The following is a 57,671-nucleotide window of genomic DNA, read 5'->3' on the forward strand; positions in this document are numbered from 1 at the left end:
GGGTGGCTTGGGCGCGAGCGCCGCGGGCACGAGCCACTGGAAGCCGGTCATGGACTGCTCGCTGAACGTGCATTCGGCAGCGGCGGACGTCCGGCCCGGCTTGGTTGCGGGCGGCTTCGGCGGATATTCGATCGTACCGTGCACGATGACCCGCGAGCCATGATAGCCGGCGCCGGATCCGGTGATTTTCAACGGCGCGCTCGCGGCGCCGGGGTAGTCCGCGCGCATCTTGTCCTTGCAGGCTTCGACGTTCTTGTAGTACGACGTGCAGCCGGCGAGATACGTGAGCGGAACGGAGAGCAGGAGCAGCAGGAAGAGGCGAGGGCGATGATTCATCGATGAATTCGGTCGATGCCCGATGCCGCGAGGCGCACCGGAGCGTGATGAGAGTCGGGGCGAAGCTTTATAACATGCGCGGCCGTGAATCACTGTAGTGCATCGCGGCGCGCCGTGCGCGCCGCGCGACGGCTTGTTTTGCCGAGCGAACCGGTAGCACAATCGGCACTGGCATTCTTCGAGTGCGTTTCGACTGATGGAGACGACCGCCATGCAGAAGGACATCGAAGTAGGCGATTACCTGCTCGCCATGCAGGCCGTGCCCAGGCCGCGCGAGGCCGAGGGCGACGCGGACGCGGACGCGGCGCCGTCCGAAGGATACGCGATCCGCGTGCGCGTGACCCGGCTCGACCAGAAGCCGGTGCATGGCGCGAAGCTTGCGGACGACTCCGGCGAAATGACGGGCGACCACGGCCTGTTCGACACCGTTGCCGAGGCCATCGCGCACGGCGAGGCGTGGGGGCGGCATTACATCGCGCGGGTTCTGGGGCATGCGGTGTAGCGGCGGGGTATGCGAAAGCAGGGGCTTGCTCCCCGCATGAGACGGGTGCAGGGCGGCGGCGCGCATCGCTAGACTTTGCCTCGTCGACCGGATTACGGCCGACGCCAGTCAGTCGCGGAGGCCGCCATGATGCCCGTTGCCCTTTACATCACGCCGAACTACATCGCCTCGGTCCGAAAGGGCAAGACGCGGGATTCATTCGGCGGCACGGTGCGCTTCATCGGCGTGGACGCGCTGCCGTTCGATATCGAGCACGTGTGCCTGCTCGATCGCGATACGCCGATGGAGGCGCTGTTCGATGCCGTAAGGGACGCGGAGCGGTTGTTGAACGCGGTGTGAGCGGGCCACTGGCCTCGGTCGCAAACGCGACCGGCACGGATCCGGGCGTTTTCGTCAGGAGACTTGGAGAACGGCGTTGTGGGTCGAGTCCACGAGCGTGACGTTCCTGTGCCGCTGAAGAAACTCGTCCGTCGCCTGCTTACATCCTCCGTAGTCTTTATAGTCGTCGAGGATGATGAACCCGCCTGGCGACATGAGAGGAAGCGTCGTTTCGAGACACAGGGTCACCGGATCGAACCAGTCGCAATCGATATGCGCGAAAGCGATCTTCCTGACCGTCCAGTGTGGCAGCGTGTCTTCGAACAGACCGGGTAGCAGGCTGACCCGCTTGCCGTCGACCGGAATGCCATATTCCGAGAAGCTGCGCTTCACCTTCGACAGCAAGTCCGGTTCATAGCCGTAATATCGGTCACCGCCAATTCCTTCGGACCGACCGCTGGCGATTACCCGATATCGTTCGTGCGATTTTTCATCGTCTTTCGGTCCGGGCGCCGGGATCATCCCGAACAGATCGAGACCAACGAAGCGTCTGGGTCTGTCCATTCGCCTCGCGATGAAAATCCCCGAGCCTCCCAGCGCGACACCGAATTCGACAAAATCTCCGGGTACGTGCTGCGCTTGAACCTGCTGGATGCACTGAGCGATGTTTTCCAGCTTCGCAGCCGGAAGATAGGTCAGTTTCGACGCGGCAATTTCACTGACCGACAGCGGAGGCAATTCCTTTCTGAATAGGTTTCGAACATGTTCAAGCAAGGTCGCTCTCCCGGGCGGATCGTTCGACAGGATGATAGCGCAATGGTCTGAAGCGACGTCGGCCGATGTCCCCGCATCGGGAGCGCGATGCGTTGCGTGGTCGAGCGCGCGATGCGCCCTCGAATAGCGGGACTTGCGAGAGAAGGGGCGCGCTGATTTCGTTGCTGATCCAGCGCAGGCGAAGTGGCTGGATGATCCTTGGTGCCGGGGACCGGACTCGAACCGGCAAGCCGTTAGGCGGCGGATTTTAAGTCCGCTATGTTTACCAATTTCATCACCCCGGCAGGGCGGACGCGATTCTACCACCGCGCCCACATGCGCCAAAAGCGCGGTGCGCGCCGGAAAGCAGGCTATTCGACAAGGTTTCGGCCCTCCCGCATAATCGGTGGCACCGATCCAGGCGCGAGGAGCCGTGATGCGCGTCGGCCTCATCTCCGATACCCACAATCTCGTGCGCCCCGAAGCGCTCGAAGCGCTGCACGGCTGTGCGCACATCATTCACGCGGGCGACATCTGCAAGCACGACGTGCTCGACACGCTCGCGCCACTCGCGCCGCTCACGGTCGTGCGCGGCAACAACGATGTGGGCGAAAGCGTCGCGCAACTGCCGGAGCATGCGCGCATCGAACTGGGCGGCGCGACGATCCACATCGTGCACGACATCGCCGATGTGCCCGACAAGCTCGACGGCGTCGATGTCGTCGTGACGGGCCATTCGCACAAGCCGCTCATCGAGCGTCGCGGCGACGTGCTGTTCGTGAATCCGGGCAGCGCGGGCCCGCGTCGCTTCAAGTTGCCGATCACGCTCGCCTTGCTCGACATCGACGCAGACAGGATCGACGCGCGCATCATTCCGCTTGTGCCATAACAAAAACAAAAAGGGCCGGCGCTCAAAGCGCCAGCCCTTTGCCAACTCAAACCGTCACAGCCGAACGCTTACGCGCGCACGGTGCCTTCCGGGAACGCATCGTCCATTTCGGCGGCCTCGCGATGGCCGCGCAGGATCGCATGCGCCTCCGAGTGCGAGCCGACTGCCGGCGGCGAGCCCTTCAGCGGCTTCTTCGCCGTCTCGTGCAGCGCGATGACCGACACGATGCCGATGACCGAAGCACCCATCAGGTAGTACGCGGGCATCATCAGGTTGCCGGTCCTGTCGACGAGCCAGGCCGTGACGAGCGGCGTCGTGCCCCCGAACAGCGACACCGACACGTTGAAGCCGATCGCGAGCGCGCCGTAGCGGATCTTCGTCGGGAAGAGGGCCGGCAGCGACGACGGCATCACGCCCGTGAAGGTCGACAGCAGCGCGCCGAGAATCATCATGCCCGCGAAGATCGACGGGATCGTGCCCATGCGGATCAGCGAGAGCGCCGGGATCGAGAGCACCAGCAGGCCGATACAGCCCGCGAGCATCACCGGCTTGCGGCCGACCGCATCCGAGAGACGACCCGCGAAGAGCGTCAGCGGCATCATCAGCACCATCACGACGAGCACGATGAAGAGGCCGTGCGTCTCGTTGAACTTGAGCGTCGCCGACAGATAGCTCGGCAGATACGACAGCGCCATGTAGTCGGTCACGTTGAAGATCAGCACGAGGCCCACGCATTGCAGCAGCGGCTTCCATTGCTGGATGAGCGTCTCGCGGAACTGTTCCTTGGTCGTTTCGTGCGACACCGCTTCCGCCTTCTCGGCTTCACGCTGGAACGCCGGCGTCTCTTCGAGCTTCATCCGGATGTAGAGACCGATCAGGCCGAGCGGACCCGCGATGATGAACGGAATGCGCCAGCCCCACGAGAGCAGCGCGTTCTCCGAGAGCACCGCGGTCAGCACCGCGACCACGCCCGCGCCGAGCACATAGCCGACGAGCGTGCCGAACTCGAGGAAGCTCGACATGAAGCCGCGCTTCTTGTCCGGCGAAAACTCGGCGATGAAGGTCGCCGCTCCACCGTACTCGCCGCCCGTCGAGAAGCCCTGCACCAGACGCGCGACCAGCAGCAGCACCGGCGCCATCACGCCAATGCTCTCGTAGCTCGGAATCAGCCCGATACAGAAGGTGCCGACGGCCATCATGATCATCGTCATCGCGAGCACGCGCTTGCGGCCGATGCGGTCGCCGAGCGGGCCGAACACCATGCCGCCGATCGGGCGCACGAGGAACGCGGCCGCGAACGTGCCGAAGGTCGCCAGCAACTGCGCGGCCGGGCTGCTCGACGGGAAGAACACCTTGCCGAGCGTCACGGCGATGTAGCTGTAGACGCCGAAGTCGAACCATTCCATCGCGTTACCGATGGCCATGGCGCCGACGGCGCGCTTCAACAGGAACTGATCGACGATGGTGATGTCGTCGATGGTGAGATCCGACTTCTGACTCGATGTATCGCGTTTGCGCCAAAGGCCCTCGTGAAGGGTGGACATAGTTCGAAAGACTCCGTATTCGATCCCGATGACTCGCGGGGAGCCTCGGGCGCGTCGCCGGAAAGACGACGCGTATTGCCGGGACAGTGTAGTTTCGCGACGGCGCCGCTTCGCATCGAAAAGCGATCGCCAATGGCCCCACGCAGCATCTCGATTGAAGCAGATGCTGAAGATTGAAACGCAAACGCGGTGCCGGTGCCTCGCGGTGAGTCGCGAAACTGCACTCGGGTAAAACAAACGAATTTGACGTGCGGACGGCGAACTCGGTGAGCTGCCGCGGGTGGGCCGCGACGTCGGCGAAAAAACAGCTTGAGACGAAAAAGGCCGGCGTGAGTCTGGCAAAACCAGCTAAAAAACCGACGCGCCTCTTTGTATGAAAACGGTCACTACCACGCTGCGCCCGAGAGAAAATGCGCCGGACTCATGCGCGTGAATGAGGGTGAATTACTGTTGAAAACAGGAAGATGATAACACGATGACAGACGATGTGCAAACCGGCCCATCCGGACGAGCTTGTCTGATCACGCTATCCCTTGTCCCGCCTGGGATAGCGCCGGGTTTCGTCCCGTTCGTCCGATGATCCATTCGGACCATTTTGCCGGGCGCGCGGACAACAAAAAACCGGCCGCACGGGGCCGGTTCTCGCCAGACGGCTGGAGCGCCGATTCAGCCTTGCGGCGGCACGTAGCCCGAAGCCGTGTCGGCGCCTTCGCCGAAGAAGTACTTCTCGGTCTGCTTGAGCAGATACTGGCGCGCGCGGGGATCGGCCATGTTCAGGCGATTCTCGTTGATGAGCATCGTCTGCTGCTTGAGCCAGCCTTGCCAGGCTTCCTTCGAGATCGTTTCGTAGATGCGCTTGCCGAGCTCGCCCGGCAGCGGCGGAAAATCCAGTCCTTCGGCTTCCTTGCCGAGCTTCGCGCATTGAATCATTCGGGCCATCGTGGGTTTCTCCTGTGTCGGGGTAGCGGGACGCGCGGGTTTCGTGACTGTCGCGCGTCCGGAATATTGTTCAAAGCTGTTTCATCAGCACGAGCGATTTGCGCTGCCAGTTATAGAGGCGCCGGCGATCCTCGGGCAGATCGTCCACGGTCACCTTCACGAAGCCGCGCTTCAGGAACCAGTGCTCGGTGCGCGTCGTCAGCACGAAGATGCGCGTGAGCCCGCGCGCGCGGGCGCGCTGCTCGATCCGTTTCAGGAGGCGCTCGCCGTCGCCCGAGCCCTGCGCTTCCGGCGCGACAGTCAGGCACGCCATCTCGCCGATGCGCTCGTGCGTGTACGGATAGAGCGCCGCGCAGCCGAACAGCACGCCGTCGTGCTCGATGACCGAGAAGTGGTCGATGTCCCGTTCGATCTGGTGACGTCCGCGCTTCACGAGCGTGCCGTCGGATTCGAGCGGCTCGATCAGGGTGAGAATGCCGCCGACGTCGTCCGGCGTCGCCTCGCGCAGGCTCTCGAGGTTCTCGTACGAGATCATCGTGCCGACGCCGTCGTGCAGGAACAGTTCGAGCAGCACGCTGCCGTCGAGCGCGTACGGAATGATGTGGCCGCGCGCGACGCCGCCGCGGCAGGCGCGAATCGTGTGCTTCAGATAGAACGCGGTGTCGCCCTGCAGCTCGCCGCTTTCCTGCAGGCGGTACGCATCGTCGAGCGACATTTCGCGCACGAGCGCGCCTTCCTGGTCGACCAGACCCGGGATTTCCGTCACGAAGATGATCTTGTCGGCGCGCAGCGCGATCGCCGCGGCCGAGGCGACGTCTTCCATCGACAGATTGAACGCCTCGCCGGTCGGCGAAAAGCCGAGCGGGGAGAGCAGCACCAGCTTGTTGCTCGCGAGCGACTGGCGCACGGAATCGCCGTCGATCTTGCGCACGACGCCCGTGTGCTGGAAATCGACGCCATCGAGAATGCCGACCGGCCGCGCCGTCACGAAGTTGCCCGACACGACGCTGATGTGCGCGTGCGCCATCGGCGTGTTCGGCAAGCCCTGGCTGATCGCGGCCTCGATGTCGAGACGCACTTCGCCGGCCGCTTCCTTCGCGGATTCGAGCGCGCGGGCATCGGTGATACGCAAGCCGTGCGAGAACGACGACTCGACGCCGTGCAGGCTCAGCTGCTCGTCGAGCTGCGGACGCGAGCCGTGCACGAGCACGACGTGGATGCCCATCGCGTGCAGCAGGCCGACGTCCTGCACGAGCGCATTCAGGCGTCCTTCCTGCACCAGCTCCCCGCCGAACGCGACGACGAAGGTCTTGTTCCGGAACGCGTGAATATACGGCGCGACAGAGCGCATCCAGTCGACGAACTGGGCGTGGGGATTCGGCGCGTCGGGCTCTGCTGCAGCCGGCTGCGACGCGATGGTGAGGTCGGTTTGGGAATTCATCCCGGGATTATAATGCGACGCTATGCCGAATGTTTCTCGTCCCTCGCGTCCCGATCAGGCGGGCAAGTCTCAGTCCGCCGACAAATCCCCCGATACTCAGGAGCAGTTGCGACAACTGCGTGAAAATCTGCTGCGCGAAGCGCGGGAGGGAGCGGGCGCGTCCGGCGATTCCACGGCGTTGAGCAAGAAGGAACTGGCCGCGCGGCGATTCGCGGGCGGGACGGGCGGTGGAGCGGCCGCGGCTGCGGCGCAACAGAAGGGCGGCGAGCGCGGTAAGGCCGGTAATGTGCCGAGCGCGCCCGGCGCTTCCGCGGCCTTGAAGCAAGCACCTGCGACATCGGCGGTTCGGCAGGCGCAAGCCGTGCAGCCGCCGAAAAATCCACGCGACGTGGCGCAGGCGAAGGACGCGGCGTCTCCGAAAGCCAATCGCGCTCCGGCGCGTGAGTCGCGTCCCGAACCCGAACGTTCCGCTGCGGCACGCGCAAGGCACGACGATGCACGACGCGGGCAGGACAATCGCCCGCCGCGCGACGCGACGAAGCGTGCCGAACGACCGCAGCGCAGCGCCCACGCAAAACCGGCCGAGCCGCGCAAGCCCGAAGCGCAGCGCTCCGAGCCCGCGCTCGCCGCCGAACGTGCGCCCGCCGCTCGCGAGCCCCGCGAACCCCGCGAACAACGCCCGCCGCGCCCGCCGCGAGAATCGCGCGTCGTCACGCCGAATCCCGTTCCGCCGATCACCTTCCCCGAGGCGCTCCCGGTCTCCGGCCGCCGCGAGGAAATCGCACGCGCGATCGAAGCGAATCAGGTCGTGATCGTCAGCGGCGAAACCGGCTCGGGCAAGACCACGCAACTCCCGAAAATCTGCCTGTCGCTCGGACGCGGGCCCGGCGCGGGCGGCAGCGGCCTGATCGGCCACACGCAGCCGCGCCGCATCGCGGCTTCGGCGACGGGCAGGCGCATCGCGGAAGAACTCGGCACGCCGTTCGGCGAAGTCGTCGGCTACAAGGTGCGCTTCACGGATAACCTCGCGCCGGGCGCGTCGGTCAAGCTGATGACCGACGGCATCCTGCTCGCGGAAACGCAGACCGATCCGCTGCTCAAGGCCTACGACACGATCATCATCGACGAGGCGCACGAGCGCAGCCTCAACATCGACTTTCTGCTCGGCTATCTGAAGGAAATCCTGCCGAAGCGGCCGGATCTGAAGCTGATCGTCACGTCCGCGACCATCGACGCCGAGCGCTTCGCGCGCCATTTCGGCAGCGAGGACAACCCCGCGCCGGTGATCGAGGTGAGCGGGCGTCTGTATCCGGTGGAAGTGCGCTATCGGCCGGTCGAGGAGGAAAGCGTGGCGGTGAAGTCCGCTCAGGGCACGCTGCCGAGAAGAAACGACCGCAGGACCGACCGCGATCTGATGGAAGCGATCGTCGATGCCGTGGACGAGTTGTGCCGCGTCGGCCCGGGCGACGTGCTCGTGTTCCTGCCCGGCGAGCGCGAGATCCGCGACGCCGCCGAGGCGCTCCGAAAGCACCATCCGCCGCACACCGAAATCCTGCCGCTCTTCGCGCGCCTCTCTGCGCAGGAGCAGGAGCGCGTGTTCAGGCCGTCGAACGCGCGGCGCATCGTGCTCGCGACCAACGTCGCGGAAACCTCGCTGACGGTGCCGGGCATTCGCTATGTCGTCGATACCGGAACGGCGCGCGTGAAGCGCTATTCGTACCGGAACAAGGTCGAGCAATTGCAGATCGAGCCGGTTTCGCAGGCGGCGGCGAACCAGCGTGCCGGCCGCTGCGGGCGCGTCGCGGACGGCGTGTGCATCCGTCTTTATGACGAAGCGGATTTTCAGGCGCGGCCGCGTTTCACCGATCCGGAAATCTTGCGCTCGTCGCTCGCGTCCGTGATTCTGCGCATGAAGTCGCTGCATCTGACGGCGATCGAAACGTTCCCGTTCATCGAGCCGCCGCCGGGCCGCGCGATCGCGGACGGCTATCAGCTGCTGAACGAGCTCGGCGCCGTCGATGACGAAAACGAACTGACGCCGCTCGGCCGCGAGCTCGTGCGCCTGCCGCTCGATCCGCGCGTCGGCCGCATGATTCTCGCCGCGCGCGACCATCATGCGCTGAAGGAGGTGCTGATCATCGCGTCGGCGTTGTCGGTGCAGGATCCGCGCGAGCGGCCGATCGAGGCGCAGGAGCAGGCGGATCAGGCGCATCGCCAGTTCGTCGACGAGCGCTCCGAATTCCTGCAATGGACGCGCATCTGGAAGTGGTTCGAGGACGCCGTCGCGCACAAGAAGTCGAACCGCCAGCTCGCCGATGCGTGCCGCGCGAACTTCCTCTCGCATCTGCGTCTGCGCGAATGGCGCGACGTGCACTCGCAATTGCTGACGGTCGTGCGCGAGCACGGCTGGCGCCTGAACGAGTCGGACGCGACTTTCGAGCAGGTGCATCTGTCGCTGCTGACGGGCCTGCTCGGCAACGTCGGTCTCAAGGCCGACGACGAGCCGCACTATCTCGGCGCGCGCGGCATCAAGTTCCATCTGTGGCCGGGCTCGGCGCTCCTGAAGAAAGCGGGGCGCTGGGTGATGGCGGGCGAGCTCGTCGAGACGAGCCGGCTGTACGCGCGCACCATCGCGAGGATCGAGCCGGAATGGCTCGAAACCGTGGGCGGGCATCTGCTGAAGAAGTCGCTGTCCGACGCGCATTGGGAAAAGAAAGCCGCGCAGGTCGTCGCGTACGAGCGCGCCACTTTGTACGGCCTGACGGTCTACGCGCGGCGTCGCGTGAGCTTCGGCCAGCAGGACCCGAAGCATGCGCGCGAACTGTTCATCCGCGGCGCGCTGGTCGAAGGCGAGTTCGAGACGCGCCTGCCGTTCTTCGCGCACAACCGCAAGCTGGTCGCCGACATCGAGCAGCTGGAGCACAAGTCGCGCCGCCAGGACGTGCTCGTCGACGACGAACTGATCTACGGCTTCTACGATTCGCTGATTCCCGAAGGCATGTGGACGGGCGCGGCGTTCGAGCGCTGGTATCGCGACGAGCAGAAGAAGCCGGGCAACGAGAAGCTGCTGTTCCTCTCGCGCGACGACCTGATGCGCCACGAAGCCGCCGGCGTCACGACCGATCTGTTCCCGAAGCGCATGACGATGTCGGGCATCGAGATGTCGCTCACGTATCACTTCGAGCCGGGCTCGCCGCGCGATGGCGTCACGCTCACGGTGCCGCTCTACGGGCTGAATCAGGTCGATGCGCGGTGGGTCGAATGGCTCGTGCCGGGCATGATCCGGGAGAAGGCGCAGCTCCTGCTCAAATCGCTGCCGCAGAAGCTGCGGCGTCATGTTGTGCCATTGCCGGAATACGCGGCGGGTTTCGCCGAGCGTCACGCAGGGCCGAAGTTCGGCGCGGGCGCGCTCGTCGATTCGTTGATCGCGGATATCCGCGGAGAGACGCAAATCGCCGTGAAGAGCGCGGACTTCAAGCTCGAAACACTGCCCGCGCACCTTTTCATGAATTTCAAGGTGATCGACGAGCACGGCCGCCAGCTCGCGATGGGCCGCAATCTCGCGCAATTGCGCGCCGAGCTGGGCGGTCAGGCGCAGCAGCAGTTTCAGAAGCTGACGGCGACGGCGGCGTTCGACGCCCTGTCGGGCGAGGCGGGCGCGCAGCCGGCGCAGCAAACGCCGCAAACGGGCGAAAGCACCGCGCTTTACGAAAACCTCACGACCTGGAACTTCGGCAAGCTGCCCGAATTGCTGGAAATCCGCCGGCGCGGGCAGACCCTGTTCGGCTATCCGGCGCTCGTCGATCGCGGCACGCACTGCGATGTCGAAGTGTTCGATTCGCCCGAGGAGGCGGCGCGCATTCATCGCGCGGGCTTGCGGCGGCTGTTCGCGCTGCAGCTGCGCGAGCCGATCCGCTATCTGGAGAAGAACCTGCCGGGCCTGCGCGAAATGTCGATGCAATACATGGCGCTCGGCACGCCGGACGAGCTGCGCGATCAGATCGTCGAGACGGCGCTGGATCGCGCATGCCTGCAAGACCCGCTTCCCGACGACGACGCCGGCTTCCACGCCCGCCGCGACGCGGCCAAAGGGCGTCTCACGCTGCTCGCGCAGGAAATCGCGCGGCTCGTCGGCGCGATCCTGACGGAATATGCCGCGCTCGCGAAAAAGCTCACGCAGGCGAAATCTTTCGCCTCGGCCTACGCCGACATGCAGGCGCAGCTCGGCGCGCTGATCGGCAAGCGCTTCGTGATCGATACGCCGTACGCGCAGCTCGTGCACTTCCCGCGCTATCTGAAGGGAATCGGGCTGCGCATCGACAAGCTCAAGGCCGATCCGGCCCGCGACGCGCGCCTGCTCGCCGAGCTGCAGCCGCTCGCGCAGCACTATCAGCGCGCGCTGTCGCAGCGCGGCGGCGTCGCGGATGCGCGGCTCGCCGAGTATCGCTGGCTGCTGGAAGAACTGCGCGTGTCGCTTTTCGCGCAGGAATTGCGCACGCCGATGCCGGTCTCGGTGAAGCGCCTCCACAAGGTCTGGGAATCGATGCAGCGCTGAGGCTGGGCGCGGCCGTCGCCCGCGCCGAATTTCCGTCATTTCTTGCGCCGCCGCAGCGTATTGCGCAAAAAGCCGCTGCCGGTCAACGCGCCGCGCGGGGCAAACGTTCTACAATGACGCCTGCCTCCCGAAGCCAACTTTTCATGCGCAATATTTTCCGTTCCAGCCGCCATTCCGGCCGCTTCCGTGCGGCTGCCGCACGCGCCGCGCTCGCTACCGGCGCCGCCCTCATCGCCACCGCAGCATTCGCCAACAACGTCATCGTGCTCAATTCGGCGGAAGCCACGCTGAGCCTGATCGACGAGAACACGCGCCAGGTCGTCGGCACCGTGCCGACGGGCAAGGAGCCGCACCATCTGATGCCGACGCCCGACAGCTCGTCGCTGATCGTCGCGAATTCGGTGTCGAACAACCTGATGTTCGTCGACCCGAAAACCGGCGCATTCCAGCGCTGGGTGCAGGACATCGAGGACCCGTACCAGATCGGCTTCTCGCCGGACAAGAAATGGTTCGTGTCGACGGGCCTGCGCCTCGACCGCCTCGATATCTACCACTACGACGGCAAGAACCTCTCCATCGCGAAGCGCCTGCCGCTCGCGACGATGCCGAGCCACATCGCGTTCACCAACGACAGCACGACCGCGTTCATCTCGCTGCAGGTATCCGGTGAGATCGCCGCGATCGACCTGGCGACGCAGACCGTGAAATGGAAGATGAAGGTCGGCAAGGTGCCGGCGGGCGTCTGGCTCACGCCGGGCGACAAGTATCTGCTCGTCGGCATGACGGGCGCGGATTACGTGGCCGTGGTCGACTGGCGCAACCAGAAGGTCGTCAAGACGATCACGACGGGCAAGGGCGCGCACAACTTCCGCTCGCTCGTGGACGGCAAGCATGTCGCCGTGTCGAACCGCGTGGCGAACACGATCAGCATCATCGACGAGGACACGCTCACGAATGTCGGCGACATCACCGGCCTGCTGCCGGGCCCGGACGACATGGAACTTTCCGCAGACAAGAAGTATCTGTGGGTGACGTTCCGCTTCGCGAAGCATGTCGGCGTGATCGACCTTGCGGATCGTAAGCTGATCCAGACCATCAAGGTCGGCCGCTCGCCGCACGGCATTTACTTCTACAACCGCGCGCCGGTGACGGCGCCGAACGGCGCGTAAGGCAGATCGTGTGGGGCGCCCTGCAACCGAGGGCGCCCTGTACTACGATTGAAGCAGGCATTACGGCATCACGGAGCACCATGTTTCATTCCATTCTCTCGGCTCTCGACAGTTTCGTTTCGTCGCTGCAGACGCTGCTCTACGTCGACGTGGTCCAGCCGGTGCTGTTCAAGACCGGCATGATGGACTACGACGAGGACACCTACGACGCGCTCTACTGGGTGATCGTCGGCGTACTGGAAGTGCTCGCGATGTACGCCATCCTGCGCCCGCTCGAAGCGTTCCGCCCCGCGGAAGAATGGAAGGACCGAAAGGGCGTGCGCGTGGACGTGCTCTACACGTGGATCGTCAAGCTCGGCATCCTCAACCTGTTTTTCTTCTTCACGTTCCAGCCGCTCTTCGATTCGCTGCAAAGCTGGCTGCGCATGCACAACGTGCCGAATCTCGAGATCGACAACCTGTGGCCGGGTGTCACCACCCAGCCGCTCGTCACCTTCGTCATCTATCTGCTCATTCTCGACTTCGCGGGCTACTGGTATCACCGCCTGGAGCATCGCTTCGGCATCTGGTGGGAATTGCATGCGGTGCATCACAGCCAGCAGAAGATGTCGCTGTGGACGGACGACCGCAACCATCTGCTCGACGACATCCTGCAGGCGAGCTTTTTCGCGTGTGTCGCGCTCGTGATCGGCGTGGAGCCGTCGCAGTTCGTCGTGCTCGTCGCCATCACCAATTTCATGCAGAGCCTGCAGCACGCGAACATCCGCCTGCACTACGGCTGGCTGGGCGACCGGATCGTCGTGAGTCCGGCGTTCCATCGCCGTCATCACGCGATCGGCTTCGGCCACGAAGGCACCACATACGGCTGCAATTTCGGCGTGCTGTTCTCCTTCTGGGACATCCTGTTCCGCTCGGCGTCGTTCGAGCGCGCCGTCGAGCCGACCGGCATCCGCGACCAGCTCGGCGCGCCGGGCGTCGCGCCCGTCCATTACGGCGACGGCTTTTTCGAGCAGCACTGGCTCGCGTTCAAGCGCATCGCCGCGCGTCTGTCCGCGCGCCGCGCGGGCGCGTCCGCCTCGGACAACTCGGCGGCCGTCTGAGCTTTTCCCGTGAAACCGGCGCCGGCGGGCGGCGCTGGTTTATCCTGTCGGTTCCTCTTCCTTCTACGAATCACGCATGAATGACTTGTTGCGTTCGTTCGTGCGCGCGCTTGCGAACGTCTTTCATCCGCGCATGCTCTGGCTGACGCTGATGCCGTTCGGCGTCGCCACCGTGGTATGGGGCGCGCTCCTCTGGTTCTTCTGGCAGACGCTCACGGGCGCGGCGAACAGCTGGCTCGACGGCTGGGCGCTCACCTCGGCCATGTACCGTCTCTTCGATACGGTCGGCTTCTCGTCGCTGCATGCGGTGATCGCGCCGTTCCTGGTCGTCATCATGACGATTCCGCTGATCGTCGTGACCGTGCTCCTGCTGATCGCGACGCTCTCGATGCCGGGTGTCGTCAAGCTGCTCACGCGCCAGCCGAAGGGGCATTACGCGTCGCTGGAAGAGCGGCGCGGCGGCTCGTGGTACGGCAGTCTCGGGCATTCCGTCGTGACGACGGTGGTGTGTCTCGTGCTGCTGGTCGTCACGCTGCCCTTATGGCTGATTCCGCCGTTCTTCGCGCTCGTTCCGCCGCTGCTGTGGGGCTGGCTCACGTATCGCGTGATGACTTACGACGCGCTCGCGCTGCACGCGAGTGCCGACGAACGCCGCGCGATCGTGCGCGATGCGCGCTGGCCGTTGCTGGCGATCGGCATCGTGAGCGGCCTGCTGAGCTCCGTGCCGACGATGCTCTGGGCATGGTCCGTCTGGCTGTTGCCGCTTTTCCCAGTGGTCGCCGTCGTGACGATCTGGGCGTATGCGTTCATCCTCGTGTTTTCCGCGCTCTGGTTCGCGCATTACTGTCTGCACGCGCTCCAGCGCCTGCGCGCGAGCGAGCTGCACTATCCGGCGATCACGGTCGAATCCTGATTCGCACCATCGAACAAGAAAAGGGGCATTCATGGGCATTGGCGTCATCATCGTCGGCGACGAGATCCTGTCCGGCCGCCGCAGCGACAAGCATTTGCCGAAAATCATCGAATTGCTGGGCGCGCGTGGCCTGTCGCTCGATTGGGCCGAGTACGTCGGCGACGATCCCGCGCGCATCACCGCGACGCTCGCGCGCACCTTCGCGTCGGGCGACATCGTGTTCTCGACGGGCGGCATCGGCGCGACGCCGGACGATCACACCCGCCAGTGCGCGGCGAAGGCGCTCGGGCGTCCGCTCGAACTGCATCCGGAAGCCGCCGAGCTGATTCGCGCGCGCATCCGCGACACGGCGGCCCAGGCGGGCAAGCCGGCCGATCTGGAGTCGCCCGAGAATCTGCACCGGCTGAACATGGGCACGTTTCCGCAGGGCGCGGAGATCATCCCGAACAGCTACAACAAGATCCCGGGCTTTTCCGTCGGCGATCATCATTTCGTGCCGGGCTTTCCGGTGATGGCCTGGCCGATGATCGAATGGGTGCTGGACACGAAGTACGCGCATCTGCATCACGCGACGCCCTACGTCGAACGCTCGCTGCTCGTGTTCGGGCTGCCCGAGTCGCGCATCACGCCGCTGATGGTGGCGATCGAGCGCGATTTCGAGGGCGTGCGCGCGTTCAGCCTGCCGAGCGTGGGCGATGCGGCGCGCGGCGCGCTCTATGCGCGCTCGCATATCGATCTGGGCGTGAAGGGCGATCCCGAGAGGGCCAACGCCGCGTTCGACGTATTGCGCGAGGGCGTGATCGCGCTGGGCGGCGAGGTGGTGGAAGTGCCGCCGGAGGAAGCGAAGTGAGCCTGCTGGAAGTCATCGCGACGACCGTAGCCGATGCGCGCGCGGCGCAGCGCGGCGGCGCCGACCGGCTGGAGCTCGTCACCGCGATGGGCGAGGGCGGGCTGACGCCGAGCATCGGGCTGATCGAAGCGGTGGTGGAAGCGGTGGGCATTCCGGTGAACGTGATCGTACGGCCGCACAGCCGCTCCTTCGTCTACGATGCCGACGATTACGCGGTCATCACCCGCGACGTGCGCGCGATCGCGAAGACCGATGCGAACGCGATCGTGGTGGGCATGCTGCGCGCCAACGGCGAAGTCGATACCGGCGGCCTCGCGCGCGTGATCGAGGCAGCGGACGGCCTGCCGCTCACGTTCCACCGCGCGTTCGATGAGGCGCGCGATCTTTTCTCCGCGTTCGAGACCCTGCTGCGATTCGATGCGGTGACGAACGTGCTGACTTCAGGCGGCAAGCCATCCGTTCTGGAAGCCCGAGCGACGATCGCGAGGCTCGTGGAAAGGGCGGCGGGAACGCGCTGCGCGGTGCTGGCAGGCGCCGGGCTCAGCGTGGATGCGGTCGCGCCATTCGTCGCATCCACGGGTGTTCGTGCGGTGCATTTCGGCTCGGGCGTGCGCGTCGATGGAAACGCGCTCGCGCCCGTCGATGAGGCAAGGGTCAGGCGCGTGCGCGCATTGCTCGACGCGTCGAACTAGGCAGGCCGCTCAAGCCCCGATCCAGGGCAGCCCGCGGAAGCACCATCCCGCCACGGTTTTCCGATGCCCCTGTCCATCCTTGTCGCCTTCGAACCCTTCGAGCAGGTCGTACGCCTTTGCATAGCCTTCCTTCTGCGCCGCGATTGCAGCCAGCTTCGAGCGGGCCGCGCTGCGGCACAAAAAAACCACGGGCGTATCGGGAGTGGCGACCTGTCGCAATTGTTCGATAAACTCAGCGTTCGGCACCGAACCGGGATAGCGGATCCACTCGATATGGGCGTACTGCGCGCCGTCGATCGCCGGGCGGCCCACCCAGTCGAGTTCCGCGCGGGTGCGCACGTCGATGAGGCGCGCGCGCGGGTCGAGTTGCAGCAGTTCGAACGCTTCGGCTGGCGAGAAGGCGCCGGCATAGGTCAGGTTGTTTTCGGCGGCGCGGCGTTCGGCCTGGCCATAAAGTTGTTCCAGCGTGCTCATGGCGCGTTGTCTCCGGTAAAGCGCAAAAGATCATTCTAGCCTGACGCGGCTGAACCGAAGCCTCCGCCTTTGTCGCAGCAAGTGCATCGAACTGGTGCATATTCAGACGAATGCACCAGATTGATGCCTTGGCCGGAGCAGTCCTAAACTGGCGCACCAAACAGGTGCGCAGCGCGAAAGCGACGAGTCGGACCGCGCCTCGCAGTAGCGAAGTCGTTTCACCCAAACGCGCGCTGCTTCAAGCGCTTAGCGCAAGGTTGGTGCGCTTGGCACGGAAGCTGCTTTTTGATCCTCGATTAGTAGCGATGTACGGAATTGGTCGAGGCGGCGAAGCAATTCGCCGACTTTTGTTAATCAGGAGATAGGTAATGAGTAAATCCGTGGCCGACGTCATGCAACTCGTCAAGGACGAGGACGTCAAGTTCGTCGACTTCCGTTTCACCGACACGCGCGGCAAAGAACAACACGTTTCCGTGCCGGTTTCGGCATTCGACGAAGACAAATTTGAAAGCGGCCACGCTTTCGACGGTTCGTCCATCGCCGGCTGGAAGGGCATCGAAGCGTCGGACATGCTGCTCGTCCCGGACGCGGACACCGCCTTCATCGACCCGTTCTATGAAGAGTCGACGCTCGTTCTGACCTGCGACGTGGTCGAGCCCGCCGACGGCAAGGGCTACGAGCGCGACCCGCGCTCGCTCTCGAAGCGCGCGGAAGCCTATCTCAAGAGCTCGGGCCTGGGCGATACCGCCTACTTCGGTCCGGAGCCGGAATTCTTCATTTTCGACTCGGTGCAGTGGAACACGGATCAGTCGGGCACGTTCGTTAAGATCGGCTCCGAAGAAGCACCGTGGTCGTCGGGCAAGGAATTCGAAGGCGGCAACACCGGCCACCGTCCGGGCACGAAGGGCGGCTACTTCCCGGTAGCGCCTGTCGACACCTTCCAGGACATCCGTTCGGAAATGTGTCTGCTGCTCGAACAGATCGGCATCCCGGTCGAAGTGCACCACCACGAAGTGGCGGGCCAGGGCCAGAACGAAATCGGCACGAAGTTCTCGACGCTGGTTCAGCGCGCCGACTGGCTGCAGCAGATGAAGTACATCATCCACAACGTGGCGCACACGTACGGCAAGACGGCGACCTTCATGCCGAAGCCGGTCGTCGGCGACAACGGCTCGGGCATGCACGTTCACCAGTCGATCTGGAAGGACGGCCAGAACCTGTTCGCGGGCAACGGCTATGCCGGCCTGTCGGAATTCGCGCTGTTCTACATCGGCGGCATCATCAAGCATGCTCGCGCGCTGAACGCGATCACGAACCCGGGTACGAACTCGTACAAGCGTCTCGTGCCGCACTTCGAAGCGCCCGTGAAGCTCGCTTACTCGGCGCGCAACCGTTCGGCCTCGATCCGTATTCCGCACGTGTCGAATCCGAAGGGCCGCCGCATCGAAACGCGCTTCCCGGATCCGCTCGCGAACCCGTACCTGTGCTTCTCCGCGCTGATGATGGCGGGTCTCGACGGCGTGCAGAACAAGATCCACCCGGGCGAAGCCGCCGACAAGAATCTGTACGACCTGCCGCCGGAAGAAGACGCGAAGATCCCGACCGTGTGCGCGGGCCTCGACCAGGCACTCGACGCGCTCGACGCGGATCGCGAGTTCCTGACGCGCGGCGGCGTGTTCACGGACTCGATGCTCGACGCATACATCGAACTGAAGACGAACGAGCTGCAGCGTTATCGTCAGGCGGTGCATCCGATCGAGTTCGAGATGTACTACTCGCTGTAAGCATGACGCCAGCGCGTTTCCTCGAAAGCAGTTCGACGAAGCGCGCGGCGCATGCCATAGGGTGACCAAAAAGGGACGGCGTGCCGTCCCTTTTTTAATCGCCGCGATTTCCTGCGCGGTTTCCTGAATCGAGAAGAAGATCGGTGTCACGAACGACCTCATTCATTGCACGATGGTGCTCAAGAATCTGATCAAGGCCCGCAAAGGCCACGCCGACGCGCTCTCCGACGACGCCCAGCTCGCGGCGAGCGGTCTTCTGCCGGGATTCGAGGCGCTGCCCACGAACGTGCTCGTTCTGGACATGCGCAGTCTCAAGATCGCGTACGCGAATCCTTCGGCCGAAGCGATGCTGGAGATGTCGCGCAGGCAGCTGACGCAGATGAACTGGGCGGAGCTCTTCGCCAACGCCGAGGAACTCGCGACCACGATCGCGTCGATCGCGGAGAACCGCTTCAACGCGACGCGGCTCGATGCCGTGCTCGAGCGTCCCAACCGCGAGGCGGTGCATGTGCATGCGATCGTCGGATATCTGGAAGCCGCCACCGACTACGTGCTGCTCGAGCTCTTCGAGAACGAGCGTCACCTGCGCACCGACAGGGAAGAGCGCATCCACGATCTCACGGCGGTCAACAAGCAGCTGATCCGCAATCTCGCGCACGAGATCAAGAACCCGCTCGGCGGCATCCGCGGCGCGGCGCAACTGCTCGAATTCGAGCTCGGCGCGCGCGAACGCGACGAGCTGCGCGAGTACACGCAGGTCATCATCAAGGAATCGGATCGCCTGCAGACGCTCGTCGACCGATTGCTGGAGCCGCACCGGCATCCGCATATCGTCGGCGACGTGAACATCCACGAAGTATGCGAGCGCGTGCGCGCGGTGATCCTCGCGGAGTTTCCGCGCGGCCTCACGATCGAGCGCGACTACGACGTGAGCGTGCCGGACCTGCGCGGCGACAAGGAGCAGCTGATCCAGGCGCTGCTGAACATCGTGCGCAACGCGGCCGAGGCGCTCAAGGAGCGCATCTCGCAAGGCGATGCGAAGATCGAGCTGCGCACGCGCATCGCGCGCAAGGTGACGATCGGCAAAAAGCTGCACAAACTGGCACTGGACTTGCATATCACTGACAACGGTCCCGGCATCCCCAGCGAGATCCGCGACCGGATCTTCTTTCCGCTCGTGTCGGGCCGGGAAGACGGCAGCGGTCTCGGCCTCACGCTCGCGCAATCGTTCGTGCATCAGCATGACGGCTTGATCGAAGTGGAGAGCAGGCCGGGCTGCACCGAGTTCGCCATCCTGTTGCCGTTTGAGAATTGAAACCCGTTTGATCACCGACATCACGCCAGGAAGTCACAGGCCGCCGTCAACATAGGCCGCGTCCGCATCACGCTTTGAAGCCTGACCGTTTCGACGGGCTCACACCGAACCATACGAAGACTTCTCGCCGAACGATATGAAGCCGATCTGGATAGTAGACGACGACCAATCCATCCGCTGGGTGCTGGAAAAAGCGCTCGCACGAGAGAATTTCACGACGCGCAGCTTCTCGGGCGTGCGCGATGCGCTCGCCGCGCTCGAGCAGGAAAGCCCGCAGGTGCTCGTGTCGGATATCCGCATGCCGGGCGGCTCCGGGCTCGAACTGCTGCAGACCGTGCGCGACCGTCTGCCGGGATTGCCGGTCATCATCATGACGGCGTTCTCCGATCTCGACAGCGCGGTGGCCGCGTTTCAGGGCGGTGCATTCGAATATCTCGCCAAGCCTTTCGACGTGGACAAGGCCGTCGAGCTGATCCGCCGCGCGGTGGACGAAAGCATGCGCGGCGAAGCGGCGTATGACGAGCGCGTGACCGAAACGCCCGAGATGCTCGGGCAGGCGCCCGCGATGCAGGACATGTTCCGCGCCATCGGCCGTTTGTCCCATTCGGCGGCGACCGTGCTCATCACGGGCGAATCAGGCACCGGAAAGGAGCTTGTTGCGCGCGCTTTGCACCGACATAGCCCGCGCGCGAACGGACCCTTCATCGCGCTGAACACGGCGGCGATTCCGAAGGATCTGCTGGAATCCGAACTGTTCGGCCACGAGCGCGGCGCGTTCACCGGCGCGCAGGCGATGCGCCAGGGCCGCTTCGAGCAGGCCGAGAACGGCACGCTCTTTCTCGATGAAATCGGCGACATGCCGTTCGACCTGCAGACGCGCCTGTTGCGCGTGCTGTCCGACGGGCAGTTCTATCGCGTGGGCGGGCACAATCCGTTGAAGGCCAACGTGCGCGTGATCGCGGCGACGCATCAGAATCTCGAATCGCGCGTGCGGCAGGGTCTGTTCCGCGAGGACTTGTATCACCGCCTGAACGTGATCCGCCTGCGTCTGCCGGCATTGCGCGAGCGCAGCGAGGACATTCCGCTGCTCACGCGCCATTTCCTGCAGAAGAGCGCGCGCGATCTCGGCGTGGAACCCAAGCGCGTGTCGGACGATGCGCTCGCGTATCTCGCGTCGCTGCCCTTTCCCGGCAATGTGCGTCAGCTGGAGAACCTGTGCAACTGGCTCACGGTGATGGCGCCCGCGCAGGTGATCGAGCGGAAGGACCTGCCGCCCGATCTCACGCCGCGCCAGGACGCTACGCCGGAGGCCATCGCGGTTTCGACCGACGGCACGGTGGCCGCGGCGCCGGTCGCGCCGAACGGCACGGGCGCGGCCGCCGCGTCGGTCGCAGCTACGGTCCAGGGCGTTTCCGCGAGCGTATGGGAGAACGGCTTGCGCACGGAAGTCGCGCGCCTGCTGCGCGAGAACTCCGCCGACGTCATGGACGAGCTCGCACGCCGTTTCGAAGCCGCGGTGATCCGCGAGGCGCTCGATTTCACGCGCGGACGCAAGGTGGAAGCGGCGGAGCGGCTGGGCATCGGCCGCAATACGATCACGCGCAAGATCCAGGAACTGCATCTCGACGCGTGATTTCCGTTCGAACCGGGATCAGCCGAGCGTCGCGATGACCGGCGCGTGGTCCGACGGCTGATCCCATTTGCGCGGCACCTTGTCCACTTCACACGACGTGCAAAGCGCCGCCAGCTCCGCCGACAGCAGGATGTGATCGATGCGCAGCCCCGCGTTGCGGCGGAATGCCATCATCCGGTAGTCCCACCACGTGAAGAGCTTCTCGGGCTGCTCGAACTTGCGGAAGGCGTCGGTCAGGCCGAGCTCGATGAGCTGGCTGAAGTGCGCACGCTCTTCGGGCGACACGAGGTTCTGTCCCTCCCACGCTTTCGGGTCGTGCACGTCGCGGTCTTCGGGCGCGATGTTGTAGTCGCCCAGCAGCGCGAGCTTCGGGTGACGCGCCATGTCCCCGCGCAGCCATTCGCGCAGCGCATCCAGCCAGCGCATCTTGTAGGCGAATTTTTCCGAGCCGGGCGCCTGTCCGTTCGGAAAATACGCCGAGATGATCCGCACGCCGTTCACGGTTGCGGCGATCACGCGCTGCTGCAGGTCCTCGAAACCGGGGATGTTGCGCACGACGCTGATTTCGTCGACTTCGAAGCCCGCATCGGCGCGCACCAGAATGCCGACGCCGTTATACGTCTTCTGTCCCGCGAACCAGCTCTTGTAGCCCGCGGCTTCGAGTTCCGCGCGCGGAAACTTCTCGTCGGGAAGCTTCAGTTCCTGCAGGCACAGCACGTCGACGCCCGAAAGCGCGAGCCAGTCGATGACATGCTGCTGTCGGACTTTGAGGGAATTGACGTTCCAGGTGGCGATTTTCATTGCGTGGCCGAAGTGTTAGTTTGGTTATCGTCCGCTTTCGACGATGATCCAGCATGATACCCATAAGCGCGATTGCATCCACGCAACGCATGGGTCGGCACGTTCACGAAAGCGCAACGATCGCGAGTTGATACAATCCGCCCCCGAATGCCGAGCGATGCTTCGATCGACACGATCGCTCACATAATTTTGCAATGCGAATCAAGCTATCGCCAAAGAGGTGACAAACATGACGTCGCCATTCTCTCTCGCCGTCGCCACGCCCACGCGATCCGGCTCTTTCTGCATGGATTACGTCGGCAGCGTTCTGGAGCTGCAGCATCACTGTCTCGGCAAGGGCATCGACTTTCGCTTCCTGCCGCTTGCCAACGTCACGTTGATCGACCTTGCCCGTAACACGCTGGCGAATCGTTTCCTGTGGGAGACGCCATGCACGCACTTGCTGTTCGTCGATGACGACATGGGTTTCCACGCCGGCGAACTCGCGCGGATGTTCGATTACCGCGATCGCGACGTCATCGGCGCGTTGTACCCGCGTCGCGCCTACGACTGGGCGCGCATCAAGCAGGCCGTGCTGAGCCATCCGGACATCGATCCGGCGACGCTGCCCGACATTGCCGCGGATTATCGCGACATGTTCGCGCTGCCGGGCGACGCTCCCACGATGACGGTCAGTCACGAACCGATACCCATGGCCGGCATCCCGAGCGGCCTCATGATGATTTCGCGCGAGTGCCTGATGAAGCTGATCGGGAGCGGGCGCGTGTCGCAGATCAATCCCGGCACCGAGGTGAACGGCCAGGTCGTGAAGCATCCGATCTACGAATTCTTCCGTCAGACGACGATCGATGGAAGAACGCAAGGCGAGGACTATTACTTCTGCTCGCTCGTGAACGCGAGCGGCGCGCAGGTGTGGGGTTGCACGTGGATCCAGGTGACGCACACGGGCGCTCACTCTTTCTACGGGAATCTGCAGAAGATCTCGAGTTATCTGTAGTCGCACCGCGGGAATCGGCTCATGACGGGCCGCGCGCGAGGATCGCATCGCGCGCGGCCCGTCGTCGTTTACACGATTTTTATATCCCGTTTCCGACTCTTGTCGCGCCCTTTACGTCCATTTGCTTAATCTCCACCCTGTCCTGAAACCGCATAAGGGGAGAACACGACAATGGACCTGCTTTACCTCGCCGGCATCGTCCTTTTCTGGGCGCTTTGCGTGGCGCTCACGAGCGGCTGCGAGCGTCTGCGCCGCCGCGTGCCGGGAGGCCGCTCATGAACGGCTGGATGATGTGGCTCGCGGCGGCCTCCACGCTGCTGCTTCTCGTGTACCTCGTGTATGCGCTCCTGCGTGCGGAGGATCTCGAATGAACGCCAATACGTTGATGCAGACGGCGCTTTTCATCGCCGTGCTGATCGCGCTCGCGATTCCGCTCGGGCGCTACATGAGCAACGTGCTCGACGGCAGCTCGGTCGTCGTGCGCAGGATCGGGCGGCCGGTCGAATCCATGCTTTATCGCATCGCCGGCATCGATCCCGATGCCGAAATGTCATGGAAGCACTACGCGCTCGCCGTGCTGCTGTTCAATGCGCTCGGCGCACTCGCGCTGTACGCGCTGCTGCGCCTGCAGGGCATGTTGCCGGTCAATCCGCAAGGCATGGCCGGCATGTCGCCGGATGCCGCGTTCAATACCGCGGTCAGCTTCGTGACCAACACGAACTGGCAGGACTACGGCGGCGAAAGCACGCTCGGCTATCTCGCGCAGATGCTCGGCCTCACCGTGCAGAACTTCCTGTCGGCGGCGACGGGCATCGCCGTGGTCATCGCGCTGATTCGCGGCTTCAAGCGTCATTCGGCGCAGACCATCGGCAACTTCTGGGTCGATCTGACGCGCGTGACGCTCTACGTGCTCGCGCCGCTCGCGCTCGTCTTCGCGCTGGTCTTCGTGAGCCAGGGCGCGATCCAGAACTTCAAGGCGTATCAGGACGTGTCGACGCTTCAGGTGACGACGTATCAGGCGCCCAAAACCGATGCGCAAGGCAACGCCGTGAAGGACGCGAAGGGTAATCCCGTGATGCAGGACCTGAAGGCCGACAAGCAGACGCTGCCGATGGGCCCGGTCGCCTCGCAGGAAGCGATCAAGATGCTCGGCACCAACGGCGGCGGCTTCTTCAACGCCAACTCGGCGCATCCGTACGAGAACCCGACGCCGTTCGCCAACTTCATGCAGATGCTCGCCATGCTGATCATTCCGGCGGCGTTGTGCGTGGTGTTCGGCCGCACGGTCGGCGACAGCCGGCAGGGCTACGCCGTGCTCGCCGCGATGACCATCACATTCGCCGCCGCGTGCGTCGGCGAGATCTCGGCAGAGCAGGCGGGCAACCCGCTTTACGCGTCGCTGCATGTCGACACGCACGCGTCCGCGCTGCAGGCGGGCGGCAACATGGAAGGCAAGGAAACGCGTCTGGGCATTGCGCAGTCGGGCATCTTCACGGTCGCGACGACGGCGGCGTCGTGCGGCGCGGTCGTCAACATGCACGATTCGCTGACGCCGCTCGGCGGCCTCGTGCCGATGCTGCTGATCCAGCTCGGCGAAGTGATCTTCGGCGGCGTCGGCTCGGGTCTCTACGGCATGCTGGTCTTTGCGCTGCTCGCTGTGTTCGTCGCGGGGCTGATGATCGGACGCACACCCGAGTACGTCGGCAAGAAGATCGAATCGTTCGAGATGAAGATGGTTTCCATCGCGATCCTGCTCACGCCCTTGATCGTGCTGGTCGGCACGTCGATCGCCGTGCTCACGGCGGCGGGCACCGCGGGCATCGCGAATCCGGGCGCGCACGGCTTTTCCGAAATCCTCTATGCGTTCAGCTCCGCGGCGAACAACAACGGCAGCGCGTTCGCGGGCCTTTCGGTGAACACGCCGTTCTACAACGCGATGCTCGGCATCGCGATGTGGTTCGGCCGCTTCGGCTCGATCGTGCCGGTGCTCGCCATCGCGGGCTCGCTCGCGGCGAAGAAACGCCTCGCGGCGACGGTCCTGCTCGGCACGCTTCTGCTCGTCGGTGCGCTCACCTATGTGCCCGCGCTCGCGCTCGGCCCCATCGTCGAGCACATCACGATGATCGCAGGCCATTGATTTCCGAGGACAGCATGAATCAACAGAATCAAACGCCGATGCACCGTCCCGAGAACCTGGGGCAGGCACGCACGGCAGCGCGTTCGATGTTCGACCCGACGCTGGTCAAGCCGGCGATCGTCGATGCGTTCAAAAAGCTCGCGCCGCGCACGCAGTTGCGCAATCCCGTGATGTTCTGCGTCTACGTCGGCAGCATTCTGACGACGGTGCTGTGGATCGCCGCGCTCGCCGGCCAGGCCGAGGCGCCTGCGGGCTTCATCCTCGCGATCGCGCTGTGGCTGTGGTTCACGGTGCTCTTCGCGAACTTCGCGGAGGCGCTCGCCGAAGGGCGCTCGAAGGCGCAGGCGGCGTCATTGCGGCAGGCGAAGCACAACGTGATGGCCAAGAAGCTGAACGAGCCGCATCCGAAGTCACCGATCCGCATCACGACGTCCACCGATCTGCGCCGCGACGATATCGTGCTCGTCGAAACCGGCGACGTGATTCCTGCCGACGGCGAGGTGATCGACGGTGTCGCCTCGGTCGACGAATCCGCGATCACGGGCGAATCCGCGCCGGTGATCCGCGAGTCGGGCGGCGACTTTTCGTCTGTGACGGGCGGCACGCGCGTGCTGTCGGACTGGATCGTCGTGCGCGTGACGGTGAATCCCGGCGAGGCGTTTCTCGACCGCATGATCGCGATGGTCGAGGGCGCGAAGCGTCAGAAGACGCCGAACGAGATCGCGCTGACGATCTTGCTCGTTGCATTGACGCTCGTGCTGCTCTTCGCGACGGCGACGCTGCTGCCGTTCTCGATGTTCTCCGTGGAAGCGGCGAAGCAGGGCCACGTCGTGACGATCACCGCGCTCGTCGCGCTGCTCGTGTGCCTGATTCCGACGACCATCGGCGGCCTGCTTTCCGCGATCGGCGTGGCGGGCATGAGCCGCATGATGCAGGCGAACGTGATCGCAACCTCGGGCCGTGCCGTCGAAGCGGCGGGGGATGTCGACGTGCTCCTGCTCGACAAGACCGGCACGATCACGCTGGGTAACCGCCAGGCGTCGGCGTTCGTGTCGGCGCCTGGCGTCGACGAACGCGATCTCGCGGATGCGGCGCAACTCGCGTCGCTCGCGGACGAAACGCCGGAGGGGCGCAGCATCGTCGTGCTGGCGAAGCAGCGCTTCAACATCCGCGAGCGCGACATGGCGACGCTGCATGCGACCTTCCTCGCGTTCTCGGCGCAGTCGCGCATGAGCGGCGTCGATCTGTCCAGTCGCGAAATTCGCAAGGGCGCGGCCGATGCGGTGAAGAAGTACATCGAGGAGCGCGGCGGGCGCTTCCCGCAGGAAGTGCAGAACGCGGTCGATGACATCGCGCGTCGCGGCAGCACGCCCTTGGTCGTCGCTGAACGGGTGAGCGAAACGACGCGCGCGCTCGGCGTGATCGAGCTGAAGGACATCGTGAAGGGCGGCATACGCGAGCGCTTCGCGGAGCTGCGCAAGATGGGCATCAAGACGGTGATGGTGACGGGCGACAACCGCCTGACGGCTGCGGCGATCGCGGCGGAAGCGGGCGTCGACGACTTTCTCGCCGAGGCGACGCCCGAAGCCAAGCTCACGACGATTCGCGAACACCAGGCGCAGGGACGGCTCGTCGCGATGACGGGCGACGGCACCAACGATGCGCCGGCGCTCGCGCAGGCGGATGTGGCGGTGGCGATGAACACGGGCACGCAGGCCGCGAAGGAAGCGGGCAACATGGTCGATCTGGACTCGAACCCGACGAAGCTGATCGAGATCGTGGAGATTGGCAAGCAGATGTTGATGACGCGCGGCTCGCTCACGACGTTCTCGATTGCCAACGATGTCGCGAAGTACTTCGCGATCATTCCGGCGGCGTTCGCGACGACCTATCCGCAGTTGCGCGTGCTGGACGTGATGCATCTTGCGTCGCCGTCGTCGGCGATTCTGTCGGCGGTGATTTTCAACGCGCTGATCATCGTGTTTCTGATTCCGCTGGCGCTGAAGGGCGTGAAGTATCGCGCGCTGGGCGCGGCTTCGTTATTGCGGCGGAACCTGCTGATCTACGGGCTGGGGGGGATCCTGTTGCCGTTCCCGTTCATCAAGTTGATCGATATGGTGATCACGGCGCTGGGCTGGAGTTGATTGCATTTTTCCGAGGTACTTACGTCATGAAGAATCTATTGCGTCCCATGCTGGTGCTGTTCGTCGTGCTGACGGTGGTGACGGGCGTGGTTTATCCGGCGGTCGTCACGGCGCTCGGGCAGGCGGCATTTTCGCATCGGGCGAATGGCAGTCTGATCGAGCGAGGTGGCAAGGTGATCGGCTCCGAGATCATCGGGCAGCAGTTCGATGCGCCTGGGTATTTCTGGGGGCGTTTGTCGGCGACGACGCCGAATCCGTACAACGCGGGCAGTTCGAGTGGCTCCAATCTCGGGCCGACGAATCCCGCTCTCGCGGATGAGGTCAAGGCGCGGATCGCCGCGTTGCATGACGCTGATCCGGGGAATGGCGCGGCCGTGCCGGTTGATCTCGTGACTTCGTCGGGTAGCGGGCTGGATCCGGATATCAGCCCTGCGGCGGCGGCTTATCAGGTTGCGCGAGTTGCGAAGGCGAGGGGGGTGTCGACTTCGCAGGTCGAGGCGCTTGTCGCGCGGGCGACTACTGGGCGGCAGTTTGGTTTGCTCGGAGAGCCTAGGGTGAATGTGCTTAAATTGAATCTTGCTTTGGATGGCGATGGGGGGGCTGCACCGTAAGGGCTTGGTTCGTTTGCTTGTTCTTCCATGAAATCCTGAATTTTTAGTGGTCTATTAGCGTTGCCCCTGTGCGGGGCGGCAGTCACTTTCTTTGCTGCTGCAAAGAAAGTAACCAAAGAAAGCAGCTTTGGCCCGGAGTGCTGGAGGCGGACGCGTCGTCATGGTTCGGCGTGACCCAGCCCCTAAGTGTCGCCCTCAAAGGACTAACGCGCCGTGGTTCGCGCACGGTCTGACGAGCTAGTCCGTTCAGGGTGCTGGTTCAGCACCTAACAGTTCCGGCCCAGCGCTACGCGCTGCCGCAGGGCATGCAAGGGAAACCAACCTTTAGCGAATGCGGTGAGATGGAGGCGTTATCCAGGAAGCACGGGCAGACCCGATGAACCCTTCGGCCGCGCAGCGGGCTGGAGCTTTTTTGGTGCTGAACCAGTCAGTTTTGTGGTGCGATTTGGCAGAGCGTGCGCGAGCCACGGCGCCTCAGTCCTTTGAGGGCGACACTTAGGGGCTGGGCCACTCCGAACCATGACGACGAGTCTGCCTGGGCCCAAAGCTGCTTTCTTTGGTTACTTTCTTTGCAGCAGCAAAGAAAGTGACTGCCGCCCCGCACAGGGGCAATGCTAATAGACCACTAAGAATTCAGGATTTCACGGAAGCGCAAGCAAGCAAGGAAGCGAGCAAGCAAGGAAGGAAGGAAGCAAACAAACACCCCAAAGCGCCAGCAAAAAAAAGCAAACCACGATGCCCCGCCCAACCCCCGACGAACTCCTCGACAAGCTGCACCGCGAAGAAGAAAAACGCCAGCGCGGAAGACTGAAGATCTTCTTCGGCGCCTCCGCCGGCGTCGGCAAGACCTTCGCGATGCTGCAGTCCGCGCGCCGCCGCCGCGACGAAGGCGTGGAAGTCGTCGTCGGCGTGGTCGAAACGCATGGCCGCAAGGAAACACTGGCCCTGCTCGAAAGCCTCGAAACCCTGCCGCCCGCGCGCATCGAATACCGCGGCCGTCTGCTCGCCGAATTCGACCTCGACGCCGCACTCGCAAGAAAACCGCAACTGATCCTCGTCGACGAACTCGCGCATTCCAACGTCCAGGGCTCGCGCCACATGAAACGCTGGCAGGACGTGCAGGAGCTGCTCGACGCGGGCATCGACGTCTACACGACCGTCAACGTCCAGCATCTCGAAAGCCTCAACGACATCGTCGGCCGCATCACCGGCATTCGCGTCTGGGAAACCGTGCCCGACCGCGTGTTCGATCTAGCCGATGAAGTCACGCTCGTCGATCTGCCGCCCGAAGAACTGCTCGACCGCCTCCGCGAAGGCAAGGTCTATCTGCCGCAGCAGGCCGAGCACGCGGTGCGCAACTTCTTCCGCAAGGGCAATCTGATCGCGCTGCGCGAGCTCGCCCTGCGCCGCACGGCGGACCGCGTCGATGCGCAGATGCGGGAATACCGCGCGGATCAGTCGATCGAGCGCATCTGGCGCGCGCGCGAGCGCCTCATCGCGTGCATCGGGCCAGGACCGGAAAGCGCGACGCTCGTGCGCGCGGCCGCACGCCTCGCCGCGGCGCTCAAGGCCGACTGGCTCGCCGTGTATGTCGAGACGCCCAAGCTGCAACGCCTTTCCGACGACATCAGGAAACGCACGCTCGACGCGCTCAAGCTCGCCTCCGAACTCGGCGCGGAAACCGTCACGCTCGACGGCGCCGACGCCGCCGCGACGCTCATCGACTATGCGCACATGCGCAACGTGTCGAAGCTCGTGGCGGGCGCATCGGCGAGCGAGGGATGGCGGCGCCTGATCGAGCGGCCCGTGAGCGAGCGCATCATCCGCCAGGGCTCGGACATCGACGTGACGCTCGTCTCGACCGGCCAGCGCGACGCGCAGCGCCGCACGCTCGCCGATGCGTTCGGCATCTCGCGCGACGGCGCGCACTCGCGGCCCCGCGCCTATCTCTACGCGCTCGCGATCGGCGCCGGCATCACGCTCGTCGCCGATATGCTGGCCGCGCGCCAGTTCGCGATCACGAATCTCGTGATGCTCTATCTGCTCGGCGTGATCTTCGCGGCGGTTCGCCTCGGACGCGGGCCGGGCGTGATGCTGTCGTTTCTCTCGGTCGCCGCGTTCGATTTCTTCTTCGTGCCGCCGGAGCTGTCGTTCTCGGTGACGGACACGCAGTATCTGCTGACCTTCATCGTGATGCTCCTGACCTCGCTCACCATCAGCCATCTGACGTCGAGCCTGCGGCGCGAGGCGCGCATCGCCTCGCAGCGCGAACGCCGCACCGGCGCGATGTACGCGATGACCAAGGAGCTGGCCGCCGCGTTGATGACCGAGCAGATCATCGAGATCGGCTCGCGGCACGTCGCCGAGGTCTTTCAGGCGAAGGTCGCGATTCTCCTGCCCGATGCCGCCGAAAAGGTGCGGCAGAAAGTCGGGGAGCCGAATCCGGACACGACGCTCGATGCCGGCCAACTCGATCTCGACATCGCGCAATGGGTCTACGATCAGCAAAAGCCCGCGGGCCGCGGCACGGAGACCCTGCCCGCGAGCCGCGCGCTCTATCTGCCGCTGAAGGCGCCGATGCGCACGCGCGGCGTGCTCGCGCTCGCGACCGGGCGCGAGGCCGAACTCGCGGTGCCCGAGCAGCGCCGCATGATCGAGACGTTCGCCGCGCAGATCGCGCTCGCGCTGGAGCGCGTGCATTACGTCGAGATCGCGCAGGATGCGCTCGTCAACATGGAGTCGGAGCGGCTGCGCAACTCGCTCCTGTCCGCGATCTCGCACGATCTGCGCACGCCGCTCACGTCGATCGTCGGCTTCGCTTCGGTGCTGGAGGAACAGGCGCGCGAGGCGGGCGCTGGCGCGGGCGGCGATTCCGATGCATCGCAGGAACTCGTTCACGCGATTCACGAGGAAGCGCTGCGCATGAGCGGGCTCGTGACCAATCTGCTCGACATGGCGCGCCTGCAGGCGGGCTCGATACGCTTGAACCGCCAGTGGTCGATGCTCGAGGAAACCGTGGGCGCGGCGCTCGCCGCATCGCGCCGCGTGCTCGAGGGCCGGCCCGTGCAGGTGCGCGTGCCGGCGAATCTGCCGCTGCTGCAGCTCGACGCCGTGCTGATGGAGCGCCTCTTCGCCAACCTGCTGGAAAACGCCGCGAAGTACACGCCGGCGGGCACGCCGATCCAGATCGGCGCGGCGCTGGAGCACGACGGCGATGCGCGCTTCGTGCGCGTGTGCGTCGACGATGAGGGTCCGGGCGTGCCGTCCGGCATGCAGAGCCGTCTCTTCGACAAGTTCACGCGCGGCGAGAAGGAGTCGGCGCAACCCGGCATCGGGCTCGGCCTCGCGATCTGCCGCGCGATCGTCGAGGCGCACGGCGGAAAGATCGGCGTCGAGAATCGCGCGGACGCGAGCGGCAGCGTGCGCGGCGCGCGCTTCTGGTTCACGCTGCCCGCCGACGATGCGCCGCCGGAGGACGTGCCGCCCGACGAGGAAGTCGAATCGAAGACGGCGCCGGACGCGGGCGACGCCTGAAACCGGCGTGCCGGTGACCGGCTCGCGAGCGCGCGATGGCGTCGCACTTTAATATGTTCGCTCACGTCAGAACCTCGAAACCAATCGATGAGCGAACATCAGCCGACATTGACGGGCGAGCGCGTGCAGCTTCGCCCGCTGCAACGCGAGGACCGCGCCGCCTTGCTCGACGCCGCCGCCGACGGCGAGCTCTGGAATCTCAGCGTGACGGTCGTCCCCAACGAGGACACCATCGACCGCTACATCGACACCGCGCTCGCGGGCCGCGATGCGGGCGCCGTCATGCCCTTCGTGATCGTGCGGCTGCATGACGGGCGGGTCGTCGGCAGCACGCGCTTCTGGAAGATCGATCGCGTGAACCGGAAGCTCGAGATCGGGCATACGTGGCTCGCGGCATCGGCGCAGCGCACGGGAATCAATGCGGAAGCGAAAGCTCTGCTGCTCGCGCACGCGTTCGAAACGATGCATTGCGTGCGCGTGCAGTTCACCACCGACGAGCTCAACGAGAAATCGCGCGCCGCTATACTCGGCATCGGCGCGAAACAGGAAGGCGTCGTGCGGCACGAACGCATCATGCCCGATGGCCGCAAGCGCAATTCGGTGCGCTTTTCGATCATCGACGACGAATGGCCCGGCATCAAGGCGATGCTGCGTTCGAAGCTCAATCGTCGAGCGTAGCGCGTTCCTTCAGCGCCTTCACGCGCGCCTTCATGAACGCGACGAAACGGCGCGTGACCGCGTCATCGCGTGCGTCCTCCCATGCGAGGCCGACGCGCCATCGCGCGGACTTGTCGCGCAGGCTCAGCACGCGGGCATCACGCAGCAGATACTGCGCGCGCGACGGCAGGAACGCCGCGCCCACCCCGCCCGCCACCGACGCGAGCACGGATTGAATGTCGTCCGCTTCCTGGATCACGCGCGGCACGAAGCCGTGTTCGGCGCACCAGCGGTCGATCTGCGCGGCCAGCCCCGGCCCGCGCGTTCGCGACAGCGCGATGAATCCCGGCTCGTTCAGCTCCTCCAGATTCGCCGGCAGACGCGTATGGCGCGCGTGCTCCGGCACGGCGAGCGCGAGCGTTTCGTCGAGCACGGTGAAGCCTGCGAGCCCTGCGCCGGCGGGCATGCGCATGAATCCGACGTCGAGCTTGCTCGCGAGAATGCGGCGCGTCTGCTCGTGCGAGGAAAGGTCGTGCAGCGTGATGCTCACGCCCGGATTGAGCGCGCCGAACTCGGCGATGAGCTTCGGCACGTGCGTGAGCGTCGACAGGCACAGGCCCACGCGCAGGAATCCGCGCACGCCGCTCGCCGCTTCGCGCGCGCGGGCGAGGACGGCGTCGGCGTCGCGCACCAGCGCTTGTGCATCCGCAAGGAAGCTCGTGCCGAACGTCGTCAGATCGGCCCCGTGGCGGCCGCGCTCGAAAAGCCGCGCGCCCAGGCTCGCTTCCAGCGCCGCGATCTGCTTGCTGAGCGCGGGCTGGCTCACATGCAATGCCTCGGCCGCGCGGCCGAAATGGCGTAGCTCCGCGATCGTGAGGAAGGCGCGCAGGAGTCTCAGTTCCATGTTGAGTTCGATTCCAATCGGCGATCGAATCGATCGAAACATTCATTTTACTTATCGATGCGCGAGCGGTTCAATGAGGCCATCTACCCGCTTTAGCCGGAGCCTCGCTTGGACGCCACTTCGTTTCGCGTCGCCGTCATCGCGCCTGAGTCACGGCATGGCGATGCCGCGTGCAATTGCGCTCTCGTCACCGAGAAGCTTTCCCAAGCCGCAAGAAGCGGCGTGCAGCTCGCGGTGTTTCCGCAGTCGTGCATCAGTGGTCCGGACGACGAGACCCTTGCCGAACCGTTTGATGGCCCTTCGATCGATGCAATCGCCGCCGCGGTCGATAAGACCGGCGTTGCGGCGGGCGTCGGCTGGATCGAACGCACGGGCGACGGAAGGCTCCACGACAGCTATGCCGTCTGCTTCCCGGGCGGCCCGCGCGTGCGTCATCGCAAGCTGCATGCGACGCATCGCGGGCTGCACGGCGGCAATCGCTTCACGGTGTTCGATGCGCCGTTCGGCGTGCGCATCGGCATTCTGATCGGTGGCGACAACGACGTCGTCGAGAACGTGCGGATGACGGCGCTCATGGGCGCGACGCTGCTCATCGCGCCCATGAGCGGCGCTGCATCGCGCCGCGCGCCGCTGGTCGCGCGCGCCGCCGACAACGGCATGTACATCGCCTACAGCCATCCGTCGAGCGACGAAGCGATGATCGTCGGCCCGGACGGCCGCGTGCTCGCGCGTGGCTCGACGGCGCACGGCGGCTTGATCGTCGCGCAAGTGAAGCCGGCGTTGGCCGAGGCGAGCATGGGCCGGCGCGCGCTGGCTGCGCGTCGGCCGGATCTCTACGAGCCGCTCGCACGGCAAGGCAGCGCCTATCCGCTTGCAGCCGAGCCGGAACGCGTGACGTCGCGCGGTGCGCTGCCGCTCAGCTTCGCGATCGTCGGCAGAAACCGCGTCGTGCGCTGAAACGGTCCCCCGCAGGGCATTTCTGTCCCGATACAATCAACGTACCAATCGGACGAACGGCCTACGCCGGAGGTATCGCAGATGGATTTGATCATTCGCCGCGCGGCGCTCGTGAATTCGCGCGAACTCGTCGATATCGGCATGGAAGCGGGACGCATCGCCGCGATCGAACCGCATCTTTCCGCCGCCGCGCGCGAGGAAATCGACGTGAACGGCTCGCTCGTCACCGCGCCTTTCGTCGACGCGCATTTCCACATGGACGCGACGCTTTCCTACGGCCTGCCGCGCGTGAACGCGTCGGGCACGCTGCTCGAAGGCATTGCGCTGTGGGGCGAGCTGAAGCCCGATCTCACGCAGGAGGCCCTTGTCGAGCGCGCGCTGCAGTATTGCGACTGGGCCGTCGCGCGCGGGTTGCTCGCGATCCGCTCGCACGTCGACGTGTGCGATCCGCGGCTGCTCGCGGTCGAAGCGCTCGTCGAAGTGAAGCGCCGCGTGAAGCCTTATCTGGATCTGCAGCTCGTCGCTTTCCCGCAGGACGGCGTATTGCGCAGCGCGGGCGCGTTCGAGAACCTGAAGCGTGCCATCTCGATGGGCGTCGACGTCGTCGGCGGCATTCCGCACTTCGAGCGCACGATGGCGGACGGCGCCGCATCCGTGAAGCTCCTGTGCGAATACGCGGCGGAGCAGGGCTTGCGCGTCGACATGCACTGCGACGAATCCGACGATCCGATGTCGCGCCACATCGAAACGCTCGCCGCCGAGACGCATCGGCTCGGACTGCACGGACGCGTGACCGGCTCGCATCTCACGTCCATGCACTCGATGGACAACTACTACGTCAGCAAGCTCATTCCGCTGATGCGCGAGGCGGGCGTATCGGCGATCGCCAACCCGCTCATCAACATCACGTTGCAAGGGCGCTCGGATACGTATCCGAAGCGCAGGGGCATGACGCGCGTGCCGGAGCTGATGGCGGCGGGCATCGACGTCGCGTTCGGCCACGATTGCGTGATGGACCCGTGGTACAGCCTGGGCTCCGGCGACATGCTGGAGGTCGCGCACATGGGCCTGCACGTCGCGCAGATGACGGGCGTCGACGCGATGCGTGCGTGCTTCGAAGCCGTGACGACGACGCCCGCGCGCATTCTCGGGCTGGAAGGCTACGGCATCGAAGCGGGATGCCATGCGGACTGCGTCGTGCTGGACGCGCGCGATCCGATCGAGGCGATCCGCCTGCGCTCGGCGCGCACGGCGGTAGTGAGAAGAGGAAAGGTCGTGAGCCGAAGCCCGGCCGTGCGCGCGACGCTTGCACTGGAAGGCCGGCCATCGGAAATCGACTTCAGAATCGACAGGCGATAAAAAAACCCCGGCCGCATCGACCGGGGTTTTTCGGGAGCGGTCAGTGCAGCGCCTGCCCCGACATGCCGCTATGACGCAGCAATGCGTCGATGTTCGGCTCGCGGCCGCGGAACGCCTTGAACGAGTCCATCGCCGGACGGCTGCCGCCCACTTCGAGAATCTCGCGGCGATAGCGCGTGCCCGTCTGCGCATCCAGCACCGAGCCGTTGCCGGCCTTCGCGGCTTCCTCGAACGCGGCGTAGGCGTCGGCGGACAGCACTTCGGCCCACTTGTAGCTGTAGTAGCCCGCCGCATAGCCGCCCGCGAAGATGTGGCTGAACGTGTTCGGCCAGCGCGAGAACGGCGCCTGCGGGATCACATGGAACTTCTCGTTGATCGCGCGCGCGACGTCGTTTACGTTCTGCGTCGCGTTGGCGGGGTCGTAGGACGTGTGCAGCACCATGTCGAACATCGAGAAGACGATCTGGCGCAGCGTGCCGAGACCGCTCTGGAAGTTCTTCGCGGCGAGCATCTTGTCGAAGAGCTCGCGCGGCAGCGGCGCGCCGGTATCGACGTGCGCGGACATGTCGGTGAGCACGTCCCACTCCCAGCAGAAGTTCTCCATGAACTGCGACGGCAGTTCGACCGCATCCCATTCGACGCCGTTGATGCCCGACACGCCAAGCTCATCGACGCGCGTCAGCATGTGATGCAGGCCGTGACCGAACTCGTGGAACAGCGTGATGACTTCATCGTGCGTGAAGCAGGCAGGCTTGCCGCCCACCGGCGCCGAGAAGTTGCAGGTGAGATAGGCGACCGGCGTCTGCACGCCGCCTTGCGTGCGCTTGTGGCGCGAGCGGGCGTCGTCCATCCATGCGCCGCCGCGCTTGCCTTCGCGCGCGTAGAGATCGAGATAGAACTGCGCGACGAGCGTGCCGTCCTTGTTCTCGACGCGGAAGAAGCGCACGTCCGGATTCCACACTGCCGCTTCGTCCCGGCGGATCGACACGTTGAAGAGCGTTTCCGTGACCTTGAACAGGCCCTTCAGCACGGCTTCCTGCGGGAAGTACTGCTTCACTTCGTTTTCCGAGAACGAATAGCGCTTCTGGCGCAGCTTCTCGGCCGCATACGCGATATCCCAGGGCTGAAGCTCGGGCATGCCGAGCTCGGTCGCGGCGAACGCGCGCAGTTCCATCCAGTCGTTTTCGGCGTAGGGGCGGGCGCGTTTCGCGAGGTCTTCGAGGAACGCGATGACCTGCGCGGGCGACTCGGCCATCTTCGGCGCGAGCGACACTTCCGCGAAGTTCTCATAGCCGAGCGTGCGCGCCTCTTCCTGGCGCAGCTTGAGATGCTCGACGACGTTCGCCGTGTTGTCCCACTCGGTCTTGCCGTCGCCATAGGTTTCGCCCAGTTCCGAGGCGCGCGTGACATAGGCGCGGTACATCGCCTCGCGCATCGGGCGATGCTCGGCGTATTGCAGCACGGGGAAATACGACGGGAAATGCAGCGTGAACTTCCAGCCTTCCTTGCCGTCGCGCTGGGCGGCCTCGCGCGCCGCTTCGATCACGTCATCGGGCAGGCCGGCGAGATCGCTTTCCTGCGTGACGACGTACGCATAGGCGTTGGTAGCGTCGAGCACGTGATCGGAGAACGCCTTCGACAGCGCCGCTTGCTCTTCCTGCAACTGCGCGAAGCGCGGCTTGCGGTCTTCGGGAAGCTCGGCGCCCGAGAGGCGGAAATCGCGCAGCGCGTTTTCCAGGATCTTCTTGCGCTCGGCGGACAGGCCCGCGAACTCCGGCCCCGCGGCGATCGCCTTGTACTTCTCGTAGAGCGCCAGATTCTGGCCGACGCTCGCGGAGAATTCGGTGACGCGCGGCAGGTTCTCGGCGTGCGCGGCGCGCAGCTCGGGGGTATCGGCGACCGCGTTCAGATGGCCGATGACGCCCCACGCGCGCGATAATTTTTCCGATTCCTGTTCGACCGCCTCGACGACGTCCGTCCAGGTCGCGGGCGTATCCGGCGCGGCCGCGCGGTCGACGGCGGCTTTCGCCGCGGCCAGCAGCACGTCGAGCGCCGGCGTCACGTGTTCGGGCCTGATCTCGCCGAAGCGCGGAAGATCGGAAAAATCGAGCAGCGGATTGGCCGCTGCCGTGGTGGACGTGGTATCGCTCATGGCTCTCCCGTTCTGGTGTTGGGTGAAGCACGGGCGGGTGTCGCACCCCGCGCCGGCTCTTTCCGAGATTATTGGGGCGGGCAGGGCAAATTCCAATCGATTGTTTTTAAGGGGCCGATTAACAGCGCCCCGCGCCGATGCTTACGCCTGCGCCGCGCGCTCGGCCGCCTCGATCGTGTTGACGAGCAGCATCGTGATGGTCATCGGGCCGACGCCGCCCGGCACCGGCGTGATGTAGCCGGCCACTTCCTTCACCCCCGCGAAATCGACGTCGCCGCACAGCTTGCCTTCCTCGTTGCGGTTCATGCCGACGTCGATCACCGTCGCGCCGGGCTTCACCATGTCGGCGGTGACGATGTTGCGGCGGCCGACCGCGGCGACGATCACGTCCGCCTCGCGCGTGTGCTTGCCGATATCGCGCGTCTTGCTGTGACAGATCGTGACGGTCGCGCCCGCTTCGAGCAAGAGCAGCGCCATCGGCTTGCCGACGATGTTCGAACGGCCGATCACCACCGCGTTCGCGCCCTTCAGGTCGATGCCGTGCGCCTCGAACATCTTCATCACGCCATAGGGCGTGCACGGGCGAAAGAGCGGCTTGCCGGTCAGCAGCGCGCCCGCGTTGGCGACGTGAAAGCCGTCGACGTCCTTTTCCGGCGCGATCGCTTCGATCACCTTGTGGCTGTCGATGTGCGCGGGCAGCGGCAGCTGCACGAGAATGCCGTGGATGGCCGGATCGGCGTTGAGCTTCGCGATGTGCGCGAGCAGTTCGCTTTCGGCGAGCGTGGCGGGGAAGCGGTCCATCACCGAATGCAGGCCGTTGTCCTGGCACGCTTTCACCTTGTTGCGCACGTAGACTTCGCTCGCGGGATTGTCGCCGACGAGCACGACGGCGAGTCCCGGCTTGTGTCCGCGAGCGGTGAGGGCGGCGGCGCGCGCGGCGACATCGGCGCGGAGGGTCTTGGAAAGGGCGTTGCCGTCGATGAGTTGGGCAGTCATGGCGAATCGGATCGAGGATGGGCGAGGGCGCGCGAGGGCATGAAGCCGACGCCGTGCCCGCGGCTCTGTACGGCTGCGGTGCGCGGCGCTCGCGCATGTTGCGGGGCGCCTGTTTTCGGCAAATGCGCCCTTGGGAAGGGCGAAATTATACCGCCGGGCGCTTTCGCGCGTTCCGGCGCGCCGTTCTCGATGCGTCGCCGGGCCTTACGGCGAAACCGGCCGCCAGGAGGAATCCGGGTCGAACGACTTGATGGCGGAGGCGCGCGCCGCGGCGGGGCCGAGGTCTTTCTCGTAGATCTGCCCGTCCTGGTCGACCATGAAGCTCATCACGCCGGTCTGGCCGTACCGCGCGGGCGTGGCGATCAGGCCGAATCCCTGCGTCAGTTGGCCGCCCTGCAGGTAGTTCTTCGCGCCGCCTTTCGCGTGCGGGCCTTGCGCGGTCAGGATGCGGTAGTGATAGCCGTAGTAGCCGTCGGCCGCGCTCGGCTTGTTCGGCATCGTCGCGGCGAGCGGGCCGAGCGGGCTTTCCGGCTCGCCCGGCGCCGCGTCCCAGTAGAGGCCGTCGTGCTTGCCCGGCGTGCTCGTGAAACGGTCGGCGTAGCGGTTCATCGCCTTGTGATAGTCGTTCTGCGCGGCGACATACGCGAGCGCGACCTGCATCGCCGAGCGCTCGTTGCGGCCGATGCGCCGCGTGAGCACCTCGTCGCGCGCGGCGCGCATGTCGAAGCGCCAGCCGTTCGCCACCTTCACGAGCGGAATCGGCAGCGTCCAGCCGCTTGCGCCCGCTTCGACATACGCGCTCGGGTGGCCGTCGACCGGTTGCGAGCCCTCGACGATGCGATGCTGCTGCGCCCACGCGCCGAGGTACGCGTAGATGTCCTGCTCGCCGATGCTGTCGGCGGGCACGTAATGCGCGTGGTCGCGCCCGAGCACCCTGGCGAGCGCGGTTTCGTCGTTGCTCGCGATGGCGTCGGTGAGCGCCTGGGCCGCGGCTTCGGCGCTCGGATACACGGCCTGCGCATGCGCGAACGATGCGCCGCATGCGAGCGACGCGGCGATCAATGCGTGCAGGAACGGTGAGGCGAATGCTTGGGTAGGGGTCATCTCGGGCTCCTGAATCTGGCGTTCGCCGCTTGAGCGGCGCGTGACGGATGGATCGATCATCAACGGCGATGAAAACCTCCGCCGCCGCCATGGAACCCGCCGCCGCCCGCACGCTGTACGCCTCCTCCTCCGGCGCCCCCGCCGCCGCCCCCGCCGCCTTCACGCTGAATGCCTCCGCCGCCCGCGCCGGGCCGATTCTGCGACTGGCTGGCGAGCGACTGCCGGCTTGCCTGTCCGCGCTGGATGTCCTGCCGCGCGGCGTTGCCGTCGCCTGCGCCGCGCAGCGCATTGTCGCGATTCACGCTCTGCGAGCGTTGACGCAGATCGCCGTTGTTGAGCGCGTTCTGTCCGCCGCCCTGGCGTATGTTCTGCACGCGCTGGCTCGCCGACTGGTTGAGGTTCTGCCCCGTACGCTGCTGCAGCGTCTGCGCCGCCTGTGCGCGCGCATCCTCGCGTCCGCGAAACTGGTTGGCGTTCGCGCCGAGGTTCGCGTTGTTGAACGTGTTCTGCCCGTTCGCGACGTTGGTCCGGTTGAACTGCGGATCGTTGCGGTTCCAGCGCACGTTGTTCGTGTTCGAACTGATGCGGTTGTTGACGTTGATGTTGTTGTAGCGGTTCACGTTGACGTTCACGTCGCCGTGATTCCAGTCGCAGTTGCCCCACAGCGAGTTCGCGACCGCGATGCCCGCGCCGAACGCGAGGCCCGTGGCGAATCCCGTCGCGATCGCATAGCCGGGCGGCGGCGGCACGTAGACCGGCGGATAGGCCGGATACGGCCAGGCGCCGTAGACGACCGTCGGGTTATAGGTCGGCACGTAGACTACCTGCGGATTGGCCGGCTCGATCTGGATCGTGGTGACGCTGGTGCTGGGCGCCTGCTGAACCACGATCTTCTGCTGCTCGTTCGTCTTGAGATTCCCCGCGCTTTGCGCCGCGCGCCGCAGACGCTGCACGGAATCCATCACGTCGCTCGGCTGCGCGATAAAGGCGTTGCCGAGTTGCGTGACCCAGTCGGGCTTGGAGGCCATCGTCGCGAGTGCCTGCGGGAACGCCACGAGCGATTGCACACTCGGGTCCCAGGGCTCGGACTGCACGGCCTTCACCGCGTCGTCGCCCTTGACGTTCGGATTCGCCTTCGACCATGCGGCCGCCTCGGTGACTTCCGACGGATACGTCGACGCCATCAGCACCTGTGCGAGCAGCGCATCGGGATAGAGCGCGACCGGCGCGGTCAGCGCATCGAGCTGCTGGTTCGTGAGCTTCTGGCCGGTGCTCGCGGCGTTTTGCGTCTGCGCGTGGCCCGGGCCCGGATGCAGCGCGGCGAGCGGCAGCGCGAGAAGCGCGGCGCTCATCGCGATGACGCGCATCGTGCGCGCGGGATGCGCGATGACGGTGGATGCGTTTCGTTTCAAGATCAAGTCCTCCGGTGCACGGCGCTCGATGCGCGTGAACTGCCCATACGGCGGGATGCGCGCATTGATTGCCGATGAGCAGCAAACCGATGCGCAGTGCTTGATGAAAGCGAAGGGGAGAGAGGCGCGAGCGTCGTCGGCCCTGAAGGTTCCGGCGCCAAACGTTTGACCGTCGAGCAAGGACGCAGCAGACGTCTTGTTGCGCATGACCGTTGTCCTGTGGTGAGGCCCAGTCAAATTACGGGCGGGCCTCGGGATGTGTCAACGTGATTCAGGAAATATCACGTTTCACTCTTGCCGACAACGGGGACTTCGGAACGGGAAAGGACGCGGATGGATGGCGTCAGGCGCGCCATTGCATCACGGGGCCGGCAGGGCGCTGCCGGCCGCGAGGAAGGGGTGAAGGCGTTACTGCTGCGGCTTGTTCGACAGCGCGAGACGCAGCAGATCGGCGACGGTGTTCACGGAGAGCTTCTCCATGATGTTCGCGCGATGCGCTTCCACCGTCTTGATGCTGATGCCGAGATCGTCCGCGATCTGCTTGTTGAGACGCCCGGCGATGATGCGCTCGAGCACCTGATGCTCGCGCGCGGTCAGCTTGCCGAGCCGCTCGGCGGCGGCGCGCTGCTGCTGCACGCTGGTGCTTTCGCTGCGCGCCTTCTCCAGCATGCGCTCGACGAGCTTGCGCAGCTCGGCTTCGTCGAAGGGCTTCTCGATGAAGTCCATCGCCCCTTTCTTCATCGTCGAGACGGCCATCGGCACGTCGCCGTGACCCGTCACGAAGATGATCGGCAAGAGCGAGTTCTCGGCGATCAGCTTTTCCTGCAGCTCGAGACCGGTCATGCCGGCCATGCGCACGTCGAGGATCAGGCACGCGATCGCGCCGGAGTGCGAGATCGGCAGGTAGACGTCGAGGAAGGACTCGGCGCTCGAAAAGCACTGGACGCGATAGCCGTTCGCCTCGAGCAGCCAGCGCAAGGAATCACGCACGGCTTCGTCATCGTCAACGACGAAGACGGTTTCCTGAGTGGTGACTGTGCTCATAGTTCTCCCGTAACTGTTTGTTGTCTCGTATGTTCGTCGTGTGCGTCATCGCCCGTGCCCGAACCATCCACTTCGCCGATCGGCAGGCTGCAGTGAAAAGTCGCGCCGGTCACGTGGCCGTCCGCCTCGACGTTGTTGACCACCCAAAGTCTGCCGCGATGCGATTCGATGATCGAGCGGCAGATGTTCAGCCCCATGCCCATGCCGTCGGACTTGGTGCTGTAGAACGGTTCGAAGAGACGTTCGGCGGTCGCTTCGTCCACGCCCGGGCCCTGGTCGACCACGCTGATGCATACGAAGCCCCCGTCCATGCGCTGCACGACCACGCGGATCACCGGATCGACGGCATGTGGTTTCGCATCATGCATCGCCTCGGCCGCGTTTTTCAACAGGTTGACCAATACTTGTTCGATCAGCACCGGATCGACGTAGATGACCGGCATGCGCGAGCGGATTTCGGTGACGATGCGGATCTTGCGCTTGCGCGCCTCGATTTCCGCGAGACCGACCGCGTCCGCGACGATATCCGCGACGCGCGTCGCCTGCCGTTTCGGCTCGCTGCGCTTCACGAACTCGCGAATGCGCTTGATGATCATGCCCGCGCGCACGGCCTGCTGCGCGGTCTTTTCGAGCACGGGAAGGAGCGTCTCCTGCGTCATGCGGCCGGACTTCACGAGCGCGACACAGCCGGAGCAGTAGTTGTTGATCGCGGCGAGCGGCTGATTCAGCTCGTGCGCGAGCGACGAGGCCATTTCGCCCATCGTCATCAGGCGGCTCGTGAACTGCAGCTTCTCTTCCTGCTGATGGGCTAGTTCCTGCGCCTGCTTGCGCTGCGTGATGTCGGTCGCGATCTGCATCTGCGCGAGGTGGCCGTCCACCCACTGGATGTACTGGCGGCGCACCTCGAACCACTTCTGGATGCCTTCGACATAGACCTCCTGCGCGTCCGCCGAGCTTTCGGTGAGCGCGGTGGCGGGCAGGCCCGCGTAGGTGTCGACCATGTCGATGGTGTCGGACGAGCTTTGCGAGCCGCCGTCGAACGCCGCGCCGGCGAGCTCCAGATGGCCGTCCGGGCGGATGCCGAAGAGATGCCGGTAATAGCGGTTCGCGAAGAGCAGCTCGGCTTCGTCTGCGGCGAGCACGGAGACGGCCGCGTCGAGGCTTTCGAGCACCGTCGTGAAGCGTTCGTGCGCGGCGGCCAGTTCCTCGCGCGCGCGCTTGGGCTCGGTGATGTCCGTCATCGACGACATCCAGCCGGTCTGGCGGCCCGAGCTGTCGATCAGCGGGGAGACGTACAGGCGCGCATGAAAGAACGAGCCGTCCTTGCGGCGCACGCGCAGCTCGAACCCGGAAGAGGGCGCCTTGCCGCGCAGGGTCATGTCGAGCTGGCGCTGCATCTCGGGATACGCGTCGCGCGGCCAGTACGGGAACGGCGCGTTCTTGCCGACGAGATCGCTTTCGTCCCAGCCCGTCATGCGGCAAAAGGCCGGATTCACGTGCGTGATGCGGCCGTGCATGTCGAGCACGCGCATGCCGATCAGCACGGAGTTTTCCATCGCGCGGCGGAAGAAGGCTTCGGCGTAGAGCGCCTGCTGCGCCTCGAAGCGCTGGCGCGTGTGCTTCCACAGGCTCCACAGACTCCACAGCACGAAGCACGACAACCCCGCGACGAGCCACACCAGCGTGTTGTTGGTGAAGTTCGTGAGCTGCGGATACGAGTACACGCGCACCGATAGGCCCTGGCCCGGCGGATCGAGCGGCAGGTCGTAGAACATGTCGCGCGGCAGGCGCGGGCGGCTCGACGTGGTCGCGAGCTCGCGGTTGTTCAAATCGGTGATGGAGATCTTGTACTTGGCCGACAATTCGCTCGGAATGTCGTGCTTGAGGATGCCTTCGATCGAGAACACCGCGGCGATGGAGCCCAGGAATTCGCGGTCACGGAAGACCGGCGTCTGCAGCGTGATATAGCCGTTGCCGAGGTCGTCGTAGAGCAGCGGCGAGTAGACTTGGCGGCGGGTGGTGCGCGCCTCGTCGAAAGCGGCCTGCACGGCCTCGTCCATCTGCGTTTCGTTCGGCTTCGCGAGGCGCGAGCCGAGCACGGGGAGCGGCGTATTGGGCCAGCGCGGCTTGTGCTCGCTCGTGTACCAGTTCATATAGAGGATCTCGGGATGCCCCTGCATGATGTCGGTGGACGAGGTCTGGAAGGTCTGCGGGTCGCCATGGCCGCTCGCGATGTCGCGCGAGAGCGCCTGAATCTGCTCTTGCGCGCCCGTCATCGACAGGCGGATCTGCTGCTGCGCCCACGCGACGTTGCGATAAAGCGTGTCTTCCTGCTGCTGCTGCTCGCGCCGGTTCAGGCTCCAGAGGATCAGACTCATCACGACCAGGAATACCAGGATCGAAATGAGCGGCGTGAGTAAATAGGAGTTCGACCACCACGGTCCGTGGTGCCAGCGGGTGGGCGACGACTCGGTCGGCTTGCGCGCGACCCTCGCCGAGCGTTTGATCAGCCGTTCGGTCAACATGGAAGCGATTGTAACGCAGCCCCTGATTGTTAATTGGCGTAAAAAGACGGTAAAAGAAGGCTCAGTTGTGCGAAAAGGAGGAGAAACATCTGATCAAAAAAGGCTTATCGGACGGTGCGTTGCAGCAATTTTTCGCATTATGAGATCAACTCTCATGATTTGAAAAATTCCTTGCGTCATGGTCTGGACCCTCTTTAGAATTGCCGGCACGCGGCCAGTGCCCGCCCTTTCCGTGCCATTCGCGCGGGCGAGCGCCGGCGGTTCTAGAGTGTTCCTCACATCAGGAGACGAGCATGTCCGCTGTACCCGACGAAGTTCTCAAATATGTCGCCAACGCCAAGGACGACGATCCTCAGGAAACCGCGGAGTGGCTGGACGCGCTCGATGGCGTGATTTCCGCGGTCGGTCCTGACCGCGCGCACTACCTGATCGAGAAACAGATCGAATTTGCTCGCGTGCATGGCGAGCACCTGCCGTTCTCGGCGAACACGCCGTACATCAACACGATCCCCGTCGCTTCGCAGGCGAAGATTCCGGGCGATCAGGACATCGAACACCGCATCCGCTCGTACACCCGCTGGAACGCCATCGCGATGGTGCTGCGCGCGGGCAAGGACACCAACGTCGGCGGCCACATCGCGTCGTTCGCATCGGCCGCGACGCTCTATGACGTCGGCTTCAACCATTTCTGGCACGCACCGTCGAAGGATCACGGCGGCGATCTCGTGTTCGTGCAGGGCCACTCGTCGCCGGGCGTGTACTCCCGCGCGTTCCTGCTCGGCCGCCTGACCGAGCAGCAGCTCAACAATTTCCGCCAGGAAGTGGGCGGCCAGGGCATCTCGTCGTATCCGCATCCGTGGCTGATGCCGGACTTCTGGCAGTTCCCGACCGTGTCGATGGGCCTCGGCCCGATCATGGCGATCTACCAGGCCCGCTTCATGAAGTACATGGAAGCGCGCGGCATCGCGAAGACGGAAGGCCGCAAGGTCTGGGCGTTCCTCGGCGACGGCGAAACGGACGAACCGGAATCGCTCGGCGCGATCGGCATGGCCGGCCGCGAGCGTCTGGACAACCTCGTGTTCGTCATCAACTGCAACCTGCAGCGTCTGGACGGCCCGGTGCGCGGCAACGGCAAGATCATCCAGGAACTCGAAAGCGAATTCCGCGGCGCGGGCTGGAACGTCATCAAGGTCATCTGGGGCAGCCGCTGGGATGCGCTCTTCGCGCGCGACAGGACCGGCGCGCTGATGCGCCGCATGATGGAAGTGGTCGACGGCGAGTACCAGACGTACAAGTCGGAGTCGGGCGCGTTCGTGCGCGAGCACTTCTTCAACACGCCGGAACTGAGGGCGCTGGTCGCCGACTGGTCCGATGAGGACATCTGGAACCTGAACCGCGGCGGCCACGATCCGCACAAGATCTACGCCGCATTCGACGCCGCGACCAAGACGAAGGGCGCGCCGACCGTCATCCTCGCCAAGACCATCAAGGGCTACGGCATGGGCGAGCACGGCCAGGCGATGAACATCACGCACCAGCAAAAGAAGCTGCCGATCGACACGCTGAAGAAGTTCCGCGACCAGTTCCGCTTGCCGCTGACCGACGAGCAGATCGCCGACGTGCCGTATCTCACCTTCGAGGAAGGCTCGAAGGAGCTGGAGTACATGCGTCAGAAGCGCATGGACCTCGGCGGCTATCTGCCGGCGCGTCGCGAGAAAGCGGAATCGCTGCCGGTGCCGGCGCTCTCGGCGTTCGAGCCGCTGCTCAAGGGCACGGGCGAAGGCCGCGAGATCTCCACGACGATGGCGTTCGTGCGGATTCTCAACATCCTCCTGAAGGACAAGGCGCTCGGCAAGCGCATCGTGCCGATCGTCCCGGACGAGTCGCGCACCTTCGGCATGGAAGGTCTCTTCCGCCAGATCGGCATCTGGAACCAGGACGGCCAGAAGTACATTCCGGAAGACTCCGACCAGCTGATGTTCTACAAGGAATCGGAGACCGGTCAGATCCTGCAGGAAGGCATCAACGAAGCGGGTGGCATGTGTGACTGGATCGCGGCCGCGACGTCGTACTCGACGCACGGCGAGATCATGATCCCGTTCTACATCTTCTACTCGATGTTCGGCTTCCAGCGCATCGGCGATCTGGCCTGGGCCGCGGGCGACATGCGTTCGCGCGGCTTCCTGCTGGGCGGCACCGCGGGCCGCACGACGCTCAACGGCGAAGGCCTGCAGCACGAAGACGGCCACTCGCTCCTGTGGGCGGCGTCGATCCCGAACTGCGTGAGCTACGACCCGACCTTCGGCTACGAGCTCGCCGTCATCATGCAGGACGGCCTGCGCCGCATGGTCGCGGAGCAGGAGGACGTGTACTACTACATCACCGTGATGAACGAGAACTACGAGCATCCGGCGATCCCGCAAGGCGATTCCGTCGCCTCGGACATCATCAAGGGCATGTACTCGTTCCGCAAGGCCGATGCTTCGGCCAAGGGTCCGCGCGTTCAGCTGATGGGCGCGGGCACGATCTTCAACGAAGTCATCGCCGCCGCCGACCTGCTCAAGAACGATTGGGGCGTCACCGCCGATCTGTGGAGCGTGCCGAGCTTTACCGAGCTGGCCCGCGACGGTCAGGCGTCCGAGCGCTGGAACCTGCTGCACCCGACGGAAGAGAAGCGCCTGCCGCACGTCACGAAGCTGCTCAAGGATGCGCAAGGTCCGGTGATCGCGTCGACGGACTACATCCGCGCGCTCGTCGACCAGATCCGCGGCTATGTGCCGAACAAGTTCGTGGTGCTCGGCACCGACGGCTACGGCCGCTCGGACACGCGCGAGGCGCTGCGCCACTTCTTCGAAGTCGACCGCTACTGGGTCACGCTGGCTGCGCTCAACGCGCTCGCCGACGAAGGCACGGTCGAGCGCAAGGTCGTCGCAGAGGCGATCAAGAAGTACAACCTCGACCCGTCCAAACCCAATCCGATGACCGTCTAAAGGCATCGCCCCCGAGTGTTGTGACGCGGCTTCTTTCCGAAGCGGAAGGAGGCCGCGTGCAACCCAGGAGACACTAATAATGAGTCAAGCGATCGAAGTCAAAGTGCCGGACATCGGCGATTACAAGGACGTCCCCGTGATCGAAGTGCTGGTCAAGGTGGGCGATACCGTGGAGCCCGAGCAGTCGCTCGTCACGCTCGAATCCGACAAGGCCACGATGGACGTGCCGAGTTCGGCAGCGGGCACCGTGAAGGAAATCAAGGTCAAGGTGGGCGATGCCGTTTCCGAGGGCTCGCTCATCGTCGTGCTGGAAGGCGGCGCTGCTGCCGCCGCACCGGCCGCGAAGCAGGAAGCGCCCGCGCAACAGGCCGCGCCTGCGCCCGCTGCCGCGCCCGCGGCGAGCGGCGGCGGCGCGGTGGAAGTGAAGGTGCCGGACATCGGCGACTTCAAGGACATTCCGGTCATCGAGATCGCGGTCAAGGTCGGCGACAAGGTCGAGAAGGAGCAGTCGCTCGTCACGCTCGAATCCGACAAGGCCACGATGGACGTGCCGAGCCCCGCGTCGGGCACGGTGAAGGAACTGAAGGTCAAGGTCGGCGATACGGTTTCCGAAGGCTCGCTGATCCTCGTGCTGGAAGGCGGCGCAGGCGGCGCGGCTGCGCCTGCACCGGCTCCGGCTCCCGCAAGGGCGGAAGTGCCGCCCGACGCGCCCGCGAAGCCCGCGCCCGCGAAAGAGCCGCCGTCCGCGCTCGCGCAGGCGCCCGTGATACCCGCCGGCGACGGCACGCGCACGTCGAGCCACGCCTCGCCGTCGGTGCGCAAGTTCGCGCGCGAACTGGGCGTCGACGTGTCGCGCGTGCGCGGCAGCGGTCCGAAGGGACGCATCACGCAGCAGGACATCACCTCGTTCGTGAAGGGCGTGATGTCCGGCCAAGGCGGCGCGGCGCAACCCGTGGCGGCCGCACCCGCCGGCGGCGGCGATCTGAACCTGCTGCCGTGGCCGAAGGTCGACTTCACCAAGTTCGGTCCCATCGATCCGAAGCCGCTGTCGCGCATCAAGAAGATCTCGGGCGCGAACCTGCATCGCAACTGGGTGATGATCCCGCACGTCACGAACAACGATGAAGCGGACATCACCGAGCTCGAAGCGCTGCGCGTGAAGCTCAACAAGGAGCACGAGAAGGCGGGCGTGAAGTTCACGATGCTCGCGTTCGTCATCAAGGCCGTGGTCGCGGCGCTGAAGAAGTTCCCGACCTTCAACGCGAGCCTCGACGGCGACAACCTCGTCTTCAAGCAGTACTACCACGTCGGTTTCGCGGCCGATACGCCGAACGGCCTGGTCGTGCCGGTGATCCGTGACGCCGACAAGAAGGGCCTGGTCGACATCGCCAAGGAGATGACGGAGCTCTCGAAGCTCGCGCGCGAAGGCAAGCTCAAGCCCGATCAGATGCAGGGCGGCTGCTTCTCGATTTCGTCGCTGGGCGGCATCGGCGGGACGAACTTCACGCCGATCATCAACGCGCCCGAAGTGGCGATTCTCGGCCTGTCGCGTGGCCAGATGAAGCCGGTGTGGGACGGCAAGCAGTTCGTGCCGCGCCTCACGCTGCCGCTGTCGCTGTCGTATGACCACCGCGTCATCGACGGCGCCGAGGCCGCGCGCTTCAACGCTTATCTGTCGGCGATTCTGGCGGATTTCCGTCGCGTCATTCTTTGATCGTGGCGCGCGCTTCGTTCTCTCCCGATTGAGCGAAGCGCGCATCCAGCCGACGGCGGAGCCGTTGCGCGCACGTCGCGCCCGGTTCCATCCGCTCTTCTCTTAGGGGACAACATGAGTCTCGTCGAACTAAAAGTACCCGACATCGGCGACTTCTCCGATGTCGATGTCATCGAAGTCAATATCAAATCCGGCGACGTCATCGAAAAGGAACAGGGCGTCATCACGCTCGAAACCGACAAGGCCACCATGGAAGTGCCCGCCGATGTCGCGGGCACCGTCAAGGAAGTGAAGGTCAAGCAGGGCGACAAGGTCTCGCAGGGCTCGGTCATCGCGATGGTCGAAACCGCAGGCGCGGGCGCTTCCGCTGCACCGGCCGCAGCGCCGGCGCCGTCGGCCGCTCCCGCCAGGCCCGCTGCCGGCGGCGGTGGGGTGCAGGATGTGAAGGTGCCGGACATCGGCGACTTCAAGGACATCCCCGTCATCGAAGTGCACGTGAAGCCGGGCGATACGGTCGAGAAGGAGCAGTCGCTCATCACGCTCGAATCGGACAAGGCCACGATGGACGTGCCCGCGCCCGCCGCCGGCACGGTGAAGGAACTGAAGGTCAAGGTCGGCGACACGGTTTCGGAAGGCACCGTGATCCTGACGCTCGAAGGCGGCGCTTCGGCGCCGGCTGCGGCGCCAGCCGCACCTCAGCAGGCGGCCGCTCCGGCGAAGGCCGCCGCGCCCGCGCCGCAGGCGGGCAGCTATTCCGGCTCGGCCGACGTCGAATGCGACATGCTCGTGCTCGGCGCGGGCCCCGGCGGCTATTCGGCGGCATTCCGCGCGGCCGATCTCGGCATGAAGACCGTGCTGGTCGAACGTTACTCGACGCTCGGCGGCGTGTGTCTGAACGTCGGCTGCATTCCGTCGAAGGCGCTCCTGCACACCTCGCTCGTGATGGACGAAACGCATGAGCTCGCGGAGCACGGCATCGTGTTCGGCAAGCCGACCATCGATCTCGACAAGCTGCGCGGCTTCAAGGAAGGCGTCGTCAAGAAGCTGACCGGCGGTCTCGCGGGCATGGCGAAGGCGCGCAAGGTGACGGTCGTGACGGGCGTCGGCAGCTTCGTCGATCCGCATCACATGGAAGTGCAGGGCGCGGACGGCAAGAAGGTCGTGAAGTTCAAGCAGGCGATCATCGCGGCGGGCTCGCAGGCGGTGAAGCTGCCGTTCTTCCCGGACGATCCGCGCGTCGTCGATTCGACCGGCGCGCTGGAGCTGCGCCAGATTCCGAAGCGCATGCTCGTGGTGGGCGGCGGCATCATCGGCCTGGAAATGGCGACGGTGTATTCCACGCTCGGCGCGGACATCGACGTCGTCGAAATGCTCGATGGCCTGATGCTCGGCGCGGACCGCGATCTCGTGAAGGTCTGGGAGAAGTTCAACGCCAAGCGCTTCACGAACGTCATGCTCAAGACGAAGACGACCAAGGCCGAGGCGAAGGAAGACGGCATCTACGTCACCTTCGAAGGCGAGAAGGCGCCGGCCGAGCCGCAACGCTACGACCTCGTGCTGCTGGCGGTCGGCCGCAGCCCGAACGGCGGCAAGATCGGCGCGGACAAGGCCGGCGTCGCGGTGACGGAGCGCGGTTTCATCGACGTCGACAAGCAGATGCGCACGAATGTCCCGCACATCTTCGCGATCGGCGATCTCGTCGGTCAGCCGATGCTCGCGCACAAGGCCGTGCACGAAGGCCACGTCGCGGCGGAAGCGGCGCACGGCGAGAAGGCGTACTTCGATGCGTTGCAGATTCCGTCGGTCGCCTACACCGATCCGGAAGTGGCATGGGCCGGCAAGACGGAAGACCAGTGCAAGGCCGAAGGCATCAAGTACGGCCGTGCGGTGTTCCCGTGGGCCGCATCGGGCCGCGCGATCGCCAATGGCCGTGACGAAGGCTTCACCAAGCTCATCTTCGACGAAGAGACGCATCGGGTGATCGGCGGCGGCATCGTCGGCCTGAATGCGGGCGATCTGATCAGCGAAGTATGTCTCGCGATCGAGATGGGCGCGGATGCGACCGACATCGGCAAGACGATCCATCCGCACCCGACGCTCGGTGAATCGGTCGGCATGGCCGCGGAGTTGTACGAAGGCGTTTGCACGGACTTGCCGCCGCAGCGCAAGAAGTAAGCTCCCGCACTGGAAGAAGTGCGAAGGCGCGCTCCCTCACCTGAGCGCGCCTTTTTATTTGCAGACACGGCGGACGACAAAAAACCCGGCGCGGTGGCCGGGTTCTTCGTGATTCGTGCTGCAATCGGCCGGGCAGAAGCCCGGCGGCAAACTTACGCGACCGACTTCTTGGCGGCGCGGGTAGCTTGCTCAGTCGCTTGCGTAGCAGCCTTCGTCGCAGCCGTGGCGGCGGCGTTGAAGTTGCTCTCGGCGATCTCGACAGCTTGCTTCGTTGCCTTGTGAACCGTTTCGTACGTCGTGTTCGCGGCGGTGATGGCCGACTTCATCACGGCGACAGCCGTTTCCGAACCGGCGGGTGCGTTCTTCGCGACGTTGTCGACGAGCGTCTGCACCTTGCGGTTCTGCTCTTCGTATTGCGCTTCCGCGACGCGGGCGAACTCGGCTTGCGTAGCCGAAGCGATTTCATACAGGTGGCGGCCGTACGACAGGACCTTCTCCGCGACCGGCTGGGTCAGGCTGGCTTGCAGCGCGAGCAGTTCCTGAGCATCCTTCACCGACAGCGCGCGTTGCGCGTTTTCCTGGCTTTCGGCCAGCGTCGACTTCACGACTTGCAGGTTCAGTTCGACAAGCTTCTCGACGCCTTCGAACGCCTTGTTCGTGAGGCCGAACAGCGTGTCGAAATTGGCTTTTTGTGCAGCGGCGATTTGCTCGGGGGTCAACAGCGTCATCTCAGGCTCCTGATGGCCGACCCATCAAACGCGGGTCGTGGTTTGGGTAGATCCGGCGAGAGAAAACTGCCGGCTGGTGCAACCGCGATTGGTGCGTCGCAACATGAGACCCATTTTAGAGATATTCCGATGGATGTCAAGCACTTTTTGTGCGCCGCACCATTGCGTTAAAACCCTTGTTAAACAATGACTTACTTAGCGAACTGCGACCTCCGCGCGGGGTCCGTGAAAACCCTATGCACCGCGATGGATCGACGCTTCGCAGGGCCTAGGCACGGTCGAACTTGCTCATGAGAGCACGACAGGATGAAAGTTTGATGTTTGTCAAAGCCGGCCGCGTCATCTCTTGTGGCGACCCATTACGAGACGCTTCTGAGGTTGTTTCTGAAGTTCGTCTTATTTTTAGGATGCCGCCGTACACCAAATTGTTGAAGAAACGTTAACATTTCGGCTGTCCGAGCGGCCGCGTCATTTCCGCCGCGTCCACGACACTTCCCCCTCGATTCGAACGCTGCGTTTTTGCCCGGTCCGACTCACGAGTCTGGCTAAAGTTGTGGAAAGTTTTGCCGATAGTGCGCTTGTCGTCGTGTATAAAAGCGCCCCTCGGAGCAGAATTGTTCCGCCGGCATGATCGTTTTTTTCGATCGAGGCGCGGACCTTATTTGGCAATATGCAATCACGGCTTACAACTCGGTTTAACGAGTTCCGATAAGTGCTTAATATTGCTTAAATTTCGTAGCTTCACTACACTTGGCGGTACTCTCCAGCCGCCCAACAGAACACTAATGAAAACCGAAATGTTTTCGTCGTTGAAGGTGGTGCATGGCGTGGCAGTGCGTTCCGCGCTGTCTCTCGCCGTCTCCATCGCAGTAGCGACGTCCTTCGCAGCGGCTCCGGCTGAAGCCCTCGCAAAGACCGCCACCGCAACCAAGACCGCAAAGAAACCCGTCAAATCCACGGCCAAGGCCGAAAAGCCCGCGCGCGTGGCGAAGACGACCCTCAAGTCGCCCAAGCCCGTGAAGGCCGCGAAAGTCGCCGCCGCGGATGATGACGACGACGCGCCGCGCGCCGCGCGCAAGCGCCGCGTCTCGTATCGCATGGAGCCGCACGCGCGCCGCGCGTCGGTGCACGCGGTCGCGTTCCAGCCGCGTGCGACGTCGGTCGGCCAGGCGTTCGGCCTGCATGACACGCCCGACAGCCTCGCGCTGCGCTCGAGCGTGGCGTACGTGGTCGATCAGAACACGTCGGAGACGCTGTTCGACAAGAACTCGCGCGCCGTCGTGCCGATCGCGTCGATCACCAAGCTGATGACGGCAATGGTCGTGCTCGATTCGCACATGCCGCTCACCGACGAAATCACAGTCACCGACGAAGACCGCGATTACGAGAAGTTCACCGGCTCGCGCCTTGCGGTGGGCTCGGTGCTCAATCGCGAGGACATGCTGCACATCGCGCTGATGGCATCGGAGAATCGCGCGGCGGCCGCGCTGTCGCGCTATTACCCGGGCGGCCGTCCGGCATTCATCGCCGCGATGAACGCGAAGGCGAAGTCGCTCGGCATGACCGACACGCACTTCGAGAACTCCACCGGCCTGACGAGCCAGAACGTGTCGAGCGCACGCGACCTCGTGAAGATGGTCAACGCGGCGTATCAGTATCCGATCATCCGCAAGTTCTCGACCGACCGCAGTTACGAAGTCTTCACCGGCAAGCGCAATCTCGCGTACAACAGCACGAATGCGCTGGTCCGCAATGCGTCGTGGGACATCGGCTTGCAGAAGACGGGCTTCATCAACGAAGCCGGCGAATGCCTCGTGATGCAGGCGAATGTCAACGGCCGTCCGGTCGTGATCGTGCTGCTCGATTCGTACGGCAAGTATTCGCGCTTCGCCGACGCGGGCCGCCTGCGCTCGTACCTCGATACGCTCGGCGAGCCGCACATCATGAGCGCCGACATGGGCAGCGGCGCCAATCCCTGAGCGTCGTTCAAGCGCTGACCCCAAAGCAAACGGGGTTCGTCGAAAGACGAATCCCGTTTTTTCATGACACGCGGTTTCAGCGTTGCGCTTGCTGTGCCTGTTCCGGGTGATAGCCCAGCGAACGCGAGATTTCGAGCGCCGTGTGGCTCAGCTGCTTGAGCCAGGCGTCCTGCAGGCGGTCGGCGGGTGCGGAGAGCGACAGGCCCGCGACGAGCCGGCCGGTGTCGTCGTAAATGCCCGCTGCGATGCAGCGCACGCCGAGTTCCAGCTCCTCGTTGTCACGCGCGCAAGCCTGCTGGCGCACGAGCGACAACTCGCGCTCGAGCTTGGCGAGATCGGTGATGCTGTTCTGCGTGTGGCCCGAAAGGCCGGTGCGCGTCGCATAGGCGCGCACGCGCGTGGCCTCGTCGGCGGCGAGAAAGAGCTTGCCGACCGACGTGAGATGCAAGGGCGCCCGCCCGCCGATCGCGCGCACGACCTGCATGCCCGAGCGCTCCGAATACGCGCGCTCGATATAAACGATCTCGTCGCCTTGCCGCACGGACAGATTGACGGTCTGTCCCGTCTGCCGATGCAGTTCCCGCATCGGCGGCATCGCGGCTTCGCGCACCGAGAGACGCGCCTTCACCAGATTGCCGAGCTCCAGCAGGCGCATGCCGAGCCGGTACGTGCCGGGATCGGAGCGGTCCACGAGCCGGCACAGCACCATGTCGTTCAGGATGCGGTGCGCGGTGGACGGATGCAGGTCGGTGCTCTGCGCGAGCTCTTTCAGGCTGACGGGATCGGTGTGATCGGCGAGGGCGTCGAGAAGACGCATCATGCGCTCGATCACCTGAATGGAGGTCTTTGATTCCGGGTTCGTATCGCTCATCGTGAAAAATCGGTTGATGCGTCAAACAGCGGAACTGCAATTGTATCTCATAATGTGAAAAAAGCGAACGCTGCGACCAGGCGACTGTCTCGATGCTCATGCGAGATGCGAGCCGACCCCCGTCGAGCGGGCGTTTTCGCGGATAATCGGCGGGCGTTCACATCACTTCTACAAAACAGGAAACGCCCCCATGCGAGTCGGATTATTCGTGACTTGTCTTATCGACATGATGCGCCCCGAGATCGGCTTCTCGGTCATCAAGCTGATCGAGCGCGCGGGCTTCGAAGTCGTCGTGCCGCCTTCGCAGACGTGCTGCGGTCAGCCCGCCTATAACTCCGGCGACCGGCCGCTCGCCCGCGATCTCGCCGAAAAGACCCTGCGCGAGTTCGAGCAGTTCGACTACGTGGTCGTGCCGTCCGGTTCCTGCGGCGGCATGATCCGCGCGCACTACGGCGATCTCTTTCGCGACGATCCCCAACTGATGAACCGTTTCGCGCGTCTGCAACCGCGCGTGTTCGAGCTGACCGATTTTCTCGCGACGGTCGCCAAAGCGCGCATGGAGCCCGTCGCGTTCGAGGGCATGGCGACCTATCACGATTCCTGCTCGGGCCTGCGCGAGCTCGGCGTGAAAACGCAGCCGCGCGAGCTGCTCGCGCAAGCCGGCGTGCCGGTGACCGAGATGGCGGGCTGCGAGCATTGCTGCGGTTTCGGCGGCACGTTTGCCGTGAAGTACGGCGATATATCGACGGCGATCGTCGACGAGAAGTGCGCCAACATCAAGGCGAGCGGGGCGGATGCGGTCGTGCTGGGCGATCTCGGCTGCATGCTGAACATCGAAGGACGACTGCGCCGCACCGGCGACACGACGACGCGCGTGCTGCACATCGCGCAAGTGCTGGCGGGCGACGCCCAAGGCCGCGCCTGAGCGCATCCGCAAAGAGAGAGTTCCCAACATGCAAGTTCAGACGATGCAGTTCAAGGCGCGCGCGGGCAGCAAGCTCGCCGACGAGCGCTTGCAGCAGAATCTCACCAAGCTTTCGACGAAGTTCGTCAGCGCGCGAGCCAGCGCCGTGCGCGAGATCGACTTCGAGGCGACGCGCGCCGCGCTCAAGGAGCGCCGCAACCGCGCGCTGGACAACCTCGACGTGTGGCTCGAAACCTTCGAGCGCGAAGCGACCCGGCGCGGCGCGACGGTGCTGTACGCGGAATCGACGCAGGATGCGGCGAAGCTCGTCGCGGATATCGCCCGCAAGCACGACGTGAAGAAGGTCATCAAGACCAAGTCGATGGTCTCGGAAGAGATGCAGCTCAATCGCGTGCTGGGCGAGATGGGCGTCCAGTCGATCGAGACGGATCTCGGCGAATACATCCTGCAGATCAACGACAACGAGCCGCCGAGCCACATCATCGCGCCCGTCGTGCACAAGGACAAGGAGCAGATCGCCGATCTCTTCGCGAAGACGCACAACAAGCCGCGCCTCACCGACATCCCCGAGATGACGCGCGAGGCGCGCGAAGTGCTGCGCCCGCATTTCATGTCGGCGGACATGGGCGTGACGGGCGGCAACTTCGTGATCGCGGAGACGGGCTCGGTCGCGGTCGTGACGAACGAGGGCAACGAAGGCATGTGCACGGTGATGCCGCGCGTGCACGTCGCGGTGACGGGCATCGAGAAGGTGCTGCCCACGCTCGAGGATCTCGCGACCGCGATGCGTCTTTTGCCGCGCTCCGCGACGGGACAGACCATCTCGAACTATTTCTCGCTGCTGACCGGTCCGCGCGCCCCGGACGAGGTGGACGGTCCCGAGCACATGTACTTCGTGCTCGTCGACGGCGGGCGCACCGGGCTCATCGGCGGCGAATTCCAGGATATGCTGCGCTGCATCCGCTGCGGCGCGTGCATGAATCATTGTCCGGTCTATCAGAAGATCGGCGGCCATGCGTACGGCTGGGTGTATCCGGGACCAATGGGATCGGTGCTGACGCCGGCCTACGTCGGCATCGATCGCGCGCTCGATCTGCCGCAGGCGGCGACGCTCTGCGGCGAATGCAACAGCGTGTGCCCGGTCGGAATCCCGTTGTCCGACCTGCTGCGCAAGCTGCGCGAAAAGCAGATGGAGCGACGGCTGCGTCCGCGGAGCGAGCGCGTCGCGCTCGCGTTGTGGGGTTATCTGGCGATGCATCCGGCTGCTTACGCGCTCTTCACCAGGCTCGCGGTGCGCGTGCTCGAATGGATGGGCGGAAACCGGAAGTCGATTGCGCGCCTGCCGTTCGGCGCGGGATGGACCGGCACGCGCGAGATGCCCGCGCCGGTCGGCCGGACGTTCCGCGAACTCTACAAGGCGCAGCGGTCGCATCTCGGCTGAGGCGTATCGGCGGATGCAGAAAGGCCGTGCCGGATCATCTGATCCGGCACGGCCTTTTTTTTGATGCAGTTCTACACGATGACAGCTCGCGACGCCTAGCCGCCGTAACGTCCGATGAAGCCGCGCGAGTTGCCATCGCGGTTGCCGCCGTTCGCGGATGGCGGTGCGGCGCGATTCGGCCCCGGCGGCTGACCGCCCACGGCCTTCGGCAGCGGGGCGCCGCCGCTCGCCTGCGGAGGCGGTCCGCCGGGCGGACGCCCGCCGCCGGCCTGCGGCGGTGGGCCACCGTGCCCGCCGCCACCCGCTT

At 64.9% G+C, this 57,671-nt stretch carries 45 protein-coding genes and 1 tRNA gene (1 of these 46 running past the window's edge); 28 read left to right on the forward strand and 18 right to left on the reverse strand.

What is annotated here, in order from left to right; translation table 11 throughout:
• Positions 1 to 336, reverse strand: a 336-nt coding sequence (locus AWB83_RS06325; RefSeq protein ID WP_087043451.1) for a hypothetical protein, incomplete at its 3' end; no start/stop codon positions are given.
• Between the two features lie 211 nt (positions 337 to 547).
• On the opposite strand from AWB83_RS06325, the gene AWB83_RS06330 reads away from it, so the two are divergent.
• Both AWB83_RS06330 and AWB83_RS06335 read left to right on the forward strand, forming a co-directional pair.
• On the forward strand, positions 548 to 838 hold the full coding sequence (locus tag AWB83_RS06330; protein ID WP_087043881.1) for a hypothetical protein: 291 nt from the start codon (positions 548 to 550) through the stop codon (positions 836 to 838).
• A gap of 126 nt (positions 839 to 964) precedes the next feature.
• Complete coding sequence (locus AWB83_RS06335) at positions 965 to 1,177, forward strand: hypothetical protein (RefSeq protein ID WP_087043452.1); 213 nt, start codon at positions 965 to 967, stop codon at positions 1,175 to 1,177.
• A gap of 54 nt (positions 1,178 to 1,231) precedes the next feature.
• Here AWB83_RS06335 and AWB83_RS06340 read toward each other — a convergent pair whose 3' ends face one another.
• Together AWB83_RS06340 and AWB83_RS06345 are read right to left on the reverse strand one after the other, a co-directional pair.
• A complete protein-coding gene (locus AWB83_RS06340) occupies positions 1,232 to 1,930 on the reverse strand; it encodes a TylF/MycF/NovP-related O-methyltransferase (protein ID WP_159463020.1) in 699 nt (232 codons plus the stop codon).
• 199 nt (positions 1,931 to 2,129) lie between these two features.
• Positions 2,130 to 2,214, reverse strand: a tRNA-Leu gene (locus AWB83_RS06345).
• 131 nt (positions 2,215 to 2,345) lie between these two features.
• On the opposite strand from AWB83_RS06345, the gene AWB83_RS06350 reads away from it, so the two are divergent.
• Positions 2,346 to 2,798 carry a metallophosphoesterase family protein gene (locus AWB83_RS06350; protein ID WP_087043454.1) on the forward strand — a complete coding sequence of 151 codons (453 nt, stop codon included), beginning with the start codon at positions 2,346 to 2,348 and terminating at the stop codon, positions 2,796 to 2,798.
• 68 nt (positions 2,799 to 2,866) lie between these two features.
• Here the strand turns inward: AWB83_RS06350 and proP are convergent, their stop codons facing one another.
• The 3 genes from proP to argA form a co-directional block, all read right to left on the reverse strand.
• Entirely contained in the window at positions 2,867 to 4,342 is a 1,476-nt protein-coding gene (proP, locus tag AWB83_RS06355; RefSeq protein ID WP_087043455.1) for a glycine betaine/L-proline transporter ProP, read from the reverse strand.
• A gap of 666 nt (positions 4,343 to 5,008) precedes the next feature.
• On the reverse strand, positions 5,009 to 5,281 hold the full coding sequence (locus AWB83_RS06360) for an oxidative damage protection protein (protein WP_087043456.1): 273 nt from the start codon (positions 5,279 to 5,281) through the stop codon (positions 5,009 to 5,011).
• Positions 5,282 to 5,351: 70 nt separating this feature from the next.
• Positions 5,352 to 6,722: an amino-acid N-acetyltransferase gene (gene argA / locus AWB83_RS06365; protein WP_087043457.1), complete on the reverse strand. Its 1,371-nt coding sequence runs from the start codon at positions 6,720 to 6,722 to the stop codon at positions 5,352 to 5,354.
• A 22-nt stretch (positions 6,723 to 6,744) separates the two neighbouring features.
• On the opposite strand from argA, the gene hrpA reads away from it, so the two are divergent.
• The 6 genes from hrpA (at position 6,745) to AWB83_RS06395 (ending at position 16,001) form a co-directional block, all read left to right on the forward strand.
• Complete coding sequence (hrpA, locus tag AWB83_RS06370; protein ID WP_087043458.1) at positions 6,745 to 11,277, forward strand: ATP-dependent RNA helicase HrpA; 4,533 nt, start codon at positions 6,745 to 6,747, stop codon at positions 11,275 to 11,277.
• A gap of 143 nt (positions 11,278 to 11,420) precedes the next feature.
• A complete protein-coding gene (locus AWB83_RS06375; protein WP_244197603.1) occupies positions 11,421 to 12,446 on the forward strand; it encodes a YVTN family beta-propeller repeat protein in 1,026 nt (341 codons plus the stop codon).
• 80 nt (positions 12,447 to 12,526) lie between these two features.
• Positions 12,527 to 13,546, forward strand: a complete 1,020-nt coding sequence (locus AWB83_RS06380; RefSeq protein ID WP_087043459.1) for a sterol desaturase family protein — start codon at positions 12,527 to 12,529, stop codon at positions 13,544 to 13,546.
• 76 nt (positions 13,547 to 13,622) lie between these two features.
• Positions 13,623 to 14,459, forward strand: coding sequence for an EI24 domain-containing protein (locus AWB83_RS06385; RefSeq protein WP_087043460.1), 837 nt, complete (start codon positions 13,623 to 13,625; stop codon positions 14,457 to 14,459).
• A 31-nt stretch (positions 14,460 to 14,490) separates the two neighbouring features.
• The gene (locus AWB83_RS06390; protein ID WP_087043461.1) at positions 14,491 to 15,309 is read left to right on the forward strand and encodes a competence/damage-inducible protein A; all 819 of its coding nucleotides are present in this window, start codon (positions 14,491 to 14,493) and stop codon (positions 15,307 to 15,309) included.
• The gene (locus AWB83_RS06395; protein WP_087043462.1) at positions 15,306 to 16,001 is read left to right on the forward strand and encodes a copper homeostasis protein CutC; all 696 of its coding nucleotides are present in this window, start codon (positions 15,306 to 15,308) and stop codon (positions 15,999 to 16,001) included. The genes AWB83_RS06390 and AWB83_RS06395 overlap by 4 nt, the downstream gene beginning before the upstream one ends.
• Positions 16,002 to 16,010: 9 nt before the next feature.
• Here the strand turns inward: AWB83_RS06395 and AWB83_RS06400 are convergent, their stop codons facing one another.
• Positions 16,011 to 16,475 (reverse strand): rhodanese-like domain-containing protein, encoded by a 465-nt coding sequence (locus AWB83_RS06400; protein ID WP_087043463.1) that lies wholly within the window; start codon positions 16,473 to 16,475, stop codon positions 16,011 to 16,013.
• 368 nt (positions 16,476 to 16,843) lie between these two features.
• On the opposite strand from AWB83_RS06400, the gene glnA reads away from it, so the two are divergent.
• The 3 genes from glnA to ntrC all read left to right on the forward strand — a co-directional run bounded on the left by glnA (position 16,844) and on the right by ntrC (position 21,207).
• Positions 16,844 to 18,259 carry a type I glutamate--ammonia ligase gene (gene glnA, locus AWB83_RS06405; protein ID WP_087043464.1) on the forward strand — a complete coding sequence of 472 codons (1,416 nt, stop codon included), beginning with the start codon at positions 16,844 to 16,846 and terminating at the stop codon, positions 18,257 to 18,259.
• A gap of 172 nt (positions 18,260 to 18,431) precedes the next feature.
• Positions 18,432 to 19,574 (forward strand): nitrogen regulation protein NR(II), encoded by a 1,143-nt coding sequence (gene glnL / locus AWB83_RS06410; protein ID WP_087043465.1) that lies wholly within the window; start codon positions 18,432 to 18,434, stop codon positions 19,572 to 19,574.
• A gap of 136 nt (positions 19,575 to 19,710) precedes the next feature.
• Positions 19,711 to 21,207, forward strand: a complete 1,497-nt coding sequence (gene ntrC, locus AWB83_RS06415) for a nitrogen regulation protein NR(I) (RefSeq protein ID WP_087043466.1) — start codon at positions 19,711 to 19,713, stop codon at positions 21,205 to 21,207.
• 18 nt (positions 21,208 to 21,225) lie between these two features.
• Here the strand turns inward: ntrC and xth are convergent, their stop codons facing one another.
• On the reverse strand, positions 21,226 to 22,008 hold the full coding sequence (xth, locus tag AWB83_RS06420) for an exodeoxyribonuclease III (RefSeq protein ID WP_087043467.1): 783 nt from the start codon (positions 22,006 to 22,008) through the stop codon (positions 21,226 to 21,228).
• Between the two features lie 229 nt (positions 22,009 to 22,237).
• On the opposite strand from xth, the gene AWB83_RS06425 reads away from it, so the two are divergent.
• The 8 genes from AWB83_RS06425 (at position 22,238) to AWB83_RS06460 (ending at position 32,109) form a co-directional block, all read left to right on the forward strand.
• A complete protein-coding gene (locus AWB83_RS06425; protein ID WP_244197604.1) occupies positions 22,238 to 23,005 on the forward strand; it encodes a hypothetical protein in 768 nt (255 codons plus the stop codon).
• 171 nt (positions 23,006 to 23,176) lie between these two features.
• Positions 23,177 to 23,284: a potassium ABC transporter ATPase gene (locus tag AWB83_RS36940; protein ID WP_208636717.1), complete on the forward strand. Its 108-nt coding sequence runs from the start codon at positions 23,177 to 23,179 to the stop codon at positions 23,282 to 23,284.
• The gene (kdpF, locus tag AWB83_RS06430) at positions 23,281 to 23,376 is read left to right on the forward strand and encodes a K(+)-transporting ATPase subunit F (RefSeq protein ID WP_087043468.1); all 96 of its coding nucleotides are present in this window, start codon (positions 23,281 to 23,283) and stop codon (positions 23,374 to 23,376) included. The genes AWB83_RS36940 and kdpF overlap by 4 nt, the downstream gene beginning before the upstream one ends.
• Positions 23,373 to 25,142 carry a potassium-transporting ATPase subunit KdpA gene (gene kdpA / locus AWB83_RS06435; protein ID WP_087043469.1) on the forward strand — a complete coding sequence of 590 codons (1,770 nt, stop codon included), beginning with the start codon at positions 23,373 to 23,375 and terminating at the stop codon, positions 25,140 to 25,142. The genes kdpF and kdpA overlap by 4 nt, the downstream gene beginning before the upstream one ends.
• Before the next feature lie 86 nt (positions 25,143 to 25,228).
• Positions 25,229 to 27,286, forward strand: a complete 2,058-nt coding sequence (kdpB, locus tag AWB83_RS06440) for a potassium-transporting ATPase subunit KdpB (protein ID WP_087043888.1) — start codon at positions 25,229 to 25,231, stop codon at positions 27,284 to 27,286.
• Between the two features lie 26 nt (positions 27,287 to 27,312).
• Complete coding sequence (kdpC, locus tag AWB83_RS06445) at positions 27,313 to 27,897, forward strand: potassium-transporting ATPase subunit KdpC (protein ID WP_087043890.1); 585 nt, start codon at positions 27,313 to 27,315, stop codon at positions 27,895 to 27,897.
• 735 nt (positions 27,898 to 28,632) lie between these two features.
• Positions 28,633 to 31,431 carry a DUF4118 domain-containing protein gene (locus AWB83_RS06455; protein WP_087043471.1) on the forward strand — a complete coding sequence of 933 codons (2,799 nt, stop codon included), beginning with the start codon at positions 28,633 to 28,635 and terminating at the stop codon, positions 31,429 to 31,431.
• An 87-nt stretch (positions 31,432 to 31,518) separates the two neighbouring features.
• Positions 31,519 to 32,109, forward strand: coding sequence for a GNAT family N-acetyltransferase (locus AWB83_RS06460; RefSeq protein ID WP_087043472.1), 591 nt, complete (start codon positions 31,519 to 31,521; stop codon positions 32,107 to 32,109).
• Here AWB83_RS06460 and AWB83_RS06465 read toward each other — a convergent pair.
• Positions 32,093 to 32,992: a LysR family transcriptional regulator gene (locus AWB83_RS06465; RefSeq protein WP_087043892.1), complete on the reverse strand. Its 900-nt coding sequence runs from the start codon at positions 32,990 to 32,992 to the stop codon at positions 32,093 to 32,095. The two genes, AWB83_RS06460 and AWB83_RS06465, sit on opposite strands and share 17 nt — an antisense overlap.
• 108 nt (positions 32,993 to 33,100) lie before the next feature.
• Between AWB83_RS06465 and AWB83_RS06470 the strand changes: the two genes are divergently transcribed.
• Together AWB83_RS06470 and AWB83_RS06475 are read left to right on the forward strand one after the other, a co-directional pair.
• Positions 33,101 to 33,949 (forward strand): nitrilase-related carbon-nitrogen hydrolase, encoded by an 849-nt coding sequence (locus AWB83_RS06470; RefSeq protein ID WP_087043473.1) that lies wholly within the window; start codon positions 33,101 to 33,103, stop codon positions 33,947 to 33,949.
• A gap of 81 nt (positions 33,950 to 34,030) precedes the next feature.
• The gene (locus tag AWB83_RS06475; protein ID WP_087043474.1) at positions 34,031 to 35,308 is read left to right on the forward strand and encodes an amidohydrolase family protein; all 1,278 of its coding nucleotides are present in this window, start codon (positions 34,031 to 34,033) and stop codon (positions 35,306 to 35,308) included.
• A gap of 40 nt (positions 35,309 to 35,348) precedes the next feature.
• Here the strand turns inward: AWB83_RS06475 and AWB83_RS06480 are convergent, their stop codons facing one another.
• From AWB83_RS06480 to fixL, 6 genes are all read right to left on the reverse strand, one after another.
• Positions 35,349 to 37,460, reverse strand: a complete 2,112-nt coding sequence (locus tag AWB83_RS06480; protein ID WP_087043475.1) for a M3 family metallopeptidase — start codon at positions 37,458 to 37,460, stop codon at positions 35,349 to 35,351.
• 141 nt (positions 37,461 to 37,601) lie between these two features.
• Entirely contained in the window at positions 37,602 to 38,456 is an 855-nt protein-coding gene (folD, locus tag AWB83_RS06485) for a bifunctional methylenetetrahydrofolate dehydrogenase/methenyltetrahydrofolate cyclohydrolase FolD (RefSeq protein WP_087043476.1), read from the reverse strand.
• Positions 38,457 to 38,660: 204 nt separating this feature from the next.
• Positions 38,661 to 39,560: a DUF2950 domain-containing protein gene (locus AWB83_RS06490; RefSeq protein ID WP_244197605.1), complete on the reverse strand. Its 900-nt coding sequence runs from the start codon at positions 39,558 to 39,560 to the stop codon at positions 38,661 to 38,663.
• A gap of 59 nt (positions 39,561 to 39,619) precedes the next feature.
• Positions 39,620 to 40,927 (reverse strand): DUF3300 domain-containing protein, encoded by a 1,308-nt coding sequence (locus AWB83_RS06495; protein ID WP_087043894.1) that lies wholly within the window; start codon positions 40,925 to 40,927, stop codon positions 39,620 to 39,622.
• Between the two features lie 453 nt (positions 40,928 to 41,380).
• Positions 41,381 to 42,016, reverse strand: coding sequence for an oxygen response regulator transcription factor FixJ (gene fixJ, locus AWB83_RS06500; protein ID WP_087043478.1), 636 nt, complete (start codon positions 42,014 to 42,016; stop codon positions 41,381 to 41,383).
• Entirely contained in the window at positions 42,013 to 44,541 is a 2,529-nt protein-coding gene (fixL, locus tag AWB83_RS06505; protein ID WP_087043479.1) for an oxygen sensor histidine kinase FixL, read from the reverse strand. The genes fixJ and fixL overlap by 4 nt, the downstream gene beginning before the upstream one ends.
• A 293-nt stretch (positions 44,542 to 44,834) precedes the next feature.
• Between fixL and aceE the strand changes: the two genes are divergently transcribed.
• The 3 genes from aceE to lpdA all read left to right on the forward strand — a co-directional run bounded on the left by aceE (position 44,835) and on the right by lpdA (position 51,420).
• The gene (aceE, locus tag AWB83_RS06510; protein WP_087043480.1) at positions 44,835 to 47,531 is read left to right on the forward strand and encodes a pyruvate dehydrogenase (acetyl-transferring), homodimeric type; all 2,697 of its coding nucleotides are present in this window, start codon (positions 44,835 to 44,837) and stop codon (positions 47,529 to 47,531) included.
• Positions 47,532 to 47,610: 79 nt separating this feature from the next.
• The gene (aceF, locus tag AWB83_RS06515; protein WP_087043481.1) at positions 47,611 to 49,245 is read left to right on the forward strand and encodes a dihydrolipoyllysine-residue acetyltransferase; all 1,635 of its coding nucleotides are present in this window, start codon (positions 47,611 to 47,613) and stop codon (positions 49,243 to 49,245) included.
• Positions 49,246 to 49,359: 114 nt separating this feature from the next.
• A complete protein-coding gene (lpdA, locus tag AWB83_RS06520; RefSeq protein WP_087043482.1) occupies positions 49,360 to 51,420 on the forward strand; it encodes a dihydrolipoyl dehydrogenase in 2,061 nt (686 codons plus the stop codon).
• 152 nt (positions 51,421 to 51,572) lie between these two features.
• Here lpdA and AWB83_RS06525 read toward each other — a convergent pair whose 3' ends face one another.
• The gene (locus tag AWB83_RS06525) at positions 51,573 to 52,148 is read right to left on the reverse strand and encodes a phasin family protein (RefSeq protein WP_061121751.1); all 576 of its coding nucleotides are present in this window, start codon (positions 52,146 to 52,148) and stop codon (positions 51,573 to 51,575) included.
• Between the two features lie 785 nt (positions 52,149 to 52,933).
• Between AWB83_RS06525 and pbpG the strand changes: the two genes are divergently transcribed.
• Positions 52,934 to 54,127 carry a D-alanyl-D-alanine endopeptidase gene (gene pbpG, locus AWB83_RS06530; RefSeq protein WP_143750025.1) on the forward strand — a complete coding sequence of 398 codons (1,194 nt, stop codon included), beginning with the start codon at positions 52,934 to 52,936 and terminating at the stop codon, positions 54,125 to 54,127.
• A 76-nt stretch (positions 54,128 to 54,203) separates the two neighbouring features.
• On the opposite strand, the gene AWB83_RS06535 is transcribed toward pbpG, so the two are convergent.
• Entirely contained in the window at positions 54,204 to 54,998 is a 795-nt protein-coding gene (locus tag AWB83_RS06535; RefSeq protein ID WP_087043486.1) for an IclR family transcriptional regulator, read from the reverse strand.
• Between the two features lie 190 nt (positions 54,999 to 55,188).
• Here AWB83_RS06535 and AWB83_RS06540 point away from each other — a divergent pair, with 190 nt between their 5' ends.
• Together AWB83_RS06540 and AWB83_RS06545 are read left to right on the forward strand one after the other, a co-directional pair.
• Positions 55,189 to 55,923 (forward strand): (Fe-S)-binding protein, encoded by a 735-nt coding sequence (locus AWB83_RS06540; RefSeq protein ID WP_087043488.1) that lies wholly within the window; start codon positions 55,189 to 55,191, stop codon positions 55,921 to 55,923.
• A gap of 28 nt (positions 55,924 to 55,951) precedes the next feature.
• Entirely contained in the window at positions 55,952 to 57,364 is a 1,413-nt protein-coding gene (locus AWB83_RS06545) for a LutB/LldF family L-lactate oxidation iron-sulfur protein (RefSeq protein WP_087043490.1), read from the forward strand.
• Positions 57,365 to 57,459: 95 nt separating this feature from the next.
• On the opposite strand, the gene AWB83_RS36000 is transcribed toward AWB83_RS06545, so the two are convergent.
• A protein-coding gene (locus AWB83_RS36000) for a hypothetical protein (protein WP_087043492.1) crosses the window boundary here: on the reverse strand, positions 57,460 to 57,671 show its 3' end. The gene runs 322 nt beyond the window's last position; 212 of the gene's 534 nt are visible here — the last part of the coding sequence; its start codon lies beyond the right edge, outside the window; the stop codon is at positions 57,460 to 57,462.

This window comes from Caballeronia ptereochthonis, assembly GCF_001545075.1.
GTDB lineage: Bacteria > Pseudomonadota > Gammaproteobacteria > Burkholderiales > Burkholderiaceae > Caballeronia > Caballeronia ptereochthonis.

Bases quoted from the DNA above. Each gene is read 5' to 3' on its own strand.
- AWB83_RS06495 (WP_087043894.1), bottom strand. From the start codon at position 40,927: ATGCGCGTCATCGCGATGAGCGCCGCGCTTCTCGCGCTGCCGCTCGCC.
- lpdA (WP_087043482.1), top strand. From the start codon at position 49,360: ATGAGTCTCGTCGAACTAAAAGTACCCGACATCGGCGACTTCTCCGAT.
- AWB83_RS06535 (WP_087043486.1), bottom strand. From the start codon at position 54,998: ATGAGCGATACGAACCCGGAATCAAAGACCTCCATTCAGGTGATCGAG.
- AWB83_RS06360 (WP_087043456.1), bottom strand. From the start codon at position 5,281: ATGGCCCGAATGATTCAATGCGCGAAGCTCGGCAAGGAAGCCGAAGGA.
- AWB83_RS06385 (WP_087043460.1), top strand. From the start codon at position 13,623: ATGAATGACTTGTTGCGTTCGTTCGTGCGCGCGCTTGCGAACGTCTTT.
- glnA (WP_087043464.1), top strand. From the start codon at position 16,844: ATGAGTAAATCCGTGGCCGACGTCATGCAACTCGTCAAGGACGAGGAC.
- kdpC (WP_087043890.1), top strand. From the start codon at position 27,313: ATGAAGAATCTATTGCGTCCCATGCTGGTGCTGTTCGTCGTGCTGACG.
- pbpG (WP_143750025.1), top strand. From the start codon at position 52,934: ATGAAAACCGAAATGTTTTCGTCGTTGAAGGTGGTGCATGGCGTGGCA.
- AWB83_RS06390 (WP_087043461.1), top strand. From the start codon at position 14,491: ATGGGCATTGGCGTCATCATCGTCGGCGACGAGATCCTGTCCGGCCGC.
- AWB83_RS06380 (WP_087043459.1), top strand. From the start codon at position 12,527: ATGTTTCATTCCATTCTCTCGGCTCTCGACAGTTTCGTTTCGTCGCTG.
- AWB83_RS06455 (WP_087043471.1), top strand. From the start codon at position 28,633: ATGCCCCGCCCAACCCCCGACGAACTCCTCGACAAGCTGCACCGCGAA.
- AWB83_RS06545 (WP_087043490.1), top strand. From the start codon at position 55,952: ATGCAAGTTCAGACGATGCAGTTCAAGGCGCGCGCGGGCAGCAAGCTC.
- glnL (WP_087043465.1), top strand. From the start codon at position 18,432: ATGGTGCTCAAGAATCTGATCAAGGCCCGCAAAGGCCACGCCGACGCG.
- argA (WP_087043457.1), bottom strand. From the start codon at position 6,722: ATGAATTCCCAAACCGACCTCACCATCGCGTCGCAGCCGGCTGCAGCA.
- folD (WP_087043476.1), bottom strand. From the start codon at position 38,456: ATGACTGCCCAACTCATCGACGGCAACGCCCTTTCCAAGACCCTCCGC.
- AWB83_RS06400 (WP_087043463.1), bottom strand. From the start codon at position 16,475: ATGAGCACGCTGGAACAACTTTATGGCCAGGCCGAACGCCGCGCCGCC.
- AWB83_RS06465 (WP_087043892.1), bottom strand. From the start codon at position 32,992: ATGGAACTGAGACTCCTGCGCGCCTTCCTCACGATCGCGGAGCTACGC.
- AWB83_RS06480 (WP_087043475.1), bottom strand. From the start codon at position 37,460: ATGAGCGATACCACGTCCACCACGGCAGCGGCCAATCCGCTGCTCGAT.
- ntrC (WP_087043466.1), top strand. From the start codon at position 19,711: ATGAAGCCGATCTGGATAGTAGACGACGACCAATCCATCCGCTGGGTG.
- AWB83_RS06525 (WP_061121751.1), bottom strand. From the start codon at position 52,148: ATGACGCTGTTGACCCCCGAGCAAATCGCCGCTGCACAAAAAGCCAAT.
- aceE (WP_087043480.1), top strand. From the start codon at position 44,835: ATGTCCGCTGTACCCGACGAAGTTCTCAAATATGTCGCCAACGCCAAG.
- AWB83_RS06375 (WP_244197603.1), top strand. From the start codon at position 11,421: ATGCGCAATATTTTCCGTTCCAGCCGCCATTCCGGCCGCTTCCGTGCG.
- aceF (WP_087043481.1), top strand. From the start codon at position 47,611: ATGAGTCAAGCGATCGAAGTCAAAGTGCCGGACATCGGCGATTACAAG.
- proP (WP_087043455.1), bottom strand. From the start codon at position 4,342: ATGTCCACCCTTCACGAGGGCCTTTGGCGCAAACGCGATACATCGAGT.
- AWB83_RS36940 (WP_208636717.1), top strand. From the start codon at position 23,177: ATGGACCTGCTTTACCTCGCCGGCATCGTCCTTTTCTGGGCGCTTTGC.
- fixJ (WP_087043478.1), bottom strand. From the start codon at position 42,016: ATGAGCACAGTCACCACTCAGGAAACCGTCTTCGTCGTTGACGATGAC.
- xth (WP_087043467.1), bottom strand. From the start codon at position 22,008: ATGAAAATCGCCACCTGGAACGTCAATTCCCTCAAAGTCCGACAGCAG.
- AWB83_RS06475 (WP_087043474.1), top strand. From the start codon at position 34,031: ATGGATTTGATCATTCGCCGCGCGGCGCTCGTGAATTCGCGCGAACTC.
- AWB83_RS06425 (WP_244197604.1), top strand. From the start codon at position 22,238: ATGACGTCGCCATTCTCTCTCGCCGTCGCCACGCCCACGCGATCCGGC.
- AWB83_RS06330 (WP_087043881.1), top strand. From the start codon at position 548: ATGCAGAAGGACATCGAAGTAGGCGATTACCTGCTCGCCATGCAGGCC.
- AWB83_RS06490 (WP_244197605.1), bottom strand. From the start codon at position 39,560: ATGACCCCTACCCAAGCATTCGCCTCACCGTTCCTGCACGCATTGATC.
- AWB83_RS06350 (WP_087043454.1), top strand. From the start codon at position 2,346: ATGCGCGTCGGCCTCATCTCCGATACCCACAATCTCGTGCGCCCCGAA.
- kdpB (WP_087043888.1), top strand. From the start codon at position 25,229: ATGTTCGACCCGACGCTGGTCAAGCCGGCGATCGTCGATGCGTTCAAA.
- AWB83_RS06540 (WP_087043488.1), top strand. From the start codon at position 55,189: ATGCGAGTCGGATTATTCGTGACTTGTCTTATCGACATGATGCGCCCC.
- kdpA (WP_087043469.1), top strand. From the start codon at position 23,373: ATGAACGCCAATACGTTGATGCAGACGGCGCTTTTCATCGCCGTGCTG.
- fixL (WP_087043479.1), bottom strand. From the start codon at position 44,541: ATGTTGACCGAACGGCTGATCAAACGCTCGGCGAGGGTCGCGCGCAAG.
- kdpF (WP_087043468.1), top strand. From the start codon at position 23,281: ATGAACGGCTGGATGATGTGGCTCGCGGCGGCCTCCACGCTGCTGCTT.
- hrpA (WP_087043458.1), top strand. From the start codon at position 6,745: ATGCCGAATGTTTCTCGTCCCTCGCGTCCCGATCAGGCGGGCAAGTCT.
- AWB83_RS06335 (WP_087043452.1), top strand. From the start codon at position 965: ATGATGCCCGTTGCCCTTTACATCACGCCGAACTACATCGCCTCGGTC.
- AWB83_RS06460 (WP_087043472.1), top strand. From the start codon at position 31,519: ATGAGCGAACATCAGCCGACATTGACGGGCGAGCGCGTGCAGCTTCGC.